The following is a 41,462-nucleotide window of genomic DNA, read 5'->3' as shown; positions in this document are numbered from 1 at the left end:
GTGCGTGGGCCGTGGGGCGGTGGGTGCGTGGGGCGGTGGGGCCGTGCGTGCGTGCGTGGGTCTATGCACACTGCTCACGGGCGGAAGGTCGGTGGGGAAGCAGCCGAATCCGGGCTCGCGGCGTCGATGCCACAGGCGGTGAGGTTGGACAGGCCGACCGCCGCGATGAGTGTCGCGATACCGATGCGGACAGCGGGACCGGATAGGGTGCGGGCGTGGCTGTGGACTCCTCTGATCTCGAACTCGCCCTGCGGTTGGCCGACGCCGCCGACGGCCTCACCCGGGCGCGGTTCGGGGCGCTCGATTTGAAGGTCGACTCGAAGCCGGACCTGACGCCGGTGTCGGACGCCGATCTCGCCGTGGAGCAGGCGATCCGAGAGGTCCTCGCCGAGCAGCGGCCGGACGACTCGGTGCTGGGGGAGGAGTTCGGCGGCGACGCCGAGTTCACCGGGCGCCAGTGGGTGATCGACCCGATCGACGGCACGAAGAACTTCGTCCGCGGCGTGCCCATCTGGGCCACCCTCATCGCGCTGCTGGAAGACGGCGTGCCGGTGGTCGGCGTGGTGAGCGCGCCCGCGCTGTCCAGGCGCTGGTGGGCGGCGGCCGGGTCCGGTGCTTGGGCCAGCTTCGATGCCCAAGCGCCCCAACAGATTTCGGTCTCCGCCGTCGCCGATCTCGGCTCCGCGAGCCTGGCCTTCTCCAGCCTGTCCGGCTGGCGCGAGCGCGGCCTGCGGGAGAACTTCCTAGCCCTCACCGACGACGTGTGGCGCGTCCGCGGCTACGGCGACTTCTTCACCTACTGCCTCCTCGCCGAAGGCGCCGTCGACATCGCCACCGAACCCGAGGTCTCCCTGTGGGACCTCGCCGCCCTCGACATCCTCGTCCGCGAAGCAGGCGGCCGCTTCACCTCCCTGGCCGGCAAGCCGGGCCCACACGGCGGAGACGCCGTCGCAACCAACGGACTCCTGCACGACGAAGCGCTTCAGCGGCTACGCGGGTAAGCCGATGCGGCCCAACAGACTTCGGCTCGCTCGCTAGTCGGCAGGCCGGACGGTCAGTTGCACGGTCTCATTCGCGGAGTCCGGGTGGCGCGGATGCTTCGCGATCTCACGCTGGACCGGCTGATTGCATTCTCGCCGTACGGCGAACGCGGTACGGCGGGTAGCACCGCACGCTCGTCGAAAGTCGGTTGTCAGCGCCGCCAGTGACAGAGTTCCCCTCGGCTATAAGACGTGGGGCAACTCGTCGGCCAGGGCACGATCGGCTGCTGTAGGTGTGGATCAGCGTGGTGAATGGCGGTGCTCGCCCGGCGCATCACTGATCACGCGTCGTGTGTCTCGGCGGGGATCAGCATCTTCTCCATGAGGACCACCGTGGTGGTGCCGTGGAATCGCGGTGGCAGCGGCACCTCCCGCAGCTCGGTGAAACCCTGTGCGGTGTAGTACTTCCGGAGCACCTGATTGCTCGCGGCGGTATCCAGACGTTGCAGCGTGACGCCGTTGGCGAGGGTGTGGTCGGCGCAGAACCGGAGGATCCGTTCGCCGATGCCGCGTCCACGCAGTTCGGGCGCGACCATCAGTCCGTGGACGTAACCAGCGTCGGTGTCGTCGTCCTCGCCCCAGAAATCTGGATCACGCCAGACGAGCCGAACCACGCCGTTCAGCGCTCCCGCCTCGTCGCGCCACACGAACCACTCGCCGCGGGCCGCCTCCTCGGCGACGTGGGCGGTCGGGTACTCACCGGGAATCCATTGTTCGATGCCGTTGTCGACCATCCACTGGGCGAGCCGATTTCGCAGGTTGGTGATGTCGTCCGCGTCGGAGGGGGTGGCGACGATCATGGGCGCCGATTCTGGCATGCTGCATTCCTTTCCTCGCGGGTCCGTTGGATTACGCCGCGGGCGTACGGCCCCCATTCGTTCTACCGCGTCGGGGACGCCGGGGTGAGGTCGATATCCGCAGGCGGGCGTAGTCGGCGCAGAGTGCCGTCCATGCTCGTGATGTAGAGCGCCCAGCCGTCGCCGTCGCGGGCGATGCGAACGGAGGTGGTTCCGTCGGGCGGATTACGCATCGGGCCGGGCTTGATCAGACCGGTGATGATCGCGCAGACCTGGCCGGCGGAAGTGTCGATCTTGTTGATCGAGCCGAAGGCGTGGTCGGCGACGAACAGGGTGTCCGAGCGGGTGGCCTCCATATCGTCGGGCATTGACACCAGATTCGGGATTCCGGCGACGACGACCGGGCTCTCCGGCGCGTCCAGCGGGACGCGGAAGACGCGCATGGTCAGGTTGTCGGTGTAGATGGACTTGCCGTCAGGGGCCAGCGCGAGGCCGTTCGTCAGCGGCAGGCTGGACCAAGTGCGCGTGTACTCGCCGGTCGATGGACGGTAGCGGCCGATTCCGGTCGGCGGTCCGTTCATGCCGATGGTGCTGAACAAGAGATCGCCGTCGGGCAGCAGCAGGAGTCCGTTGGCGCCGTTCAAGCCGGTGACCAGGACCGTCACCGCGCCCGTCGCTATCTCGTAGCGCTGGAGGGTGCCCGGCGCTTCGGTCAGCCCGTCCCCGGTGACGAAGTAGACGTACGGTCCGGCGACCCGCACCCCGGCCGGATGATCCAACCCGGTCAGCACCTTCTCGAATCGACCCGCGCTGTCCACGTGGGCGAGGAAGCCGTCGAGCAGGCCGGTGACATAGAAGCCGCCGGCGCCGTCGGCATCCAGATTTTCCAGATTGCCTACGCCTTCCACCAGCGTGGTCGCCTCCCAGCCCGCGGCGCACATCGGCGGATACGGATCCGCGGCGGCCATCGGCGCGACCGCGGCCGCCGCGGCCGAGATCGCGATCGCGAGCACCGCTGCTCGAATTCGGTTGCTCCCCATCGCTATTGCCATGTGCGTCAACCTAACAGCAGCTCACGAGGCGAGTAGTTCGACGAATTCCGGCCTGAGGTCCGGAGTCGCAGGTCAGCGTCTGAGCTTCGGTTGGACGATCGCGATTCGTCCACATGTGGACTACTCGACTCGCGCGCCGGGAAATCCGCGCGACGTACCGGTGGCGCTGCGCGCGGGCGCTCGTAGGATGGGCCGGGTGACTCCTCCCGATGCATTCGTGGCCGCGGCGACCGACACCGATTCCGGTGCGGCCGCCGGATCCGGTGCGGCGCAAGAGGTTCTACGCCGGGTCTTCGGCTACGACAGCTTCCGCGGCGATCAGCGCGAGATCGTGGAGCATGTGGTCGCGGGCGGTGACGCGCTGGTGCTCATGCCGACCGGCGGTGGTAAGTCGCTGTGCTATCAGGTGCCCGCGCTGGTACGGCCCGGGGTCGGCGTGGTGATCTCGCCGCTGATCGCGCTGATGCAGAACCAGGTGGACGCGCTCAGCGCGCTCGGCGTGCGCGCCGGGTTTCTGAACTCCACCCAGTTCCCGGACGAACGCCGCACCGTGGAGGCGCAGTTCGTGGCGGGGGAGTTGGACCTGCTGTATTTGGCGCCGGAGCGGCTGCGGTTGGAGTCGACGGCGCAGTTGTTCGACCGCGGCAAGGTGGCGTTGTTCGCCATCGATGAGGCGCACTGCGTCTCGCAGTGGGGCCACGATTTCCGGCCCGACTACCTGGGCCTGTCCATGCTGCACGAGCGCTGGCCCGATGTGCCGCGCATCGCGCTGACCGCCACCGCGACCGCGAAGACCAGCGACGAGATCGTGCAACGCCTCGACCTGGGCTCGGCCCGGCGGTTCGTGGCCAGCTTCGATCGGCCGAACATCCAGTACCGGATCGAGCCGAAGAACAAGCCCGACCGCCAGTTGCTGGAGTTCATCCGCACCGAGCACGCGGGCGACGCGGGCATCGTCTACTGCCTCTCGCGCAACTCGGTGGAGAAGACCGCGGCGTTCCTCACCGAGAACGGCGTGAGCGCCGTGCCGTACCACGCGGGCCTGGACAACCGCACCCGCGCGGAGAACCAGACCAGGTTCCTTCGGGAGGAAGGTCTGGTGGTGGTCGCGACGATCGCCTTCGGCATGGGCATCGACAAGCCGGATGTGCGCTTCGTCGCGCACCTCGATCTGCCGAAGTCGGTGGAGGGCTACTACCAGGAGACCGGCCGCGCCGGCCGCGACGGGCTGCCCTCGACGGCCTGGATGGTGTACGGCCTCAATGACGTTGTGCAGCAACGCAAGATGATCGACTCCTCGGAGGGCGACGCCGCCCATCGCCGCCAGTTGCAGCTGCACCTGGACGCCATGCTCGCGCTGTGCGAGACGGTCAGCTGTCGTCGCGTGCAGTTGCTCAACTACTTCGGCCAGCACGACCAGCAGCCGTGCGGGAACTGCGACACCTGCCTCACCCCCGCGGAATCCTGGGACGGCACCGTCCCCGCGCAGAAGTTGCTCTCCACGGTGCTGCGGCTCAAACGCGAACGCGGCCAGAGCTTCGGCGCCGGCCACATCGTCGACATCCTGCTCGGTAAGAAGAACCCCAAGGTCCTTCAGCACGACCATCACGAACTGAAGGTCTTCGGCATCGGCACCGACCTGCGCGACATCGAATGGCGCGGCGTGGTGCGCCAACTGCTCGCCGGCGGTTTGCTCGCGGTGCACGGCGACTACGGCGTGCTCACGCTCACCGAGGCGAGCAACGAGGTCCTCTTCGACGGACGACAGGTGCTGCTGCGCCGCGAACGCGAGCGGCCGACCAAGCCGGCGCGCGCCGTCAAGGCGGGCAAGGCCGCGGCCCCCGAGATGGCCTCGGCCGATCTTCCCCTGTTCGAGCGGCTGCGCGAGTGGCGGGCCGCGACCTCGAAGGAGCAGGGCGTGCCCGCGTATGTCGTCTTCCACGACGCCACCCTGCGCGAGATCGTGGCGCGCAAGCCGACGAGCCTGGCCGAGCTCGGCAGCGTCAGCGGCGTCGGCGAGAACAAGCTGGCCAAGTACGGCGAGCAGGTGCTGGAGGTACTGGCCGGAGAGTGACATTCTCCACCTTCCGGCCCGTCGGCCGGAAGGGCAGCTTCATCCCTCGACGCGGACGGAAGACGCTGCGCCACAGCACTATCCGCATACCGGTCGATGAACCGACGTATGCAGACATGCTAATAAGAAATCGTCCGGTAACCATCCGGTTGCCCACGAGGCCCTTTCTGTTCAGAAGACCTGGCAAGGCTCCAACCAACCGACGTCTCTACGAACGATGGAGTTTTCGCTCATGCCCCCTGTCTCGTCGCGCTCGATGCCCCGCCGGTTCCGCGCGGGCGCCATCCTGGGCGCCGCCGTTCTCGTCGCAACGCTGGCCGCCTGCGGATCGTCCGACTCCAACAAACAGGGCAACGGCGACCTCCTCACTCCCAACGCCAAAGGCACGGTCACCGAGAACGGCGGAGCGCGCCGAACCACCGGCGACCGGACCGACGCCCTGCGCGCCTCGTTGAACGGCAACCAGGCGAAGAACGTCATTCTGCTCATCGGCGACGGCATGGGCGACTCCGAGATCACCGTGGCACGCAACGTCGCCGAGGGCGCGGGCGGCTACTTCAAGGGCATCGACGCGCTGCCGCTCACCGGTTCCTACACCCACTACTCGCTGGACAAGAAGACCGGAAAGCCGGACTACGTCACCGATTCCGCGGCCAGCGGCAGCGCGTGGGCCACCGGCACCAAGACCTACAACGGCGCGATCGGCGTCGACGTCAAGGGCGCTCCGCAGACCAACCTGCTCGAGATCGCGAAGGCCAACGGCAAGGCCACCGGCAACGTCACCACCGCCGAAATCCAGGACGCCACACCGGCTGTGCTCGGCGCGCACGTCACCGACCGCAAGTGCTACGGCCCGGAGGAGACGGCACTGAAGTGCCCGACCAACGCGCTGGAGAAGGGCGGACTCGGCTCCATCAGCGAGCAGCTGCTCAACACCCGCGCCGACGTCACCCTCGGCGGCGGCTCGAAGAGCTTTGATCAGAAGGCCGCGGGCGGCCAGTGGCAGGGCCAGACCCTGCGTGACCAGGCGAAGGCGCGCGGCTACAACCTCGTCGCCGACAAGACCGGCCTCGACGGGGTCACCAAGGCCGACCAGGACGCGCCCGTGCTCGGCCTGTTCAGCTCCGGCAACATGCCGGTCCGCTGGACCGGTGACAACGCCGTGCAGAACGGCCTCAACCTGCCCGCGCAGACCTGCCGCCCGAACCCCGAGCGCGCCGCCACCCAGCCCGACCTGGCGACCATGACCCGTAAGGCGATCGATCTGCTGAAGCCGAACAAGGACGGCTTCTTCCTGCAGGTCGAGGGTGCCTCGATCGATAAGCAGGACCACAACGCCAACCCGTGCGGCCAGGTCGGTGAGACCGTCGATCTCGACGAGGCCGTGCAGGCCGCGCTCGAATTCGCCAAGAACGACGGCAACACCTTGGTGATCGTCACGGCCGATCACGCGCACAGCAGCCAGATCGTTCCGCTCGAGACCAAGTCGCCCTCGCTGACCAGCAAGATCGTCACCAAGGACGGTGCCGAGATGGGTGTCTCCTACGGCAACGCCGAGGCGGGCGGATCGCAGGAGCACACCGGCACCCAGCTGCGCGTCGCCGCCTACGGCCCGCACGCCGCCAACGTGGTCGGCCTCACCGACCAGACGGACCTGTTCTTCACCATGTCCGACGCGCTCGGCCTGGACCGGAGCAAGAAGCCGGCCGCGCCCGCGAAGTAGTCCGGAAAGCCCGTCCTGCGTCGCGATCTCACCCGATGGGCGAAGATTGGCGCAGGGCGGGTGTACGGATAGTGGAGGACATCTCATGTGTGACAACAGCTTTGGCCGTCGCGGCTTCCTGGCCGGGGCCGCCGGCGCCGTGGCGGGCGCCTCCCTGGTCGGGCTGTCGCCCGCACAGGCGGTGCCGGTCGCGGAGGGCGTCACCAAGTTCGGCTTCCCGACCGAGCGCCGGCTGCGGGTGCTGGTGACCGGTGACGCGGGCACCGGAACGCGCACCCAGTGGGCCGTGGCCGACGCCATGCGTGAGTTCCATCGCCGCGAACCCGTCTCCCTCGCGGTCGGCCTCGGGGACAACATCTATGAACAGGGCCCGAACAGCGGCACCGACCGCCAATTCGCCGACAAGTTCGAAAACCCCAATGCCGGACTGGATTTCCCGTGGTTGATGGTGCTCGGCAATCACGACACCAGCTCCGTGTTCCCCGGGGACGGCGGCTGGCTGGAGCGCGGCAACCACGAGGTCGAGTACCACGCCAACTCGCCGCGCTGGTGGATGCCGAGCCGGTACTACTCCGTGCGGGTGCCGGAGCACAATCCCGTCGTCGAGTTCTTCGTCCTCGACCTCAACCCGCTCGCGGCCTATATCCCGCCGGTCCTGTCGCCCTACTGGTCGGTCGACGGACCGTTCATGAACGAGCAGCGCGCCTGGCTCGACCGGGCCATCGCCGAGTCCGGCGCCACCTGGAAGATCGCCTGCACCCACCACCCGTACCTCAACAACGGCCCGCACGGCGACGCGGGACAGTACGAGGGCATCCCGCTCGAGCCGATCAACGGCATCCACGTGAAGCGCTTCATCGAGGAACACGTCGCCGGCGCCTGCCAGTTCCTGCTCTCCGGGCATGACCACTCGCTACAGGTGCTGGAGCCGACCGTCGCGTCCAAGAGCACCCGGCAGATCGTGTCCGGTGCCGCCGCTAAGACCGTCGGCGCCGAACCCGCGTCCAGACCCCGCGGCGAGCACCCCGCGCTGTTCGAGAACTATCACGAACTCGGCTACATGGTGTTGGATCTCACCCCGACCACCGTCGACCTGCGCGTTTTCACCGTGGATCTCGCGACGGCGACCGCCACCGAGGCCTTCGCCCGACGTCTCGCCTGAATACCAACTCTGTTGCGGCGCGCGGGAATTCCGGCGTGTCGCGGTCGTGCGGGCTACCGTGCTGGCTATGGCTACCGGTGACGGCCCGGACGATGGGGGCGACTCGTCGGGCAGCTCCCCCAACACCGAGGTTCCGGACGCGCCGCCGAACACCCGCAGGGGGATCGACCCGAGCGTGGAGAGCGTATGGCTGCGGCACCGCCCGCCGCCGCGCCCCGGCCGACCTCGGTTCTCCACGGTATTGCTCGTCGCCGCCTTCATCGCCCTGTTCACCCTGTGGGTCACCCTGCGCCCAGGTGGTTAGTGCCGCGCCACGACCTGGGAATAATCCGGTTGCCGCGTCACTTAAGGTTGATCGTTATGAAGGAACAGGGGCGCAAGGTCATCGCGACCAACCGCCGGGCGCGGCACAACTACACGATCCTGGACACCTACGAGGCCGGGATCGCGCTGGTCGGCACCGAGGTCAAGAGCCTGCGTGAGGGCAAGGCCTCGCTGGTGGACGCGTTCGCGACGGTCGACAACGGCGAGGTGTGGCTGCGTGGGCTGCACATCCCGGAGTTCAGCCACGGCACCTGGACCAATCATTCGCCGCGCCGGATCAGAAAGCTGTTGCTGCACAAGCGCGAGATCGACCGCCTGGTCGGCAAATCCCGCGAAGGCAATCAGACGCTGGTGCCGCTGTCGATGTACTTCTCCGACGGCAAGGTCAAGGTCGAGCTGGCCCTCGCCAAGGGTAAGCAGGACTATGACAAGCGCCAGGATCTGGCGAAGCGCACCGCCGAGCGCGAGGTCACTCGCGAGCTAGGTCGGCGGGTCAAAGGGATGCGTTGACCGCTGTCCTCCTCGCCCTGCTAGCCGCCCTCGGCTACGGCGTGAGTGACTTCTACGGCGGTGTCGCGGCACGGAAGGTGACCGCGCTACGGGTCGTCATCTACTCGTACCCGTTCTCGGTCCTGCTCGTGTTGATGCTCCTGCCGTTCGTCGAAGGGACGCCCGACGCCGCCTCGATCGGCTGGGGGCTAGCGGCAGGTGTGGCCAGCGGAGTCGCCGTCTGGTGGTTCTACGCCGCGCTTGCCAGCGGTCCGATGGCCGTGGTCTCGCCGCTGACGGCCGTGCTGGTCGCCGGCGTCCCCGTGCTGGTCGGGCTGGTGATCGGGGAGCGGCCGGGCCCGCTCGCGTTCACCGGAATCGGTTTCGCCCTGATCGCGGTGCTACTGGTCAGCCGCGAATCGCCGGACGCCGTCACCGAGGAGATCACCGGCGGCCGCGAGCTGCGGTTCACCAAGAAGGTCGCGCTGCTGACCGTCGGATCCGGCTTGGCCTTCGGCTTCATGTTCGTCTTCCTGCACCAGACCGCGGCCTCCTCCGGACTGTGGCCGTTGCTCGCCCAGCGCGGCGCCGCCACCGGCGTCGTGTGGGCGACCGCACTGTCGGCCCGGCAGTTCCAGCGCTTGCGCGGTGAACCTCTACGACTGGCCTGCTACATCGGCATCCTCGACGTGATCGCCAACGTCGCCCTCCTGCACGCCTTCCACGGCTCGCTGCTCTCGCTGGTCAGCGTCATCGGCTCGCTCTACCCCGCCGCCACCGTACTGCTCGCCATGGTCCTGCTCGGCGAACGCGTCGGCCGGCAGCAGCAGGTCGGCATGGTGCTCGCCCTGGTCTCGGTCGGGCTGATCGCCGCAGCGTGAGCCGACCCGCCGAATAATGGGAAGAACCGCGCTCTGGGCGGTGTTAATATGAACAGCCCGGCAAGGCGTCGGGACGTACGGGGCTGAACGGTTTCGACTGCGTACGTTGATTCAGGGGAAGCGTGTCGGTGCAGGCAAGAGACCACCGTAAGCGTCATTGCAACCAATTAAGCGCCGATTCTCATCAGCGCGAGTACGCCCTCGCTGCCTAAGTAGCAGGACGTCTCTGTCAGTCCGGGTTCGTCCCTCGACCCGGGTACTGGCATCAGCTAGAGGGACTTACCGTTCTGGCCGGTCGCGGACCAGAACGGGACATCCAACAGCGACTGGGATCGTCATCTGAGCTTGTTCGCGAGACCCAGAGATCCAAGTAGAGACACAGCGAACTGCACACGGAGAAGCCCTGGAGACACGGCGGAGGACCCGGGTTCGATTCCCGGCAGCTCCACTCGACTCGTGCAAGGCCCATGCCCACCGAGGGCATGGGCCTTGCTCGTCTCGCTCGAGTTCTGTGGGGGCGCAGCCCCCACACCCCGCCCGGCGGGCTTCGCCCCGGACCCCCTTTCAGGTTCGCCTACCCGCGCTCCCGGATCCCTTCTCAGGTTCGCCTACCCGAGGCCGCGCTCCCGGATCCCCTCTCAGGTGCGCCAGTCCGCGTCTCGCGCACTGTCTCAGGTGTGCCAGACCCGAGGCGGCGCCCCCAGACCCCTTGCAGGTGCGCTGGCCCATATGCCGCGCTCCCTCCCAGGCGTGCCAGACCCGATGTTGCCCGCAGGCGCTTGGTAGGTGTGCCGGACCTGAGGCTGCGCCCCAAGCCCCCTCCTGGGTGCGCCAGATCCAAGGCTGCGCGCTGGACCCCTTCCAGGTGCGCCAGACCCGATGCCGCCGGCGTATCGCCTTCGAGGTCTCGCTAGACCCGATGCCGTACCCCGACCCCTCTCGGGTGTGCCAGGCGCGATGCCGCGCCCCTAGCCCCCGCCGAGGTGCGCGAAACCCAGTGCCGCGCAAACCGACCCTGAAACTGCGTCCTTGTGAATGTTGGACAGAGGGCAAGCATCGATTGCGCCGCCTCGGGAATGCCTCTTAGGTCTGCATACCCCGGCTCTGTCGCGATGCACCTCTGCACAAGCTGCGATGAAGGTGTACGTCAGAGCGACCGATCCACCAACACCTCTGCGACCAATCCACCAGTACCCTTGCGACGAATCCACCAGAACAAGAGCGACGAATCCACCAGCTCGAAGTGAGGCCCGTGCCCAATGGAGGGCATGGGCCCCGTCGCGTTCCGTTGACATCCTGCGGGCCACACCCCAGGACTCGACGGCTTGCCAGGCGCACATCGGCGAGCAGGCCCCGCACCTCACGCATGAGCGAAGATGGAGAGACGCTTGCCGATGTCTCTTCCAGTCTTGACGGGTTGCGTTCTCTGACAACGTAATTGATCTATCGGCGACTAAGCGTTGAGCGTAACGATCGGGTCTTGGCCGCTACACTGCAGGGCGGGTTTCGTGGTGGGTTCGGGGCGGAGTTGTCATAATCGATGTGATGCTGCTCCATGTGCGCCGTTGAGTATCCAGCCGCGCGTAAGGTCCGACAAAAACACTGTCCGCCAACTGTTTTGCCGGGCGATCGCAGTCGTCAGATCGCGTATGTCGGCTGCGGCCTGACTGAGAACGGGGCTTGGCACCGCCGATGGTGCGACCACGACAGCACGCTTCTGCGGAGTCGGCGGCATCGGCCGGCCACGCCGGCCTGTAGATCAAATGAGCAGAACGGATCAACGATCGACGTAGGTGCACGAGTAGTGGAGGTGTCATGCGCGACAACACAAGACGTGGTACCGACAACGGGATTGGGGGCCGACGATGAGTTACGACAACATCATCGCAAGTCTCCGAGACGAGATCGAGACTATCCACACTGAGCTCGCGGCAGCGGAGGGCAGCGGCGACGGCGACGCCGTAGACCGCCTGCATCATGAATTGCACACCGCGACTGCACAAGTCAGCCATTTCGAGTACATGAGCTACCTGGAAACCGATCGCGAGGAACCGGAGGAACCCGAGAAGCAGGAGGAACAAGAGGAGCGCGACTACGAAGTCGTACTCCGCTTACATCGCCACACTCGGTGATCTCGAGTAGAACGAATTTCCTAATACGCAAGGGGCGCATCGACTTCGAATATCGCCGCCTACCGTCGTCAGGTAAGCCTGGCGGACGGCGCTCCCGGCCATCGATTCGGAGACTCGACAGCCGCCCCTGGCTACGATCGTCGCTAAAGCGTCCCTTCATGATTCGGCTCCGCTAGTGGCACGTCGTGCGCCTCTGCTAGTTGCTTGCACCGCCTTGGTGCGGCAGCTACGCTGACCGCGCTTCGTATGCGGTTTCGAGCTTTGGGGTGAGGGTTCTAGGGGGGGCGATGCACGCGATGACGAGGTACGTGCCGACTGACGGGCAGTGGCGATGAGGGGGAATGAGTCCAGCCCGCTGTTTCGGAAGGCCAGCCAGCGCGCCGAAACGTTCGACGACACAGAGCAGCCCGCAAGAAGCAAGCGGGCGGGGGCAGGGGAGTTCGGTTGGATGGCGCTGGCCACCATCGAGGGGCTGCTGCGTGACCAGCTGTTGCTGGTCACGGTCGCGTCATCGGTTCTCGTAGCTATTTTCGCGCTCGTGGCCGCCAGTTTGGTGTGGACACCCATCTGCCTTATCGCGGGCATCGCCGGAATTGTGTTGGTTCGGCTTGCCCTCAAGCGCTCAGCCGGCATCGGCTCGCAGTGGCTGACGTCGATAATTGCGCTTGCCGTAAATTTCTCAGCATTTGTTGCCCTGTGGAAGTTCGGCAGCATTCGATGAGTTACGCGTCCTCTAACCACGCGAAGTCTGCTGTGGCGCTCGGTTCGGATGAGTCGTCGACGCGTCGGCTTCATACTCGGCCCCGATCTCGGTGGCTTCCCTGGGTGTGTTGGAGTCACTGTTACCGTCGATGACCGACCTGTGGATGTGTTGTGATCCGGGGTGGGACATGGTGGGTGACGACTGGAGGTTGGGGATGGTGGAGGTTCGGGGTGGGGTGAGTCGGCGGGCTGTTCTTGCGTCGGCTTTGGCTGCGGGGTTGATGGTCGCGGGGTGCTCGGGGAGGGGGAGGCGGGATGAGGCGCATACGGATGTGTTGTTTGTGGGGGCGCATCCGGATGATGAGTCGAGCAATCTGGCTACGTTTGGGCGGTGGCGGGAGGAGTTGGGGTGGAGTACGGGGGTTGTGACTGTTACTCGGGGGGAGGGTGGGGGAAATGCTGCGGGGGTGGAGGAGGGGGTGGTGTTGGGGTTGATTCGGGAGGGGGAGGAGCGGGCGGCCGATGGGCTGGGTGGGATCGAGAACATCTATTACCTTGATAAGCCGGACTTTTGGTACACGTTGTCTGCGCCGTTGACCGCGCGGATTTGGGACGCGGCGGATACCTTGGCCCGGTTGGTTCGGCTGGTTCGGCTGACTACGCCGCACACGATTGTGGTGATGGATCCTCGGCCGTTCAACCAGCATGGGGGACATCAGCTTTCGGCTCGACTGGGGATCGAGGCGTTTCGGCTGGCGAGCGATGCGCAGGCATATCCCGGTCAGCTCGCCGAGGAGGGGCTGGCGCCGTGGCGTCCCACCAGGCTGCTCGCCCAGAATTTCGGTTTCGAATCGGTGCTGGGGCCGGATGCGCCCGAGCGGCCACGCACAGACCCGGACACCGGTTTGCCGATTCTGGGCGTGTGGTCCGGTGCGCGCTCGCGTGAACACGACGCGACCTGGGCGCAGGTGGAGCGAGACGCGACACGGCTTTATGTCACACAGGGTTTCGCGGCGATGCCGGCGCGGGTGCCGACGGATCCGCAGCAGATCGGCTCCGAATGGTTCACCGTTGTGGCCGACGACGGCCGGTTTCTCGAAGCGCCGGTGCATCGGCAGGCCGAACTGAAACCGCTGTACGCGGAGTTCGCCGCCTGGGCCGACCGAACGGGATTGCCATGGTTGGCCAATCGCGTCCAACCGGACTACCCGCCGAACCCGACCACTACGATCCCGGCGGTCACCACCGCGCCGATCGTGAACGGTGTCGATGAGCCGGGGAAGTATCCGGGACCCGAACTGCCACTTGCGGTTTGGCAAGGTGGTGGCAGCTGCACGGCGATCGCGAAGCTGGCCCGGCACAACGACGACCTGTACGTGTTCGTCGATGTCACCGACGACCGGAAGGGTGCCGAGCTGGCGGCCGACGATATCAAACGGCATTGGCGCACCGACGCGGTCGAGATCGCCATCGACCCGCGCGGAAACTCGGACGATACCTCGACCACCTTCAAAACCGGCATCATGCCGTACACCGCCAGTCCAGGCGGCCCGGCGGCCGAGCGCGACGCCGACAATCGCCAAGGCCTAACGCCGCCGGGTATGCAGGTCGCAGCGGTAGTCACCGAGCCGTACCGCGGCTACTCGGCCGAGGTAAAAATCCCGCTCACCGAACTCCCCGGCCCGGTCGACCCCACCGCGTTCGCAATGAACATCCTGGTCTACGACTCAGATACTGACGACAAGACCGGCCGAACCCGCCTCGCCTGGTCCCCATTCGGCAGTCCCCAAGCCGACCCTTACGTCTGGGGCACCGCCACCCTCGCCGACTACCTGCCCTCGCCGACAACCGCCCGACCACCCGCCATACCGCAAACCGATACGCGCAGTGCGGATTCCCCCGCGTCTCTCGCTCAATCCAAACGGACCGGCATCCCGATCGCGGGGAACCCGCGACCTCGGCCCGCCCGCTGACTCACCCCGCCTTTGTGAAACCATCAAGGCCGCTACCGCTTTCGGTGATTAAGGGCGTGCGACCGATCAGAGACGGGCACCTTTCTCGAGATTTCGTCTACGGCAAAGGTTTTGAAGATTGCCGACACTGGTCGCGCCACCGCGACTGAGTGGGATGACGTGATCGAACTCCAAATAGTGGGTGTCTCCGCATTCGCGGCAGCGGCCGCCATCGCGTTGCCACACTTCGGATTTCACGTCCGGTGGTATCGCCGGGAGTCAGGTGTTGATGTGGAGGAGGTAGGGACCGGTGGGGCATCGTGAGCTATTGCACTGACCGTACGCAGCGTATCGCTGTTGCGTCTGTCCGCCGATCTGCCGACATGTCTCGTCAAGGGTAAACGGGGACAAATGATTTCGTGATCCAGTCGGTGGGTTGGAGGAAGCGGGCGGTGTCGGCTTCGGGGGTGCCCGGTTGGGGGGTTGTTTGGGACTGCCAGGCGGCGAGGGGTGGGAGGGACATCAGGATCGCTTCTATGTTTCCGTTGGTTTGCAGGCCGAAGCGGGTGCCGCGGTCGTGGACGAGGTTGAACTCGACGTAGCGGCCTCGGCGCAGTAGTTGCCAGGCTCGTTCTCGTTCGCCGTAGGGGGTTGGGCAGCGGCGCTGGAGGATTGGTAGGTAGGAGGGCAGGATGGTGGCGATTCCGTCGGTGATGAAGTCGAGTAGCGGATCGAAATCGCCTGTCAGGCGGTCGAAGAAGACGCCGCCGATGCCGCGCATCTCCCTGCGGTGCGGGATGGTGAAGTAGGTGTCGCAGGCGGCCTTGCCGGTGGGGTACCGGTGTGGGCCGTGGCGGTTGCACCAGGTCTCGAGTGTGCGGTGGAAGTGGATGGCGTCCTCGTCGAATCCGTAGGCGGGGGTGAGGTCGCAGACCGCGCCGAACCACCATGTCTCGGAATCGATCTCGAAGTAGCGGAAGTTCGCGTGGTAGGACGGCGCGAAGGGGTTGAGTGGGTGCAGCACGAGGGAGATGCCGGTCGCGGTGAACGGCTTGTTCGTGATGTCGGGATGGGCGGCGGATTCGGGCAGGCCGTCCTTGCTGACCAGTGACACATTCACCCCGGCGCGCTCGAACACCCGCCCGTCCTGCAGGACGCAGGCCAAGCCGCCGCCCAGTTCAGGGCGCTCCCACCGCGACCGTTGGAATCGAGCTTCTCCGTCGAACTCCTCGAACGCCTCCACCAGCCGCTGCTGCTTGACCATGAACTGATCCGCAATCCGCTGCGCGTACCCCATCCCCACCCTCCGCATCGACCGATCCCAGCCTGGCACGCCGAAACCACGCCCATGAAGCCCCACTTCTCCCGGCACAGGCCCCACCCGAACCAACCGGCCAAGTTCGAATCAAGTCAAATTGTGAACTTCGCAGAGAAAACGCACAGGTCAGCAGCCTCGCCAACTACCGAGGGGCGTGTCGGCAGTAAGGTCGGGGGACTGCACACTTCGATCCTCGAGGACGGCGCTGATGGTGGCTGGTGAGGTTGTCGCACGATTCGGGTCTGTGGATACGACCGCGCTGTGTGATGCTGATAAGTCGATTCGGGTGATGGACAGTGGGATTCGGGCGCGGTCGGCGGCGGTGCGGGTGGTGGGGCCCGCGTTCACGGTGCGATGCCGGGGTGATTTCTTCGGGGTGCTGCGGGCGATCGAGTCCGCGTCGCCGGGGGAGGTGATCGTGGTGGACGGGGGTGGACGTGAAATCGCTTACGCGGGGGAAATTTTCGCGCGCGGCGCGCTTGTCCGGCGGCTCGGCGGGATCATCATCGATGGGGGATACCGTGACATCGGGTATGTGCGAGGCTGTGCGTTGCCGATCTACAGCCGGTTCGTAACACCCATGGCGGGCACCACTTCTCGGCTCGGTGAGTTGGGGGTGCCGGTGAGCTGCGGCGGTGTGGTGGTGTCTCCCGGTGACCTGATCCTCGCCGACGAGGAGGGCATCGTCGTGGTCGAGCCGGAGCGGATCGAGTCGCTGCTCGACGCCGCCGCGGCCATCAAGGAGGCCGAGGGCAGGGTCATCGCGAAGCTGGATGCGGGCTCGACCTTGAGCGACGGGCTCAATGTCGCCGCGCACACCGAGGCGCTCCGAAATGGCGAGCCCTCCACGCTCCGGTTCAGTTCATAACCGCGGCCCGATCTCGCGGATGACCCGCACGAGCAGATCCGCCTCCGGCTCGGTGATGCGCCAGTTGACGAAGGTCGGTCGCAACGCCGTCATGCCGCGGTAGGTGGTGGTGCCGACGTACACGCGCCCGTCGTCGAGAATGGCTTGCCCGAGACGGGCATTGAGCGAATCGAGGTCGGCCGCCGGAACGCCCGGCGGCCGATATCGGAAACACGTGACGCACAACTGAACCGGAGCCAGCAACTCGAAGTCGTCCGCTTCGTCGACGACTCGGCCTAAATGCGCGGCGACGTCGAGATGCCGCTCGACCATTTCGCGATAACCGCTCCGCCCATACGCGCGCAACGTCGCCCAAATGGGAAATGCCCGTGCGCGACGCGAGGATTCGGGCCCGTGCATGTTGTAACTGATCCGCTCGTCGTCGAGCGTCGGCAGATACGCGGCCCCCCAACCGCCGAAGGTCTTACCGAGTATCGAACTGTCCTTGACGAACGAGAAACCGCTCTCCTGCGGCACATTCAGCCATTTGTGCCCATCCGCGGTGATCGAGTCCGCCCGCTCGACGCCGCGGGCGAGATGCGCCGTGCGCGGCGACACCGCCGCGAACAACCCGAACGCGCCGTCGACGTGCAACCATGCGCGATACCGTTCGGCCAGGTCGGCCAGGTCGGCGATGGGATCGGAGTCGCCGGTGTTCACCTCGCCGAGGTTGCCGACGATGACCGCAAGCGCGCCGTCGAGTTCGACGAGGGCCCGCTCGAGCGCGGCCAGGTCGAGTCGTCCGGCATCGTCACGCACGAAGGTGCGCAGGGTGTCTCGGCCGCAGCCGAGGACCTGCAACGCCTTGCGGGTGCTGGCGTGCACGAGCCCGCTGGTCAGCACGGGCATGCGCGGCAGCCCGGTCAAACCGTCGGCGACCACGTCCACTCCGTGCCGCTCGGCCCACCAGTAACGAGCCGCCGCCAGGCCGGTGAGGTTCGCGAAGGTGGCGCTGGGGGTGAGCACGCCGCCGAAGTCCTGCGGCAGGCCGAACAGGTCCTTGAGCCACCCGAGCACGATGGTCTCGGTGCGCGCGGCCAGCGGCGAGGTGACCCACAGCCCCGAGTTCTGGTCCAGCAGTGCGGTTATCCAGTCACCGGCCAGGGCCGCCGGGGTCGCCCCGCCGACCACGAGGTGAAAGAACCGCGGCCCGGCGGTGTGCACCGCCGCCCGGGTGCCGACGGCAAGCAGCTCCTCGACGGCCGCGAGCGTGCCGTCGCCCTGCTCGGGCAGCGGTCCGCCGAGATCATCGATGCCCGGGTCCTGCGCGGAATCGTGCACCAGACGTTCCGGCAGACTATCCAGATATGGTCCCGCGGCCTGCTGTACCAATGCCAGCGCGTTCGCCGCGTCGTCTTGTTCTTTCCACGGATCAGCCATTGCCTAACCGAACCGCCTATCGTTCACTTTGTAAATAGCCAGTCGGCCAATGGTTTTGGCAGCCGCTCCGAAAAGGAAACGCCGACACGACATGCGCGGACAAACAACGCGCCCGCCACTCAATTCGAGCGCCGAACCAACCTGCAAGCAGCTGGCTAAACTGTCGTCCGTGACAGCGGACCTGCCTGAAGCGGACCTGGGTTATCGCCTGCTCGCCGAACTTCGCACGGTATCCGACCAGCTGGACGCCGCCCTGGTCAGCGTTCTGCGCGAATTGGATCTCACCGTGCCGTCGGCGAACGTGCTCTGGCACCTCACCCCGGCGGCCGCGCCGCCGTCGATGTCCGAGCTGGCCCGCCGCACCTGCAGCGACCCGTCGACGGTCACGTTCATCATCGACAAGCTGGAGAAGCGCGGCACCGTCGAGCGACTACCCGGCCCGGACGACAAGCGGGTGAAGGTGGTGGCGCTCACCGCCGCCGGGGCGGTGCAGCGCGAGAAACTGGTCGAGGCGATGACACAGCACCTGCCGCTGCGCCGATTGTCGCCCAGGGAGCAGCGTCAGCTGCACCGGTTGCTGTCCAAGGCCACTTCGATCGTCTGAACAGCGTCGAGAGCTATCGACTATCAACACTTTTCATGGTCCTCGTCACCGACGCAAACGAGAAACTCTCTGGCGCTTAGGGTTACGAAACCCCCGCTAATCTGAACCCATGATCACGCTCAAGAAAGAAGACGGCGCCGCGGATCTCGCCGGCGTCACCAAGCTGAGTGTCGGGGTGAGCTGGGATCCCTCCGCGGGGACCAGCGGCGGCGCGCTCGGCTGGGCCCGCCGCAAGAAAGGCGTCGACCTGGACCTGATCGCCATCCTCATGCAGGGCGCCGAGCCGGTCCGCTTCGCCGGTCTGGACTCGCTCGACCCGCTGGGCAACGGCTCGGTCCTGCACAGCGGCGACGAGCAGACCGGCGCGGCGGCGGGCGACGACGAGACCGTCCACGTGACGTTCGCGGACGTGCCGGGCGGCATCGACGCCATCATCTTCGTCGCGGCCGCGTTCAAGAAGGGCAGCTCGTTCGAGAAGGCGAACAACATCAGCTTCAAGGTCTACGACGCGAGCGGCGGCAGCAGCCAGCAGGTCGCCGACATCTGGCCGTCGCTGCTGGGCTCGGACAACGCCAACGCCGTCGCCCGCGCCTTCCGCAACGGCTCGGCGTGGCAGCTCGAGGTGCTCAACCGCAAGGGCAAGATCAAGCAGGGCGACAAGCAGGCGCTGCTGCGTTTCGCGATGGCCTAGACGCTCAGGTGAGGTGATCGAATTCGCCGCTGACCCACCGGATGTGCCGCTCGGCCGAGCGGCGCACGGCTTGCGCGGCGTCGTGATCGATCGTGTGGCCGCCGAGGGTATAGAGCCGGTCGTACTCGTACGGCTCGAGCCCGTCGACGATGCGGCGCACCACGGCGGCCGAGAGCGGGATGTGCTTGGGGAAGTTGCGCTGGAACGTCACCCAGCCGGGGGCGAGGCTGCCGGTGATGGTGTCGCCGGTGAGCAGGGAGCCGTCGGCGGTGCGCGCGACCGAACTGCCGCGCATGTGCCCGCCGAGCTGGATGAGGTCGACGCCGGGCAGCGGCTCGGCGCGGCCGGTCCAGTAGTCGATGACCGGATCGGTGCGCGGCACCCATTCCCGGTCGGCGGCGTTCACCAGCACGGGCGCCTTGTCGAAGGCGTGACTCCAGCTGACCTGGGCGGCGAACATGTGCGGGTGGCTGGTGGCGATCACCGCGACGCCGCCGAGGTCGGCGACCATGGCCACGACCTCGTCGTCGAGGTACGCGGGCGGATCCCACAGCAGATTGCCGTGCGGGGTCTGCGCGAGGAACGACCAGTGGCCGATCGCGAATCTGGGTTCGCGGCGCAGGCTGTGCACGCCCCGGCCGTGGTCGCGGTGCTCGGTGGTGTGCGGTTGCCGGGCCAACTCCTCGTGGGTGGTCCACTGTCCGTGCGGCCCCAGGTCGCCGCGCTCCTCGACGCTGACCTCGTCGGTGGTGAAGACGCAGCCGTCGGCGGCGGGCGGGGCCGGCGAGTCGGGATGTTCCAGGCCGCAACCGTCACAAATCCATGTCGTCATACCCGACAGTCTCGAACCTCTACTGCGCTCGAGGTCAACCTGTTTCACACGAGGTGCTCACTCGCCGCGACGGAGATCGGGTCGCCCGCGGTGAAAACGTCGAGCAGTATGTCTTCGTCGTGATACCCGGCCGTGGCCGTCACGCCTTGGGTGGTGCGGGCGATGGCGTGCACGTGATCGCCGGAGAGGGGGTATTCGGGAACTTTTCGGCGCCAGTGCACGCAGAGCAGGGTGCCGTCGGAGTCGAGGTGCTCGACCGCCAAGCCGAAAGCCGCACGCAGAGCGACGGAGTCGAGGTGGTAGCCGACTTCGCTGAAGACGATGAGGTCGAAGCATTCGTCCGCCCAGCTCTGGCCGAGCGCCCAGCGGCGGAATTCGACCGAGCCGCGCGCGGATTCGGGCAGACGGTCGATGCGCCGGTCGGCCGCGTCCAGGGCTTGGGCCGCGAGGTCGGTGCAGACCAGCCGATCGCATCGCCCGGTGAGTTCCTCGGACAGGGCGCCGATCGAACACCCGGGCTCGAAGGCGTTGCGGTAGCGGGCCTTCGGCAGCGCGGCCATGGTGAGCGCGCGCTTGCGCCGCTCGTACCAGCGGCTGGTGCCGCCCCACGGATCGCGGGTATACGGCCGCTCGACAAGGCCTGCGGTAACACCGAATTCGCTCATACGAAGAACGTTTCCGTGTTGCCGGTGAACCGGTCGAGCACGGCCGGCGGCAGGATCGGCTGGTCGGCGGGGGCCTCCGACATGGGCAGGATCTGGCTGCGGAACTGCGAGATGGCGCGCAACTTGGCCTCGATCGCGGTGCCCGGCAGGGTCAGGGCCCGCGCGCGGCTGGCGGGAATCACCGGGTGTTCGGGAGTCGCCCAGTGCCACATCCAGACCGGGAACTCCAGCAGCCGGGTCGCCGTGCCCGCGCAGGCCGCGGCCGCGGCCCGCCCGACCGCCTCGTGATCGGGGTGCCCGTCGCGCCGCCAGGTCGTCGCGCACCACGCGCCGGTGTGCCCGCACTCGGTGAGAATGCCGCACAGCGCGTCGGTCACCGCGGCCTCGTCGGCGGCCACCCGGCCGTCCTCGATGCCGAGTCGGATCGGCGGTTCGACGCCCAATTCCGCTGCGGCGCGGCGGGATTCGGCCACCCGCAGATCCGCGAGCTCGGTCGGCGAGCAGGTGGGCGAGCCCGGGTGCGAGGCCTCGCCGTCGGTCACGGTGACAACGGTGACCGGCACGCCGTGCGCGCGGGCCAGCGCGATCAGGCCGCCGACGCCGAGCACCTCGTCGTCGGGGTGCGGCGCGACCACGGTCAAATGCCGCCACCCGGTCAGCGACAGCTCAGGGCGGCGGCTGCGCCACCGGGTCCAGGTGCGCTCGGGCGTGCCGCGGGCGGCGTGTTCGATCAGCGGTTCGGCAGCCATGAGAACTCCTTCTGCGCGTAGTCACGGCCGAGATCGGCCAGATCTCGCTCCGCATGACTCTGGCGGAGATAGACGGAGAGATCGGCGACGCGTCGCGCGTGCTCGGCGTCGGCGCACAGGGGGCCGAGTGCGCGCCCGACCCGGTCGATGGTCGTGGTCGCCGCGTCCTCGACCACCGCCCGCACCGTCCTGGCGCGCAGCCGCGCCGCGCTGACCCCGTCGGACGGGTCGGCGTCGATCTGACGCGCGGCGTCGGTCAAACACAAAGCGGCGGCGTGCAATCCGCTCATGACCGCGCCGAGGTGGGCAAGGGCGTGCTCGTCGGTGGCGCGGTCGTGCAGGGTGCGGGCGACGGCGCAGGCGCCGCCGTACCAGCAGGCGGCCACGCCGATGGCCGCGTGCCAGAAGCCGGCCCTGGTCGGGTAGGCGCCGGGCGCGCCGATGGGTTCGGCCACGGCCCCGGCGAAATCGACTGCCCCCGAGTCGGATTCCGTCGTGCCGAGGGTGTGCCGGGCATCGGGCACGGGACGCACCGCGGGCTGGCCGAGATCGACGGCGAACAACCTGCGCTCGTCCTCGGACCGCGCGGTGACCAGCGCGTGGGTGCAGGCGGACACGCCGAAACACCACGGTTTGCGCCCGTCGAGGGTCCATCCACCCGGCCCGAATCGTGCCCGCAGCACCGGCTTCGGCGGCTCGGCGGTCCACACGCCCCAGATCTGTCCGCGCTCGACGCTCCCGCCTCCGAGTTCGGTAAGAATGGCTTCGGCGTCGGCATGCGCCTCCACCATGCGGCCGACCGCGACATTGCCGAAGGTGAAGTCCGCGAGGGCGCGCCAGCGCTCGATGGTGCGGCCGCACCCGGGGTGCGGCAGCTCCAGCCGACCCGAGTCGGCGAGCCTGCGCAGCGCGCCCGCCGTCGCGGTGGGCGCATCGGCCAGCACCTCGGTCGGCGCCATCAGGCGCTTCTTCCGGTGCGATACGCACACCCTCGCGGAACGGCACCTCCTCGCAGGTCAGCACACGGAATACGGACTCTGTCGCGCGGACGGGAGTCGACCATGGGGCACGGCTACCCGGCGGTGCGGAGGGCAAACGGTCGACGAGTCTCGATGTGGTGAACTTCCCCGCGCTGCTTGGGGCGCGCGTCGGGGGGTATGTCCGCCGAAGCACGCGTTCCGGCGTGTACGACCGACGTCAGGAGGACATCATGCTTGGTCTCGGGATTATCGGGTGGATCATCATCGGCGGCCTGGCCGGGTGGATCGCCAGCAAGATCATGAAGACGGACGCCCAGCAGGGCATCCTCATGAACATCATCGTCGGTATCGTCGGCGGCCTGCTCGGCGGCTTCCTGCTCAAGCTGCTCGGCGTCGACGTCGAGGGCGGCGGCCTCTGGTTCAGCTTCTTCACCTGTATCGCCGGCGCCGTCATCCTGCTGTTCCTGGTCGGCCTGGTCACCGGTCGGCGAGCGACCCGATGACGGCGGCCGCCCAGCAGAACCGACTATGACGCGGAGGAGTCGACTATGACCACGGTTGCGGAAATGATCGTCACGGCGCTGGCCGACCAAGGCGTCACCCAGGTCTGGGGCGTCGTCGGCGACGCGCTCAACCCGATCACCGACGCGATTCGCCGAGAGGATCGGATCGAGTGGATCGGCGTGCGACACGAAGAGGTCGCCGCCTACGCCGCCGGTGCGCAAGCCCAGCTGACCGGCACCATCGGGGTGTGCATGGGCACGGTCGGCCCCGGCTCGATCCATCTGCTGGGCGGTCTGTACGACGCCAAGAAATCCCACGCGCCGGTGCTCGCGATCTGCGGGCAGGTGCCGACCGCCGAGATCGGCAGCGAGTACTTCCAGGAGGTCGACAACGACACGGTCTTCCGCGACGTCGCGGAGTTCACGGCCACGCTCACCAGCGTCGAGCAGATGCCTCGGATGCTGGAGCAGGCCGTGAACACCGCGGTCTCCCGGCAGGGCGTCTCCGTGCTGACGATCCCGGGCGACGTCGGCGGACTGAAACTGAAGTCCGATGTGCCGCCGAGGTTCGTCGCGCGCGATCGCACGATCGTGCCCGGCGTGACCGAGATCGTGCAGGCCGCGGAGACGCTCAACAAGGCCGAGAAGGTGACCCTGCTCGTCGGCATCGGCGCCAGGGAGGCGCGCGAGGAGGTGCTGCGCCTCGCCGAGCAGCTCTCCGCGCCGATGGTGCTCACCATCAAGGCGAAAGAAGGCCTGGAGCAAGACAATCCGTACGCGGTCGGGCAGACCGGCCTGATCGGCAACCCCGCGGCGAACGCGGCGCTCGAGGATTGCGACGTGCTGTTCATGGTCGGCACCGACTTCCCTTATCGCGACTGGTATCCCGCCGGCAAGACGGTCATCCAGCTCGACTCGCGGCTCGACCACATCGGCCGCCGCACGTCGGTCGACGTCGCGCTGGTCGGCCACGCGGGACCCTCGCTGCGTGAACTCCTGTTGAAGCTGGACACCAAGTCCTCCGACAAGCACCTGAAGAAGGCGCAGTCGGAGTACGAGCGGTGGAACGGACTTCAGCAGCGCCTGGCCGAGCCCAAGCACGACCGCAAACTCCTCGGTCGAATCCGGCGCCACCTGGACAACCCGGACCAGCTCATCCGTCCCGAGGCGGTGGCGGCCGCGGTGAACAAGCACGCCGCCGACGACGCGATCTTCACTTCGGACACCGGCATGTCCACGGTCTGGCTGTCCCGGTTCCTCAGCCTGCGCGGCTCGCGCCGGCTGCTGGGCTCCTACAACTTCGGCTCCATGGCCAACGCCATGCCGCAGGCTCTCGGCGCGCAGAGCCTCGACCGCGAACGCCAGGTCGTCGCGTTCTGCGGGGACGGCGGGCTGATGATGCTGCTCGGCGACCTGCGCACGGCCGTCACCTATGACCTGCCGGTCACGCTGGTGGTCTTCAACAACGGCCGCCTCGGGATGGTCAAACTCGAGCAGGAGGAGGGCGGCCTGCCCGAGTTCGGCACCGTGCTCGACAATCCGGATCTGTCCGCCGTCGCGGCGGCGATGGGCCTGGAGTCGCGCCGGGTGACCGACCCGGAGGAGCTGGACGAGGCCGTCGCGGAGGCCTTCGCGAAACGCAAGCCGGTGCTCCTCGACGTCGTCACCAATCCCGACGAGATCTCGGTGCCCCCCAAGCCGACCTTCGACCAGGCGTGGGGCTTCGCCATCGCCAAGGTCAAGGAGAGCCTGGAGAGCCGTTCCTGACACACCGACCGCTCGGCCGGTCCGATCATCAGTGGAATTCATGACAACCGTCTTCGGAATGGTTAGTGTCCGAGGACATTCCATGGTGATCGGATCGGGGTGCGGTGAGGTCGTTCGCGCCCCGGTGGGTTCCGATGATCTGTTCGAAATCGGGAGAACGCGTGAGATTCACAAGACCTGGTGCGCTGCTCGCGGCCGCGTTACTGGCCACAAGCCTGGGGTTGGCCGCATGTTCGTCGGACGATGACGCCGGTTCGGGCGTCGTCACCACCAATGCCGGCGAGCCGCAGAATCCGTTGGTGCCCGCCAACACCAACGAGAACATGGGCGGACGCGTGGTCGACCGGCTATGGGCCGGGCTGAAGTACTACGACGCCAACGGCGTGGCGCACAACGAGGTCGCGGACAAGATCGAGACGACCGACCGCAAGAACTACACGATCAAGTTGAAGCCGGACTGGAAGTTCACCGACGGCACGGCGGTGACGGCGAAGTCCTACGTCGACGCGTGGAACTACAGCGCGCTCTCGACCAACGCCCAGCTGCAGAGCTACGTCTTCAGCCCGATCAAGGGTTTCAAGGACGTGTCGGCGGAGAAGCCGACGGTACAGACGATGTCGGGTCTGAAGGTGATCGACGACCGCACTTTCACCGTCGAGCTGGAGCAGCCGTCCATCGACTTCGAGACCGAGCTCGGCTTCACGCCGTTCTACCCGCTGCCCGAGGTCGCCTACAAGGATATGAAGGCCTTCGGCGAGCATCCGATCGGCAACGGTCCGTACAAGTTCGCCAGCGACACCGCCTGGCAGCACAACGTGCAGATCGACCTGGTGCCCAACCCCGACTACAAGGGCGGGCGCCCGGCCAAGAACAAGGGCCTGCGCTTCGTGATGTACCAAACCTTCGACACCGCCTACGCGGATCTGCAGGCGGGCAACCTGGACACCCTCGACGTGATCCCGGACGGCGCGTTGGCCACCTACAAGCAGGACCTCGGTGATCGAGCCATCACCAAGCCGATCGCGTACAAGGCGGCTATCGGCATCCAGACCAGCGTCCCGCACTTCGGTGGCGAGGAAGGTGTGCTGCGCCGCAAGGCGCTCTCGATGGCGATCAACCGGGAACAGATCTCGCAGAACATCTTCCACGGCACCCGCGTCCCGGCGCGCGACTTCACCGCGGCCACGCTGCCCGGGTTCGACGGCAACCTGCCCGGCGCCGAGGTGCTGAAGTACAACCCGACCGAGGCGAAGAAGCTGTGGGCGCAGGCCGACGCGATCTCGCCGTGGTCGGGCCGCTACGAGATCGCCTACAACTCCGACGGCGGCCATCAGGGCTGGATCGAGGCCACCGCGAACAGCATCAAGAACACCCTCGGCATCGACGCCGTCGGTACGCCGTATCCGACCTTCAAGAACATCCGGGACCTGATCAACGCCAAGACGATCGGCAAGGCGTTCCGCTACGGCTGGCAGGGTGACTACCCGACGATGCTGCAGTTCCTCACCGCGCAGTACTACAGCTTCTCCGAGACCAACAACGTCAACTACAACAATCCGGAGTTCGACAAGCTGCTCAACGACGCGCTGGCCGCGCCGACGCAGGAAGAGTCCTACAAGCTCGTCGCGAAGGCACAGGCGCTGCTGTTCAAGGACATGGCCGACATCCCGATGTTCGACTACTCGGCCGCCGCGGGCCGTTCGGACAAGGTGAAGAAGGCCGAACTCGCCTGGAACGGGCTGTTCGACTTCGAGGGGATCGAGAAGTAACGACATATCCAGGAAGGCCCGCCGACGCGAATGCGACGGCGGGCCTTCGTTTTTCGAGTGCGGCTCAGCCCTGCTGGGTCGGTACGACGATCATCTCCGCGACGTTCATCCGATGCGGCGCGGCCACCGCGTAGGCGATCGCGTCGGCGATGTCCCCGGCGACAAGGGTTTCCAGCCCGGCGCGCCACTCGGCGAGACCGGCCTTCTGGTCCTGGTCGGCCATGCCGTCGCCGAGTTCGGTGCTGACCAAACCGGGTTCGATGTTCTTCACGCGCACGCCGCGCGGCCCGAACTCGGCCCGCATGTTGCGGGTCAGGTGGGCGACGGCCGCCTTGGTCGCGGTGTAGACGGAGTAGTTGGGGAACACCATGTGCCCGCCGATCGAGCCCACGTTGACCAGGTCGGCGCGCTCGCCCTTGCCCGCCGCGGCGAGCAGGTCGTCGATGAAAGCCCTTCCGGTGTAGAGCAATCCGTTGACGTTGGTGCCGACCATCCGATCCCACTCGTCGGCCTGCGCCGACTCGAACGGGGCGGCCAGCATGACGCCCGCGTTGGCGACGACGAGGTCGACGGGTCCGAACGCGGCCCGCACGGTGGCCGCGGCGTCCAGCACCGACTGCCGCACGGCGACGTCGGCCTCGACGGCGAGTGCCTGGGCGCCGATCTCGGCGGCCAGTTCCTCTAGCCGGTCCTTGCGCCGCCCCAGCAGCGCGACCTTCGCGCCTTCGGCCGCGAGCCGCCGTGCGGTGGCGGCGCCGATTCCACTGGATGCTCCGGTGACGACCGCGATGCGGCCGGTGAGGTTGTTTGTCATGGCTACAACGTTCGCGCTGGTCACAGGCTCGTGCCAGGGGGCGGACTTCCTGGTAGTGGGAGGGCCACCCAGCCGCGGAGGCGCTGGCTTAGTCTCGAAGCATGGACTCCGATAACCGACTGGGCGCATTCCTCCGGGCGCGACGGGAACTGGTACGCCCGGAGGATTTCGGGATGTCCGGGGGTGGCCAGCGTCGCGTGGCGGGGCTGCGCCGCGAAGAAGTCGCTCTGCTCGCGGGCGTGAGCGCCGACTACTATGTGCGGCTGGAGCAAGGGCGGGACAAGCACCCGTCCGAGCAGGTGATCGCCGCGTTGGCCCGGGTGTTCGCGCTCGACGAGCAGGGCGCGGCGCACCTGCGGGAGCTGGCCCGCCCGGTGGTGCGGCGCAGGCGCGCGCCGCAGCGGCCCGAACGGGTGAGCCCCGGCCTGCTGTCCCTGCTGCAAGCGTGGCCGAACACCCCGGCCGTGGTGCTCGGCAGGCACATGGACGTCCTCGCCGCGAATCCGCTTGCGGCCGCGCTGAACTCGATCTCGGTACCAGGTAACAACCAGGTGCGCATGATGTTTCTCGATCCGGAGGCGCGAAACATCTACCCGGACTGGGCGATCCACGCCGCGGACACGGTCGCGAGCCTGCGCGCCACCGCGGGCGACCTCGACGACCCCCGCCTGACCGAGCTCGTCGGCGAGCTGTCGTTGAAGAGCGAGGAGTTCCGCCGCCTGTGGGCCCGCCACGACATCAAGGAGAAGACGGCGGGCACCAAACGCTTCCGCAACCCGCTGGTCGGCGAGCTGACCCTGGCCTATGAGACCTTCTCCGTGAACGGCGCGCCGGGGCAGCTGCTGGTCGCCTACCACGCCGAGCCCGGCTCGGCGTCCGAGCGCGGGCTGGCGCTGCTGGGCAGCATGATCGCCACCGGGGATCCGGCGCGCCGGGACGCCGTGTCACGCGATCAGGACGCCGCGGTCAATCGAGGCGTTTGACGTAGCGGTGCGTCGGCACGTCGACGGGCCCCGCCGTGCCGGTGATGGTGTGCATGTGGGGGCCGTCATCGATCCAGCCGTGGTTCTCGTAGAACTTGCGGGCGCGCGCGTTGCCCGGCACCACGACCAGCCACGTCTCGTGGTGGCCGTCGGCGCGCAGGCGATCCTCCGCGGCGGCCAGTAGGCGCGCGGCGAGGCCGGAGCCCCGGTGGTCGCCGGAGACGTAGACCTGGTTCACCTCGTCGCCGAGCACCATCACGAACCCGGCCACGACGCCGCCCACCGTGGCCACGGTGGTATCCGAAACCCGTTCTGCCGCACGCCTATCGAAGGATTCGCGCGGACGGCCGGCGATCAGCTCGTCCGGGACGTTCCCCAGATGCGCATCGCACCAGCCCGCATACCAGATTCGCGCGATGGTCGCGGCGTCTTCCGCCCGCGCCGCCCGCACCTCGACCTCATCCACCATTCGCGCACTCTACGAGATCGAATCGACGTTCCGCACGTCCGCCAGGGCGCGTCTGCTGTCGGCAGACACAGCGTCATCGGGGCGCCTCCGGGGGATAGGACTGAGGCATGATCGAAACATCGCACCTGGACTACCGGGGACAACTAGCCGATCGACTGTTCCGCCATCGGACCATCCAACTGACCGGTGAGGTCGACGACGCGATGGCCGAGCGGGCCTGCACCGAACTGGTGTTGCTCGCGGGGGAGGACGACAAGCGCGACATCGTCCTGTACATCAACTCGCCGGGCGGGTCGGTCCTCGCCGGCCTCGCCATCTACGACACGATGAAGCTGATCCCGAACGACGTGGTGACCGTGGCCGTCGGCTTCGCCGCGAGCATGGGTCAGGTGTTGCTCGCCTCGGGCACCAAGGGCAAGCGAATCAGCTTGGCGCACAGCAGGATCATGATGCACCAGCCCTCGGCCGGCATCGGCGGCACCGCCATGGACATCGCGATCCAGGCCGAGAACCTGGAGTACATGAAGTTGCAGTCGGAGCAGATTCTGGCCGCCGAGACCGGGCATTCGCTCGAGGAGATCCGCACCGACAGCGACCGTGATCGCTGGTTCACCCCGGAGCAGGCGCGCGACTACGGGATCGTGGACCAGATCGCCGCCACCTTCGCCCAGATCGCGCCGTTCACCAACGCCCACCGAGCGGGGTTGTGATGTCCCAGTACACGATTCCCCATGTCATCGAACGCACCCCGAACGGCGAGCGCTCCTTCGATGTGTTCAGCCGGTTGCTCAACGACCGAATCATCTTCCTGGGCACCGAGATCGACGACGGCGTCGCGAATGTCGTGATGGCGCAACTGCTGCACCTGGAGTCGGAGTCGCCGGATCGCGAGATCAGCCTGTACATCAACTCGCCGGGCGGGTCGAACACGGCGATGCTGGCGATCTACGACACCCTGCAGTTCCTGCGGACGCCGGTCGAGACCTACGCCATGGGTCAGGCGGTGTCGGCCGCGGCGGTGCTGCTGGCGGCGGGCACGCCGGGGCGGCGCTACGTCCTCAACCACTCTCGCGTGCTGCTGCATCAGCCGTCGGCGCAGGGCCAGGGCACCATCTCCGACCTGGCGCTGCAGGCCGCCGAAGTGATGCGGATCCGCTCGCAGACCGAGGAGATCCTGAGTAAACACACCGGTCAGAGCGTCGCGCAGCTGCGCAGGGACACCGCGCGCGATCGGGTGTTCACCGCGCGGGAGGCCGTCGAGTACGGACTGGCCGACGAGCTGATTTTCACCCGCGACCGCTGAGGCTTAGGCCGCGAGCAGCTCGACGCGCGCCCCGGAGACCGGGCGGCGGCCGAGCTGCCGCAGCGCGCCCAGTCTCCGGGCGCCGCGGAAGAGCAGCGACTCGACCGGCATTCCCAGCGCGTCGCAGATCGAGTGCAGCATTTCCGAGGACGCCTCCTTGCGTCCCCGCTCGATCTCGGACAGGTACTGCTTGGACATGCCGACCGCCGTGGCGACGTCGGCCAGCGTCCGGTCCTGATCCTGTCGTTCGTCGCGCAGCACCTCGCCGTAGACGGCGCGCAGCAGCGGCGAGACCGCCTCGGCTCGGTCCCGATCCGGCTGTACCGGGGCGAGCCTGCCCCGGCGGGTCTCGCCGCGACGATGCGCATCGAGATCGACTACGACGCCATCCTCTTCCGCTGCCATGCCGACGAGTCTTCCACCCGGCGGGGCAGATCCGGACGATGTTCACCGACGGCGGACAGGTCCGCGCGCAGCGTTGTTCAGGCCCCGTTGAAGCTGACGTACTCGATGCCGGTGATGATGTCGGGATCGATGACGATCAGCTGGTTGTCCTGCGCGATCTCCGGGCTCAGGTACAGCCGATAGTGGTCGAGTTCCTGCTCGTCCATCACGGTGTCGGCGACGCCGGTGATGATCACGCAGCGGCCGAGATTGGTGTGATGATCGATGGTGTCGACCTCGTAGGCCACGACCTGTCTGTGCAGGGTGCGAATCATGGCCTGGTCCGCGGGGATCACGATGCAGCCATCGACGACCGTGTGCCGGACGGGGCGGATCGTGGGTAATGCATGCCGGGAGAACGCGATGCGGCCGAATCGGACACGGTGGAGCAGGTCCAAGGAATCCTCTACCGACAGCTCGCGCGTCTCGCTCTCGCGGTAGGCGGGCATACCTCCATTCTTCCACCCCGCCCGCACATCGTTTCGGGGTGTGGACGACGATGGCTAAAATTGCTCGAATCCTCGTAAAATTAGGCATCGCTTCGAGTCCAGTCGCGCGGCTCGGGCGTGGCGATGAGCCTGGTCACTATCGAGGAGGAGCCATGCCATATTCAACGCAACTCGGCTATACGGGCAGCCCTACACGTGTGCGCCTCCCGCATAGGCCGGCCGACCCACCAGGGCAAAAGCTCGACGGCAACGCGGAATTCGCGGACGCGAGCGACCGCTTGGTCCGCCATCTGTTCGACGTGGGCCTGCAGCTGCACCGCGTGCTCGACGAGATCGACGACACCGTCCAGCCGCGGCTGCGCGCCACCATCACCGGCCTGGTGGACGACCTGGACATGCTCATTCGCGACACCGGCCTGGCCATGCTCGCCCTCGCCAGCGAGCGCAAGGAACCCGCGCCGGCCGACGGCAAGATCCCCCGGACCCGCCTGCGTCGCCGCTGAGTTCCGCGTCGGCGTAGGTTTGCTCGCTGCTGCCTGGGTACTCGATGCCCAGGAGGTGTTGACATGCCGAAACAGTGGAGCGACAAACGCGAACGGCAGTACGAACACATCAAGGACTCCGAGAAGAACCAGGGCGCCAGCACGAAGCGGGCCAAGGAGATCGCGGCCCGCACCGTGAACAAGAATCGGGCACAGTCCGGGGAGTCCAAGACGGCCAGCCGTTCCTCCGTCAAGGACAAGTCCCCGCAGAGCCGGGGCGGCCAGCGTTCCGGGCGTAGCGGCCCGAAGGGCCGGACCCGCGATCAGCTCTATAACGAGGCCCGCCGGCGCGGCATCGAGGGGCGCTCGAAGATGAACAAGAGCCAGCTCGAAAAGGCGCTCGCGGACAAATAATGATCCAGACTCGACGCACGCTGCCCTGTCGCAGCGTGCGTCGAGTTGTGCCGGTATAACCGGCACTGCGACAAGCTGTTTCACGGACCGCGTCCGCATTACCGGTCAGGCTTTCAGCGAACGGTGCGGGGCGAGTTTCTATCGCGCCGTATCGGCCAGCGCGGCGCGGATCTCCTCGATGCTCGGATTCACCAATTCGTGTCCGTTCGCGAGGACGGTCGGAGTGACCTCGTCCCCGCCGGTGATCGCCCGCACCCGTGCCGCGGCCTCCGGATCGCGGATGTCCACCCGCCGGAACGGGATTCGCGCTATGCGCAGGCGAGCGCCGAGCCGCAGGCAGAAGGGGCAGCCCCAGCGCCAATAGACGGTGATCGGGGCGGTGGGGTCGGAATCGGTCATCGTCGGTCCTCGGTGCGTTCGTGGTCCTCGGGCATCCTCATTCGAGCGTATACATTCGCCGGACCCCCCTCGGCGATTTCCGCGCCGGCATGGGCCTCGGCCGCAATGTTTTCAGTGATTGATCACTATCGCCGGAATGCCTGGTCAGAATTTGTTTCGCCGAGTGGTGGCGGCGGCGGAGCGGGGCTACCATCTCCCCATTCGAGGCGCCCGTGAGGAGATCAGTGTTGTCGAGGACTCCGCTCGGGCTCGCCGGTGCCGTCGTCGGCGGCGCGACATCGTCAGGGGAACGTGCATGATCAAGGTCGAACTCGACCTGCATTCCGACCGGCCCAATCCGCGGTGGCAGCTGGCGTCGGGGGACGAGGCGCAGCTACACGGGCTGATCGCGGCGGCGCCCCGATCGAGCGCGGGCGAGGCCGAAAACGACGGGGGCTACCGGGGTTTCGTCGCTCAGCTGTCGGACGAGGAGACCCTGCGCGTGCGGGGCGGCGTCATCGAGATCGCGCGCGGCGAGGAACGCACCTATCGCACCGACGGCGACCGCGCGGTCGAGCGATGGCTGCTCGCGACCGGCCGGCCGACGCTCGAGCCGTGCGACTATCAGGCCGTCGTCGCCGCGCTGTGGGATTGACCCGCGTAGCGGGTGTGGGATCGACCCGCGCGTAGCGGGCCGGGCATGACATGTGTCATGCCGCGGTCGTGATGGTTGACAGATCTGCTCGCTCGCCGCCGTCCGTAGCGTCGATTCTCGTAGCGCACCGCTGAATACGCCGACGAGGAGCACCCCGATGACCATCACCGCAACCGACACCGACAGGGTCGAACAGTCCGCCGAATCGGCCGCGAGCAAGTTCGGCTGGCTGGCGCCGATCGCCCGCGATATCGCCGTCCCGATGGGCGCGTACTTCGCGTTGCACGCGCTGGGGTACAGCGACTTCGCCGGGCTGCTCGCCGGCACCGCGCTCTGCGCCGCGATGCTGATCGTGCAGGCGATCCGGTTGCGGCGGCTCGAGGTCATGTCCGCGATTGTGTTGGGCGGCTTCGCCTTCGGCCTCGCCGCCTCGGTGTTCACCGGCGATGCGCGCCTGATGATCGTCAAGGACTCCGCGGCGACCCTGCTGATCGGCCTGGCGTTCTTGATCAGCGTCGCGATCGGCAAGCCGTTGACCTACTTCGCGGCGCGCAAGGCGTTGGCCGCGAGCGGCCCGGCCAAGCTCGCCGCCTTGGAGACCGCCTACCGGACCGATCCGGCCAAGCGCAGGATGTTCGGCACGCTGACAGTGCTGTGGGGCGCGGGGCTGGTCGGCGAGGCCGCGGTCCGGATCGTGCTCGCCTACCAGCTGCCGATTCCCACTATGGCGTGGCTGTCGCCGGTGCTGATGGTGTCGGTGATCGTGCCGTTGATCGCGGTCACCATCGTGGTCCGCAATCGCGGCCGGCGCGCCTGAATATCGCCGCCCGGCCCGGTCCCGACGGGGACCGGGCCGCCGCGCTATGACAACGCCCACACGGGCCGCGCAGGTAGTGTCGGTTTCGTGGAGTTTGCTACCTAACGGAATGGAGAAAGCTGTGCAGATCCAGATCAATACCGGAAGCGGCATCCACGGCGGCGAGGGCCTGAGCGAGCGGGCGGAGACCGAGATCGCTTCGGTGCTAGCACGTTTCAGCAATCAGCTGACGCGCGTCGAGGCGCACCTCACCGACCAGAACGGTGAGAAGGGCGGCCCGGAGGACAAGCAGTGCGTGCTGGAGGCGCGGCCCGCGGGCCAGCATCCGGTCGCGGTCACCCATCGCGCCGCGACGGTCGAGGAGGCCTATCGCGGCGCCGCCGAGAGCATGGCGCACCTGCTCGACAGCAAGTTCGGCAGGCTGCACCACGCCAAGGGCGGCGAGTCCATCCGGCACATGGCCGCGCCGGAGTGAACGTCAGGCCCCGGTGGTCGAGCCGGGGCGGACGATCATCAGCACGGTGACGATGACCCACAGCACGTTGAAAATGCCTGTGTCCGTGCCGAGTCGGCGAATCAGGGTCGGGGTGGCGGCGGGCAGGTCGGCGAGGATCTTGTGCTGGCCGGGCAGGATGAGCAGGGCCAGCACGCCGGCCGCCGCCGCGGTCAGGCCGATCGAGATCAGCAGCCAGGTGTCGGTGAGCACGCCCAGGCTCAGCGCGGTGCACGCCCCGAAGACGGGCACGAGGATGCCGAGGTAGGCATAGACCCGGCAGATGCGATGCAGCGTGCTCAGCACCTTGGGCTCGCTGTCGATCTCGGCGAGGGCCCGTCGGGTGGTCGGCGGGAACATGCTCGCCGCGATCGTCACCGGCCCGACGGCGAGGATTACGGCCAGCACGTGGACCGACAGCAGAAACTTCGTCACAGCGGCGAGGCTAGCGGCCGTCCCGCAGGCCAGGAATAGGCGAAACTGCCACAGTTCGGTCGATTCTCGCCATCTGCTTGACCTGCGGGTTTATTTAGTGGTGCAGGTCATAGTCATTGGCTCGAAACCGTTGGCGACCTATCCTCGTGCCATGCATGTCGTGGCTGTGCTCGCGCTGGACAAGGTCATCCCCTCCGATCTCACCACCCCCGTCGACGTGTTCGGCGGCGTGCGGTTGCCCGACGGCCGCCGCGCCTACCGGGTGCGCGTCTGCGGTGTCGCGGAGACGGTGGATGCCGGCGCCTTCACGCTGCGTCCGCCGTTCGACCTCTCGGGCTTGGCCGACGCGGACACAATCATCGTGCCCGGCCTTTCCGATCTCGCCCGGCCGGTGCCGGAGGAGGTCCTCGACGCGCTGCGGCAGGCGGCCGACCGGGGAACGCGCATCGCCTCGATCTGTGTCGGCGCGTTCGTGCTCGCCGCCACCGGCCTGCTGGACGGGCACCGCGCGACGACGCACTGGGCGGCCGCCGCCGAGTTCGCGGCCCAGCACCCCGCTGTCGAGGTGGACCCGGACGTGCTCTACGTCGACAACGGCCAACTGCTCACCTCGGCCGGCGCCGCGGCGGGAATCGACCTGTGCCTGCACATGATTCGCCGCGACCACGGCTCGGCCGTCGCGGCCGACGCGGCCAGACTGTCCGTCGTCCCGCTGGAACGCGAAGGGGGACAGGCGCAGTTCATCGTGCAGGACCAGCCGCCCACGCCGCGCGGCTCGGTGTTGGAACCCGTAACTCGTTGGCTGCAAGACAATTTCGCGAAGGACCTGACCCTCGAGCAGATCGCCGCGCACGCCGGGATGAGCACCCGCACGCTCAACCGGCGCTTCCGCGAGCAGACCGGCACCACGCCGCTGCAGTGGTTGCTGCGGGCCAGGATTCGGCAAGCCCAGTATCTGCTCGAATCGACCGCCCATCCCGTGGACCGGATCGCCGGGCAGGTCGGCTTCGGCTCACCCACCGCGTTCCGCGACCGTTTCAAGCGCGTCGTCGGCACCAGTCCGCACAGCTACCGCGCCGCCTTCCACGGGTCCGCCGTGGTGCGCTGATCCGCGCCGAAAAGCATGTCACGTCAAAACGGAGACACTTACTCCGTTTCTGGTTAGAATTCACCCGTCGATTTCCCTATCCACCATCTAGGCGAGGGACAGGTTCCGCGATGACCGACAGTGACGCAACACCCAGGGTCGACCCGACATCCATCGATTTCGAGAACGCTTACAAGGACGGCACGCTCGTCGAGGGGCTGGTGATGGACCGGCTGCCGTGGGAGATCGGCAGACCGCAGCCGTTGCTCGTCGAGTTCGAGCAGGCGGGCCGGATCACCGGCGACGTGCTCGACATCGGTTGCGGCCGTGGCGATACCGCGATCTACCTGGCCGAGCTCGGCTACCGGGTGACCGGACTGGATTTCGCGCCGACGGCGATCGAGAAGGCCCGCGCGCAGGCGGCCGAGCGCGGCGTGACGGTGGACTTCGCGGTCGCCGACGCCACCGTGCTCGACGGGTACGACGGCCGGTTCGACACCGTCGTCAGCAGTGCCCTCGCGCACTGCCTCGACCGCGAGCAGCGCGCGGCGCACGTGGCGGCGCTGCGCCGGGTGCTGCGGCCGGGCGGGCGGCTGATCCAGTTCTGCTTCTCCGAGGTCGAGAACAGCGAGTCGTGGGCGCCGCACCCGATCACCGAGCAGGAGCTGCGCGACTCCTTCGGCGCTCCGGACTGGCGCCTGACCGAGTTGCGCGCGGACAAACTCACCGCCATCAAACCGACGCCGGAGTTCCTGGAAGTGATGGCACGCAGCGGGGTTCGGCCCGAAACCGACGCGGAGGGCTGCATGCTGCTGCCGGTCTGGGTGCTCGAGGCCGAACGGGTCTGACCGCGCACCGATGAGTTTCCGATCGCCGCTCCGTCAGATCAGGCAACACAGGCACAACTGATCCAGGAGCACAGACGATGAGGAAAATCACCGCGGGCTTGTTCGTCTCGGTCGACGGCGTCGTGGCCGACCCGCAGGACTGGCACTTCCCGTACTTCAACGACCAGATGGGCGCCGCGGTCACCGCGCAGCTGGGCACCGCCGACACGCTGCTGCTCGGCCGCGTCACCTACGACAGCTTCGCGGGCGCCTGGCCGGAGCGCGAGGCCGCGGGCGGCGACGACGCGGGCATGGCCAAGGCGCTCGGCGACGCCCGCAAGCTCGTCGTCTCGCGCCAGAATCTCGAATTCATCTGGCGCAACTCCGAGGTGCTGAAGGGCGATCTGCTCGAGGCGGTGACCGCGCTGAAGAACGAGCCCGGCGGGGACATCGCCATGAGCGGCTCGGTGTCCATCGTGCGCCAGCTGCTCGAGGCGGGGCTGCTGGACGAGCTGCACCTGCTGGTGCACCCGATCGTGGTGGGCAAGGGAGAGCGGCTGTTCGAGGATCGCGACGCGACGCTGCCGCTGCGGCTGCTGTCCTCGGAGACGTTCACCACCGGTGTGCTGCACCTCGTCTACACCAAGGACGAGGCGGCGCCGACCGGTGACTACGAGACGGCGAAGGTCAGCCTCAAGGCGGACGATTAAGCCATTCGGCGCGGGCCGTCATGGGCGGTCCGCGCCGAGTCGAGCAGGTGCGCGAGCCGCTTGACGACCTCGGCGGCCATGACCGCCTGGCCCGCGGCGGCGAAGTGAATTCCGTCCGCGCTCAACAGGTTCGGGCGCTCGTTGATCGGGTGGTCCCACATGTCGATCACCGTGGCGTCGAACTCCGCGGCCAGGGCGCGGGTGAGGTCGTTGACGCGACGGACTCGGTCGCGCCAGTCCGGAAAGACCGGCACGACATAGGCTTTGCCGAGGGTGAAGACGGTCAGGCGGGCACCGGTGCCCGCCGCCAAGCGGTACATGGCGCGCAGGTTCTGCTCGATCTCGCCGAAATCCGGTGTGCGGCGGACGATGTCGTTGGCGCCCGACGGTAGGTGCAGGAGGTCGGGGGCGAAGTCGAGCATCCGATCCGCTTGCCGCCGTAGGGTTTCCGGTGTGGTGGCACCGTCCTCGGCGGTATTCAGATACGCGAGATCGGGGCGCACGCGGCGCAGCACGTCGGCGACCCGATCGGCCCAGCCGAGGGTCGTGTAGCCGGGGCTGGGATCGCCGGTGCCGGCCGACAGGCTGTCGCCGATCACGGCGAAGCGCCGCCACGGCGCGTCGTACAGTAGCGCCGCGGCCTCCAGCGGGGGTAGGCAGAACGGGTCGGTCTCTTCGGTGGTGGGGGCGGCCACGGTCATAAGACAAACAATACGTGCGTACGTATGTCTATATCAAGAGTTTTGTTCGGGGGTGTCGGCCGTCATCGCGTGGAGCAGGTCGCGCAAGGCTCGCTGTTGGGTGGCGGTGAGCGAGGCGAGTGGCGAGTCGGAGCCCAGCAGTTCGACCGCCGCGGCTCGGCGGCGCTCGCCGGCCGCGGTGAGCTCGATCTGCTTGGCGCGGCGGTCGGTCGGGTGCGGCTGGCGGCGGATCAGCTTCTGTTGTTCGAGCCGATCCAGGACGAACGTGGCGTTGGACGGCTCGCAGGACATGCGGGTGGCCAGCTCCCGCGCCGTGATCGGCTCCGACAGCTCGCGCAGGGCGATGACCTGTGACGGCGTGAGGTCCAGTTGCTCGGCGACGCGCCGGACGTGCACGTCGAGCCGGTGAGTGAACCGGTGCACCAGTTTGCAGACGTCGCGGTCGAGTTCGGTGTCCACGATCGGCGGGGGCTGGCGCGTCATTTCTCCGAGTCTAGCGGTCTTGGTTCGAACTGTGATAGTTCTAGTTTGTATCATTTGAGTTAGAACTACATGAGGATGCTGTGATGCGGCCTGCTGTCTATTCGTTGATGTCGGTGGTCTTCAGCCTCACGACGGGGGAGTTCGTGATCGCCGGAATACTCCCGGAAGTCGCTGAGGGACTGTCTGTTTCGGTCTCCACGGCGGGAACGCTGGTGACTGCGTACGCGGTCGGCATGATCGTCGGCGGCCCGGTGGTCACCGTGTTGACGGCGCGGGTGGCGCGTAAGCCGCTCGTCGCCGGGCTGGTCGTGTTCGCGGTGCTCGCGAATCTGGGCTCCGCGATCGCCCCGAACTACCCTGTGCTGCTGGCGATGCGCGCCGCCGCGGGACTCGTGGTCGCCACGTTCTTCGCGGTGGCGATCGCCACCGCGGTCGCCACCGCCGAGGCCGGGCGGGAGGCCGCCGCGGTGGCGCGGGTGGCGCTCGGCATGAATCTGGGGATCGTTCTCGGCACGCCGATCGGCGCGGTGATCGGCCAAAGCCTGGGCTGGCGAGCCACTTTCGTGGCCGTCGCGCTGTCCGCGGCGATCGCGCTACCGCTGGTGATCCGGTTCATGCCGGAGCAACCGGGCGCCGTCGACGGGTCGGTACTCGGTGAGCTGCGCGTCTTCGGTGATCGGGAGGTGTGGTGGGCGATCGCGCTCACCGCGTTGGGCAATATCGGCGTGGTGACCGTGTTCACGTTCATAGCGCCTTTGCTCACCGATATCAGTGGCTTCGCCACGAGTACAGTTCCGGTGCTGTTGCTGGTCTACGGGGTCGGTGCCATCATCGGCAACCAGGTGGGCGGCCGGCTGGCCGATCGGGCGTTGCTGCCGTCGGTGGCCGGCCTGCTCGCGGCGCTGGCCTGCGCGCTACTGCTGTTCTGGTTGATCGGCGGCGACCGAACAGGCGCTGCGGTACTGACTTTCGTGATCGGAGCGTTGGCATTCGCGATCATTCCCGGGATGCAGACGCGGGTGGTCGCGGCGGCCGCCGTCGCGCCGACGCTGGCCGTCGCGGTCAACGCGTCCGGGTTCCAGCTGGCCGCGGCGTGCGCGGGCCGACTGGGCGGTGAAGTGATCGGCGACGGATCGGGCCTGCGGTCTATTCCGTTGGCCGGCGCGGTGCTCACCGTCGCGGGTGCGACATTGGCGGTGTGGCTGGCATGGCGGGAACGGACGCGCGGGGCCGCGCCCGCGCGGGCCGTCGAGAACCGTTAACCGGCGAGGGCTTTGGCGACGATGCCGCCGGTGACCGCCTTCGTCAGGTAGTGGGTCGAGTCGTGTGGGCTGGCGCCGTTGTCGAGCGGCTCCTCGGTGACGGGGGTGACGGCGGCGCCGGGATACGGCGGGAAGTAGGGGGCGAGGTCGAGGTGCGCGGCGACGAGGTCGTCTCGGTCGACGAGGTTGTGCCAGCTGGTGACGGATTTGGGGACGGTGGACGGCTGCGGTCGGAGCCGGTCGTAGATGACGGTGCGCAGCCCGAGCGGCGAGCCCATGGTCACCAGCGTCACCTCCTGGTCCACGCGGTGCAGCGCCTCGTAGGCGACCACCGAGCCGAGGGAGTGCGCGACGATGAGCCTGGTGTCCGGCCCGACGTGGGAGAGCACCTGCTGCTGGGCGTACTCCCTGATGTCGGCGTCGGTGAAGTAGCGGGTGACCTGCGACAGGGCCCGCACGACGAACTTCTCGGCCAGCCCGACGCCGAACGGCGCGAACCAGCGCAGCCGGACCAGCGCGTTGAGGGCGGGCCGCAGCGCGGCCTTAGCGCCCTGCGGCTTGGCGTCCGGCGGCGGCACCGCGATCAGCCGCTGCGCGGTCGCCCGGTCGCGGTGATCGCTCGCGTGCTCGGCGGCGGTGGCCAGCCACTGCTCGGCGAGCTGCTCCATCAGCGCGAGCTGCTCGTCGTCGAGGTCGCCCGGCCCGCCGCCCTGGGCGCCCTTCGCGAGGAACTGGTTGCCGTAGAACGCCATCCTGGTCGAGATGTCACCGGGTAAGCCGTTGCGCCACAGGCGATCCGCGAGCTCGTTGTCGCCGTGGTTGCGTACCCCGCCTGCGAGCCCCGGCAGCCACTGCGCCTCCAAGCAGTCGGCGGCGGCCTGTTCCTGCGCGATGCCGTGTACGAGAACGATGGTTGCCAACGTCCCTCCCCTTTCGTCGGACGGTCGAGTCCTGTTCGGCGCGGACGGTTTTCAGTCCGCGCGCCACTTTATCGAGCAGCCCATGCTCGGCCGGTGCGGCTCCGGCACCGGCTCGCCGTCCAGGACGGACTCGATGGCTGCTCGTAAGTCGTTGCCCGTCACCGGTTTTCCATTGCCGGGCGTGGATTCGTCGAAGGCGCCGCGGTAGGCGAGCGTCAGGGACGCGTCATAGAGGAAAAAGTCCGGGGTGCAGGCCGCCTGGAAGGCGCGGCTGACCTCCTGGGACTCGTCGACGAGGTAGGGGAACGTCCAACCCGCGCGAATGGCCTGATCGCGCAGTCGGTTCGGGGCGTCGTCGGGGTAGCCGACGATGTCGTTGGCGCAGATCGCCACCGTCGGCACGGACAGCGTGTCGACCAGTTCGCCCAGCGCCGTTTCGAGGTGCTTGACGTAGGGGCAGTGGTTCGAGGCGAAGACGACCAGCAGGCCCGGACCGTCCGCGAAGTCCGCGCGCGAGTGCGTCCGCCGATCCAGGTCCGGCAGTGCGAAGTCCGGTGCGGGTGTGCCGAGGGGAACCATGTGGGATGCGAGCGCCATGGAAGTGCTTTTTCGTCGGAATCGAAGTCGGTATGAGCCTAGTGCCTCGTCCAGGAATTTCGGCACGTTTCTCGACGAGGCACTAGCTCCGCGCGCGGGTGTTCGCCGAGGCTCGCAGGGGCGATCCGCCGAGGGCGGGGGGCTATCTCGCCAGATCGGACAGGTCGGTATTCGCGCCGCACACCACCACGCACACCCGCTCGCCGGGCGCGGGCCGCAGCGGCGCCGGACGGTCGCCGCCGCGCA

The 41,462-nt window shown here is 67.6% G+C and carries 47 protein-coding genes and 1 other RNA gene; 29 read left to right on the top strand and 19 right to left on the bottom strand.

What is annotated here, in order from left to right; translation table 11 throughout:
- The first annotated feature begins 215 nt into the window (after positions 1 to 215).
- The gene (hisN, locus tag ON39_RS24975) at positions 216 to 1,001 is read left to right on the top strand and encodes a histidinol-phosphatase (protein ID WP_040738002.1); all 786 of its coding nucleotides are present in this window, start codon (positions 216 to 218) and stop codon (positions 999 to 1,001) included.
- A gap of 320 nt (positions 1,002 to 1,321) precedes the next feature.
- Here hisN and ON39_RS24970 read toward each other — a convergent pair whose 3' ends face one another.
- Positions 1,322 to 1,858 (bottom strand): GNAT family N-acetyltransferase, encoded by a 537-nt coding sequence (locus ON39_RS24970; RefSeq protein ID WP_246002796.1) that lies wholly within the window; start codon positions 1,856 to 1,858, stop codon positions 1,322 to 1,324.
- Positions 1,859 to 1,920: 62 nt separating this feature from the next.
- Entirely contained in the window at positions 1,921 to 2,889 is a 969-nt protein-coding gene (locus ON39_RS24965; protein WP_040738026.1) for an SMP-30/gluconolactonase/LRE family protein, read from the bottom strand.
- A 196-nt stretch (positions 2,890 to 3,085) separates the two neighbouring features.
- Between ON39_RS24965 and recQ the strand changes: the two genes are divergently transcribed.
- The 10 genes from recQ to ON39_RS24920 all read left to right on the top strand — a co-directional run bounded on the left by recQ (position 3,086) and on the right by ON39_RS24920 (position 14,349).
- Entirely contained in the window at positions 3,086 to 4,963 is a 1,878-nt protein-coding gene (gene recQ / locus ON39_RS24960) for a DNA helicase RecQ (RefSeq protein WP_040738024.1), read from the top strand.
- Positions 4,964 to 5,195: 232 nt separating this feature from the next.
- The gene (phoA, locus tag ON39_RS24955; RefSeq protein ID WP_246002797.1) at positions 5,196 to 6,686 is read left to right on the top strand and encodes an alkaline phosphatase; all 1,491 of its coding nucleotides are present in this window, start codon (positions 5,196 to 5,198) and stop codon (positions 6,684 to 6,686) included.
- 85 nt (positions 6,687 to 6,771) lie between these two features.
- Positions 6,772 to 7,848: a metallophosphoesterase gene (locus ON39_RS24950; protein WP_040737998.1), complete on the top strand. Its 1,077-nt coding sequence runs from the start codon at positions 6,772 to 6,774 to the stop codon at positions 7,846 to 7,848.
- A gap of 67 nt (positions 7,849 to 7,915) precedes the next feature.
- A complete protein-coding gene (locus tag ON39_RS24945) occupies positions 7,916 to 8,152 on the top strand; it encodes a WLR motif membrane protein (protein ID WP_040737996.1) in 237 nt (78 codons plus the stop codon).
- 56 nt (positions 8,153 to 8,208) lie between these two features.
- A complete protein-coding gene (gene smpB / locus ON39_RS24940) occupies positions 8,209 to 8,682 on the top strand; it encodes an SsrA-binding protein SmpB (protein WP_040737995.1) in 474 nt (157 codons plus the stop codon).
- Entirely contained in the window at positions 8,679 to 9,542 is an 864-nt protein-coding gene (locus tag ON39_RS24935) for a DMT family transporter (protein WP_083894672.1), read from the top strand. The genes smpB and ON39_RS24935 overlap by 4 nt, the downstream gene beginning before the upstream one ends.
- 79 nt (positions 9,543 to 9,621) lie before the next feature.
- Positions 9,622 to 9,993, top strand: a transfer-messenger RNA (tmRNA) gene (ssrA, locus tag ON39_RS46785).
- 1,414 nt (positions 9,994 to 11,407) lie between these two features.
- Positions 11,408 to 11,674 (top strand): hypothetical protein, encoded by a 267-nt coding sequence (locus ON39_RS24930; protein WP_040737994.1) that lies wholly within the window; start codon positions 11,408 to 11,410, stop codon positions 11,672 to 11,674.
- A gap of 448 nt (positions 11,675 to 12,122) precedes the next feature.
- Positions 12,123 to 12,395: a hypothetical protein gene (locus tag ON39_RS24925; RefSeq protein ID WP_146251050.1), complete on the top strand. Its 273-nt coding sequence runs from the start codon at positions 12,123 to 12,125 to the stop codon at positions 12,393 to 12,395.
- Positions 12,396 to 12,525: 130 nt separating this feature from the next.
- Positions 12,526 to 14,349, top strand: a complete 1,824-nt coding sequence (locus ON39_RS24920; RefSeq protein ID WP_246002798.1) for a sugar-binding protein — start codon at positions 12,526 to 12,528, stop codon at positions 14,347 to 14,349.
- Between the two features lie 66 nt (positions 14,350 to 14,415).
- Here the strand turns inward: ON39_RS24920 and ON39_RS47550 are convergent, their stop codons facing one another.
- Positions 14,416 to 14,574, bottom strand: coding sequence for an HNH endonuclease (locus ON39_RS47550; RefSeq protein ID WP_246002826.1), 159 nt, complete (start codon positions 14,572 to 14,574; stop codon positions 14,416 to 14,418).
- A 145-nt stretch (positions 14,575 to 14,719) separates the two neighbouring features.
- A complete protein-coding gene (gene hemF, locus ON39_RS24915) occupies positions 14,720 to 15,625 on the bottom strand; it encodes an oxygen-dependent coproporphyrinogen oxidase (protein ID WP_051187018.1) in 906 nt (301 codons plus the stop codon).
- 229 nt (positions 15,626 to 15,854) lie between these two features.
- Between hemF and ON39_RS24910 the strand changes: the two genes are divergently transcribed.
- Complete coding sequence (locus ON39_RS24910; RefSeq protein ID WP_040737990.1) at positions 15,855 to 16,514, top strand: RraA family protein; 660 nt, start codon at positions 15,855 to 15,857, stop codon at positions 16,512 to 16,514.
- On the opposite strand, the gene ON39_RS24905 is transcribed toward ON39_RS24910, so the two are convergent.
- Positions 16,509 to 17,933, bottom strand: a complete 1,425-nt coding sequence (locus ON39_RS24905) for a pyridoxal phosphate-dependent decarboxylase family protein (protein WP_040737988.1) — start codon at positions 17,931 to 17,933, stop codon at positions 16,509 to 16,511. The two genes, ON39_RS24910 and ON39_RS24905, sit on opposite strands and share 6 nt — an antisense overlap.
- 169 nt (positions 17,934 to 18,102) lie before the next feature.
- On the opposite strand from ON39_RS24905, the gene ON39_RS24900 reads away from it, so the two are divergent.
- Positions 18,103 to 18,537, top strand: a complete 435-nt coding sequence (locus ON39_RS24900) for a MarR family winged helix-turn-helix transcriptional regulator (protein WP_051187017.1) — start codon at positions 18,103 to 18,105, stop codon at positions 18,535 to 18,537.
- Positions 18,538 to 18,646: 109 nt separating this feature from the next.
- Entirely contained in the window at positions 18,647 to 19,228 is a 582-nt protein-coding gene (locus tag ON39_RS24895) for a TerD family protein (protein ID WP_040737987.1), read from the top strand.
- A gap of 4 nt (positions 19,229 to 19,232) precedes the next feature.
- Here ON39_RS24895 and ON39_RS24890 read toward each other — a convergent pair whose 3' ends face one another.
- Genes ON39_RS24890 through ON39_RS24875 form a run of 4 tightly spaced genes read right to left on the bottom strand, consistent with a single transcriptional unit; the run spans position 19,233 to position 22,433 of the window.
- On the bottom strand, positions 19,233 to 20,060 hold the full coding sequence (locus ON39_RS24890) for an MBL fold metallo-hydrolase (RefSeq protein ID WP_040737985.1): 828 nt from the start codon (positions 20,058 to 20,060) through the stop codon (positions 19,233 to 19,235).
- Between the two features lie 44 nt (positions 20,061 to 20,104).
- Complete coding sequence (locus ON39_RS24885; protein ID WP_040737984.1) at positions 20,105 to 20,725, bottom strand: SAM-dependent methyltransferase; 621 nt, start codon at positions 20,723 to 20,725, stop codon at positions 20,105 to 20,107.
- Positions 20,722 to 21,474, bottom strand: coding sequence for a PIG-L deacetylase family protein (locus ON39_RS24880; RefSeq protein WP_040737982.1), 753 nt, complete (start codon positions 21,472 to 21,474; stop codon positions 20,722 to 20,724). The genes ON39_RS24885 and ON39_RS24880 overlap by 4 nt, the downstream gene beginning before the upstream one ends.
- Entirely contained in the window at positions 21,456 to 22,433 is a 978-nt protein-coding gene (locus ON39_RS24875) for an acyl-CoA dehydrogenase family protein (RefSeq protein WP_051187016.1), read from the bottom strand. Before ON39_RS24875 ends, ON39_RS24880 begins: the two co-directional genes overlap by 19 nt.
- A gap of 251 nt (positions 22,434 to 22,684) precedes the next feature.
- On the opposite strand from ON39_RS24875, the gene ON39_RS24870 reads away from it, so the two are divergent.
- The 3 genes from ON39_RS24870 to ON39_RS24860 all read left to right on the top strand — a co-directional run bounded on the left by ON39_RS24870 (position 22,685) and on the right by ON39_RS24860 (position 26,493).
- Positions 22,685 to 22,957 carry a GlsB/YeaQ/YmgE family stress response membrane protein gene (locus ON39_RS24870; RefSeq protein ID WP_040738011.1) on the top strand — a complete coding sequence of 91 codons (273 nt, stop codon included), beginning with the start codon at positions 22,685 to 22,687 and terminating at the stop codon, positions 22,955 to 22,957.
- A gap of 45 nt (positions 22,958 to 23,002) precedes the next feature.
- Positions 23,003 to 24,724, top strand: a complete 1,722-nt coding sequence (locus tag ON39_RS24865) for a thiamine pyrophosphate-dependent enzyme (RefSeq protein WP_040737980.1) — start codon at positions 23,003 to 23,005, stop codon at positions 24,722 to 24,724.
- 161 nt (positions 24,725 to 24,885) lie between these two features.
- The gene (locus ON39_RS24860; protein ID WP_246002800.1) at positions 24,886 to 26,493 is read left to right on the top strand and encodes a peptide ABC transporter substrate-binding protein; all 1,608 of its coding nucleotides are present in this window, start codon (positions 24,886 to 24,888) and stop codon (positions 26,491 to 26,493) included.
- A gap of 64 nt (positions 26,494 to 26,557) precedes the next feature.
- Here ON39_RS24860 and ON39_RS24855 read toward each other — a convergent pair whose 3' ends face one another.
- A complete protein-coding gene (locus ON39_RS24855) occupies positions 26,558 to 27,307 on the bottom strand; it encodes an SDR family oxidoreductase (RefSeq protein WP_040737979.1) in 750 nt (249 codons plus the stop codon).
- A gap of 101 nt (positions 27,308 to 27,408) precedes the next feature.
- On the opposite strand from ON39_RS24855, the gene ON39_RS24850 reads away from it, so the two are divergent.
- Complete coding sequence (locus ON39_RS24850) at positions 27,409 to 28,290, top strand: helix-turn-helix transcriptional regulator (RefSeq protein WP_040737976.1); 882 nt, start codon at positions 27,409 to 27,411, stop codon at positions 28,288 to 28,290.
- Here the strand turns inward: ON39_RS24850 and ON39_RS24845 are convergent.
- Positions 28,274 to 28,759: a GNAT family N-acetyltransferase gene (locus ON39_RS24845; RefSeq protein WP_040737974.1), complete on the bottom strand. Its 486-nt coding sequence runs from the start codon at positions 28,757 to 28,759 to the stop codon at positions 28,274 to 28,276. The genes ON39_RS24850 and ON39_RS24845 overlap by 17 nt on opposite strands.
- Positions 28,760 to 28,866: 107 nt before the next feature.
- Between ON39_RS24845 and ON39_RS24840 the strand changes: the two genes are divergently transcribed.
- Together ON39_RS24840 and ON39_RS24835 are read left to right on the top strand one after the other, a co-directional pair.
- Positions 28,867 to 29,469 carry a ClpP family protease gene (locus ON39_RS24840; protein ID WP_040737972.1) on the top strand — a complete coding sequence of 201 codons (603 nt, stop codon included), beginning with the start codon at positions 28,867 to 28,869 and terminating at the stop codon, positions 29,467 to 29,469.
- On the top strand, positions 29,469 to 30,062 hold the full coding sequence (locus ON39_RS24835; RefSeq protein WP_040737970.1) for a ClpP family protease: 594 nt from the start codon (positions 29,469 to 29,471) through the stop codon (positions 30,060 to 30,062). The genes ON39_RS24840 and ON39_RS24835 overlap by 1 nt, the downstream gene beginning before the upstream one ends.
- Positions 30,063 to 30,065: 3 nt before the next feature.
- Here ON39_RS24835 and ON39_RS24830 read toward each other — a convergent pair whose 3' ends face one another.
- Both ON39_RS24830 and ON39_RS24825 read right to left on the bottom strand, forming a co-directional pair.
- On the bottom strand, positions 30,066 to 30,467 hold the full coding sequence (locus ON39_RS24830; protein ID WP_040737968.1) for a helix-turn-helix domain-containing protein: 402 nt from the start codon (positions 30,465 to 30,467) through the stop codon (positions 30,066 to 30,068).
- A gap of 77 nt (positions 30,468 to 30,544) precedes the next feature.
- Positions 30,545 to 30,955, bottom strand: coding sequence for a pyridoxamine 5'-phosphate oxidase family protein (locus tag ON39_RS24825; RefSeq protein ID WP_040737967.1), 411 nt, complete (start codon positions 30,953 to 30,955; stop codon positions 30,545 to 30,547).
- 152 nt (positions 30,956 to 31,107) lie between these two features.
- Between ON39_RS24825 and ON39_RS24820 the strand changes: the two genes are divergently transcribed.
- Both ON39_RS24820 and ON39_RS24815 read left to right on the top strand, forming a co-directional pair.
- A complete protein-coding gene (locus ON39_RS24820; protein ID WP_146251051.1) occupies positions 31,108 to 31,458 on the top strand; it encodes a hypothetical protein in 351 nt (116 codons plus the stop codon).
- A 63-nt stretch (positions 31,459 to 31,521) separates the two neighbouring features.
- Positions 31,522 to 31,851, top strand: coding sequence for a hypothetical protein (locus tag ON39_RS24815; protein ID WP_040737964.1), 330 nt, complete (start codon positions 31,522 to 31,524; stop codon positions 31,849 to 31,851).
- Positions 31,852 to 31,989: 138 nt separating this feature from the next.
- Here the strand turns inward: ON39_RS24815 and ON39_RS24810 are convergent, their stop codons facing one another.
- Positions 31,990 to 32,250: a glutaredoxin domain-containing protein gene (locus tag ON39_RS24810; protein ID WP_040737962.1), complete on the bottom strand. Its 261-nt coding sequence runs from the start codon at positions 32,248 to 32,250 to the stop codon at positions 31,990 to 31,992.
- Between the two features lie 295 nt (positions 32,251 to 32,545).
- Here ON39_RS24810 and ON39_RS24805 point away from each other — a divergent pair, with 295 nt between their 5' ends.
- From ON39_RS24805 to ON39_RS24795, 3 genes are all read left to right on the top strand, one after another.
- Positions 32,546 to 32,884, top strand: a complete 339-nt coding sequence (locus ON39_RS24805; RefSeq protein ID WP_040737960.1) for a hypothetical protein — start codon at positions 32,546 to 32,548, stop codon at positions 32,882 to 32,884.
- 157 nt (positions 32,885 to 33,041) lie between these two features.
- Positions 33,042 to 33,701 (top strand): VC0807 family protein, encoded by a 660-nt coding sequence (locus ON39_RS24800; protein ID WP_040737958.1) that lies wholly within the window; start codon positions 33,042 to 33,044, stop codon positions 33,699 to 33,701.
- 121 nt (positions 33,702 to 33,822) lie between these two features.
- Positions 33,823 to 34,176 (top strand): HPF/RaiA family ribosome-associated protein, encoded by a 354-nt coding sequence (locus ON39_RS24795; RefSeq protein ID WP_040738007.1) that lies wholly within the window; start codon positions 33,823 to 33,825, stop codon positions 34,174 to 34,176.
- Positions 34,177 to 34,179: 3 nt separating this feature from the next.
- Here the strand turns inward: ON39_RS24795 and ON39_RS24790 are convergent, their stop codons facing one another.
- Positions 34,180 to 34,629, bottom strand: coding sequence for a hypothetical protein (locus ON39_RS24790; protein ID WP_040737956.1), 450 nt, complete (start codon positions 34,627 to 34,629; stop codon positions 34,180 to 34,182).
- Positions 34,630 to 34,780: 151 nt separating this feature from the next.
- On the opposite strand from ON39_RS24790, the gene ON39_RS24785 reads away from it, so the two are divergent.
- From ON39_RS24785 to ON39_RS24775, 3 genes are all read left to right on the top strand, one after another.
- Positions 34,781 to 35,737, top strand: a complete 957-nt coding sequence (locus ON39_RS24785) for a GlxA family transcriptional regulator (protein WP_040738006.1) — start codon at positions 34,781 to 34,783, stop codon at positions 35,735 to 35,737.
- A 110-nt stretch (positions 35,738 to 35,847) separates the two neighbouring features.
- Positions 35,848 to 36,564: a class I SAM-dependent methyltransferase gene (locus tag ON39_RS24780; RefSeq protein WP_040737954.1), complete on the top strand. Its 717-nt coding sequence runs from the start codon at positions 35,848 to 35,850 to the stop codon at positions 36,562 to 36,564.
- A 77-nt stretch (positions 36,565 to 36,641) separates the two neighbouring features.
- Positions 36,642 to 37,253 (top strand): dihydrofolate reductase family protein, encoded by a 612-nt coding sequence (locus tag ON39_RS24775; protein WP_040737953.1) that lies wholly within the window; start codon positions 36,642 to 36,644, stop codon positions 37,251 to 37,253.
- Here ON39_RS24775 and ON39_RS24770 read toward each other — a convergent pair.
- Together ON39_RS24770 and ON39_RS24765 are read right to left on the bottom strand one after the other, a co-directional pair.
- A complete protein-coding gene (locus ON39_RS24770) occupies positions 37,250 to 37,954 on the bottom strand; it encodes an SGNH/GDSL hydrolase family protein (RefSeq protein WP_040737951.1) in 705 nt (234 codons plus the stop codon). The genes ON39_RS24775 and ON39_RS24770 overlap by 4 nt on opposite strands.
- 33 nt (positions 37,955 to 37,987) lie before the next feature.
- Positions 37,988 to 38,437, bottom strand: a complete 450-nt coding sequence (locus tag ON39_RS24765) for a MarR family winged helix-turn-helix transcriptional regulator (RefSeq protein WP_051187015.1) — start codon at positions 38,435 to 38,437, stop codon at positions 37,988 to 37,990.
- A gap of 83 nt (positions 38,438 to 38,520) precedes the next feature.
- On the opposite strand from ON39_RS24765, the gene ON39_RS24760 reads away from it, so the two are divergent.
- Complete coding sequence (locus tag ON39_RS24760) at positions 38,521 to 39,699, top strand: MFS transporter (protein ID WP_040737949.1); 1,179 nt, start codon at positions 38,521 to 38,523, stop codon at positions 39,697 to 39,699.
- Here ON39_RS24760 and ON39_RS24755 read toward each other — a convergent pair.
- Together ON39_RS24755 and ON39_RS24750 are read right to left on the bottom strand one after the other, a co-directional pair.
- Positions 39,696 to 40,619: a hypothetical protein gene (locus tag ON39_RS24755; RefSeq protein WP_040737947.1), complete on the bottom strand. Its 924-nt coding sequence runs from the start codon at positions 40,617 to 40,619 to the stop codon at positions 39,696 to 39,698. The two genes, ON39_RS24760 and ON39_RS24755, sit on opposite strands and share 4 nt — an antisense overlap.
- A gap of 51 nt (positions 40,620 to 40,670) precedes the next feature.
- Positions 40,671 to 41,216 carry a thioredoxin family protein gene (locus ON39_RS24750; protein WP_040737945.1) on the bottom strand — a complete coding sequence of 182 codons (546 nt, stop codon included), beginning with the start codon at positions 41,214 to 41,216 and terminating at the stop codon, positions 40,671 to 40,673.
- Positions 41,217 to 41,462 lie beyond the last annotated feature (246 nt).

The sequence above is a fragment of the Nocardia tenerifensis NBRC 101015 genome (genome assembly GCF_000308715.1).
Taxonomy (GTDB): Bacteria; Actinomycetota; Actinomycetes; order Mycobacteriales; family Mycobacteriaceae; genus Nocardia; species Nocardia tenerifensis.
The sequence above is the reverse complement of the archived record's forward strand: the minus strand, read 5'-3'. Positions and strand labels throughout refer to the sequence as shown.

Bases quoted from the DNA above. Each gene is read 5' to 3' on its own strand.
- ON39_RS24865 (WP_040737980.1), top strand. From the start codon at position 23,003: ATGACCACGGTTGCGGAAATGATCGTCACGGCGCTGGCCGACCAAGGC.
- ON39_RS24785 (WP_040738006.1), top strand. From the start codon at position 34,781: ATGCATGTCGTGGCTGTGCTCGCGCTGGACAAGGTCATCCCCTCCGAT.
- ON39_RS24765 (WP_051187015.1), bottom strand. From the start codon at position 38,437: ATGACGCGCCAGCCCCCGCCGATCGTGGACACCGAACTCGACCGCGAC.
- ON39_RS24870 (WP_040738011.1), top strand. From the start codon at position 22,685: ATGCTTGGTCTCGGGATTATCGGGTGGATCATCATCGGCGGCCTGGCC.
- ON39_RS24875 (WP_051187016.1), bottom strand. From the start codon at position 22,433: ATGGCGCCGACCGAGGTGCTGGCCGATGCGCCCACCGCGACGGCGGGC.
- ON39_RS24800 (WP_040737958.1), top strand. From the start codon at position 33,042: ATGACCATCACCGCAACCGACACCGACAGGGTCGAACAGTCCGCCGAA.
- ON39_RS24920 (WP_246002798.1), top strand. From the start codon at position 12,526: ATGACCGACCTGTGGATGTGTTGTGATCCGGGGTGGGACATGGTGGGT.
- ON39_RS24950 (WP_040737998.1), top strand. From the start codon at position 6,772: ATGTGTGACAACAGCTTTGGCCGTCGCGGCTTCCTGGCCGGGGCCGCC.
- ON39_RS24925 (WP_146251050.1), top strand. From the start codon at position 12,123: ATGGCGCTGGCCACCATCGAGGGGCTGCTGCGTGACCAGCTGTTGCTG.
- ON39_RS24770 (WP_040737951.1), bottom strand. From the start codon at position 37,954: ATGACCGTGGCCGCCCCCACCACCGAAGAGACCGACCCGTTCTGCCTA.
- ON39_RS24965 (WP_040738026.1), bottom strand. From the start codon at position 2,889: ATGGCAATAGCGATGGGGAGCAACCGAATTCGAGCAGCGGTGCTCGCG.
- hemF (WP_051187018.1), bottom strand. From the start codon at position 15,625: ATGGGGTACGCGCAGCGGATTGCGGATCAGTTCATGGTCAAGCAGCAG.
- ON39_RS24780 (WP_040737954.1), top strand. From the start codon at position 35,848: ATGACCGACAGTGACGCAACACCCAGGGTCGACCCGACATCCATCGAT.
- ON39_RS24970 (WP_246002796.1), bottom strand. From the start codon at position 1,858: ATGCCAGAATCGGCGCCCATGATCGTCGCCACCCCCTCCGACGCGGAC.
- ON39_RS24830 (WP_040737968.1), bottom strand. From the start codon at position 30,467: ATGGCAGCGGAAGAGGATGGCGTCGTAGTCGATCTCGATGCGCATCGT.
- ON39_RS24760 (WP_040737949.1), top strand. From the start codon at position 38,521: ATGCGGCCTGCTGTCTATTCGTTGATGTCGGTGGTCTTCAGCCTCACG.
- ON39_RS24895 (WP_040737987.1), top strand. From the start codon at position 18,647: ATGATCACGCTCAAGAAAGAAGACGGCGCCGCGGATCTCGCCGGCGTC.
- ON39_RS24930 (WP_040737994.1), top strand. From the start codon at position 11,408: ATGAGTTACGACAACATCATCGCAAGTCTCCGAGACGAGATCGAGACT.
- ON39_RS24815 (WP_040737964.1), top strand. From the start codon at position 31,522: ATGCCGAAACAGTGGAGCGACAAACGCGAACGGCAGTACGAACACATC.
- ON39_RS24855 (WP_040737979.1), bottom strand. From the start codon at position 27,307: ATGACAAACAACCTCACCGGCCGCATCGCGGTCGTCACCGGAGCATCC.
- smpB (WP_040737995.1), top strand. From the start codon at position 8,209: ATGAAGGAACAGGGGCGCAAGGTCATCGCGACCAACCGCCGGGCGCGG.
- phoA (WP_246002797.1), top strand. From the start codon at position 5,196: ATGCCCCCTGTCTCGTCGCGCTCGATGCCCCGCCGGTTCCGCGCGGGC.
- ON39_RS24840 (WP_040737972.1), top strand. From the start codon at position 28,867: ATGATCGAAACATCGCACCTGGACTACCGGGGACAACTAGCCGATCGA.
- ON39_RS24810 (WP_040737962.1), bottom strand. From the start codon at position 32,250: ATGACCGATTCCGACCCCACCGCCCCGATCACCGTCTATTGGCGCTGG.
- ON39_RS24945 (WP_040737996.1), top strand. From the start codon at position 7,916: ATGGCTACCGGTGACGGCCCGGACGATGGGGGCGACTCGTCGGGCAGC.
- ON39_RS24805 (WP_040737960.1), top strand. From the start codon at position 32,546: ATGATCAAGGTCGAACTCGACCTGCATTCCGACCGGCCCAATCCGCGG.
- ON39_RS24890 (WP_040737985.1), bottom strand. From the start codon at position 20,060: ATGACGACATGGATTTGTGACGGTTGCGGCCTGGAACATCCCGACTCG.
- ON39_RS24880 (WP_040737982.1), bottom strand. From the start codon at position 21,474: ATGGCTGCCGAACCGCTGATCGAACACGCCGCCCGCGGCACGCCCGAG.
- ON39_RS24825 (WP_040737967.1), bottom strand. From the start codon at position 30,955: ATGCCCGCCTACCGCGAGAGCGAGACGCGCGAGCTGTCGGTAGAGGAT.
- ON39_RS24905 (WP_040737988.1), bottom strand. From the start codon at position 17,933: ATGGCTGATCCGTGGAAAGAACAAGACGACGCGGCGAACGCGCTGGCA.
- ON39_RS24750 (WP_040737945.1), bottom strand. From the start codon at position 41,216: ATGGCGCTCGCATCCCACATGGTTCCCCTCGGCACACCCGCACCGGAC.
- ON39_RS24850 (WP_040737976.1), top strand. From the start codon at position 27,409: ATGGACTCCGATAACCGACTGGGCGCATTCCTCCGGGCGCGACGGGAA.
- ON39_RS24885 (WP_040737984.1), bottom strand. From the start codon at position 20,725: ATGAGCGAATTCGGTGTTACCGCAGGCCTTGTCGAGCGGCCGTATACC.
- ON39_RS24835 (WP_040737970.1), top strand. From the start codon at position 29,469: ATGTCCCAGTACACGATTCCCCATGTCATCGAACGCACCCCGAACGGC.
- ON39_RS24775 (WP_040737953.1), top strand. From the start codon at position 36,642: ATGAGGAAAATCACCGCGGGCTTGTTCGTCTCGGTCGACGGCGTCGTG.
- ON39_RS24845 (WP_040737974.1), bottom strand. From the start codon at position 28,759: ATGGTGGATGAGGTCGAGGTGCGGGCGGCGCGGGCGGAAGACGCCGCG.
- ON39_RS24910 (WP_040737990.1), top strand. From the start codon at position 15,855: ATGGTGGCTGGTGAGGTTGTCGCACGATTCGGGTCTGTGGATACGACC.
- ON39_RS24820 (WP_146251051.1), top strand. From the start codon at position 31,108: ATGCCATATTCAACGCAACTCGGCTATACGGGCAGCCCTACACGTGTG.